This window comes from Bradyrhizobium pachyrhizi (assembly GCF_029714545.1).
Classification (GTDB): domain Bacteria; phylum Pseudomonadota; class Alphaproteobacteria; order Rhizobiales; family Xanthobacteraceae; genus Bradyrhizobium; species Bradyrhizobium pachyrhizi.
Window position 1 is genome coordinate 283866 of the sequence record NZ_CP121667.1, and the last position, 57671, is coordinate 341536.

At 64.8% G+C, this 57671-nt stretch carries 49 protein-coding genes, 2 tRNA genes and 1 pseudogene (2 of these 52 cut by a window edge); 28 read left to right on the forward strand and 24 right to left on the reverse strand.

Going from position 1 to position 57671, the window contains the following annotated elements; translation table 11 throughout:
• A protein-coding gene (locus QA639_RS01340) for an MFS transporter (protein ID WP_050383544.1) crosses the window boundary here: on the reverse strand, nucleotides 1-447 show its start. 852 nt of this gene lie to the left of the window's left edge; 447 of the gene's 1299 nt are visible here — the first part of the coding sequence; its start codon is at nucleotides 445-447; its stop codon lies off the left edge, out of view.
• Between the two features lie 130 nt (nucleotides 448-577).
• Nucleotides 578-2323 carry a gamma-glutamyltransferase gene (gene ggt, locus QA639_RS01345; protein WP_283089020.1) on the reverse strand — a complete coding sequence of 582 codons (1746 nt, stop codon included), beginning with the start codon at nucleotides 2321-2323 and terminating at the stop codon, nucleotides 578-580.
• A 126-nt stretch (nucleotides 2324-2449) separates the two neighbouring features.
• Here ggt and QA639_RS01350 point away from each other — a divergent pair, with 126 nt between their 5' ends.
• Nucleotides 2450-3829, forward strand: a complete 1380-nt coding sequence (locus QA639_RS01350; protein ID WP_283090712.1) for an MFS transporter — start codon at nucleotides 2450-2452, stop codon at nucleotides 3827-3829.
• Nucleotides 3830-3967: 138 nt separating this feature from the next.
• On the opposite strand, the gene purH is transcribed toward QA639_RS01350, so the two are convergent.
• From purH to QA639_RS01365, 3 genes are all read right to left on the reverse strand, one after another.
• A complete protein-coding gene (gene purH, locus QA639_RS01355) occupies nucleotides 3968-5560 on the reverse strand; it encodes a bifunctional phosphoribosylaminoimidazolecarboxamide formyltransferase/IMP cyclohydrolase (RefSeq protein ID WP_253605648.1) in 1593 nt (530 codons plus the stop codon).
• An 85-nt stretch (nucleotides 5561-5645) separates the two neighbouring features.
• Nucleotides 5646-7397 (reverse strand): heparinase II/III family protein, encoded by a 1752-nt coding sequence (locus QA639_RS01360; protein ID WP_283089021.1) that lies wholly within the window; start codon nucleotides 7395-7397, stop codon nucleotides 5646-5648.
• Between the two features lie 141 nt (nucleotides 7398-7538).
• Nucleotides 7539-8885: an RsmB/NOP family class I SAM-dependent RNA methyltransferase gene (locus tag QA639_RS01365; RefSeq protein WP_283089022.1), complete on the reverse strand. Its 1347-nt coding sequence runs from the start codon at nucleotides 8883-8885 to the stop codon at nucleotides 7539-7541.
• A 175-nt stretch (nucleotides 8886-9060) separates the two neighbouring features.
• Between QA639_RS01365 and QA639_RS01370 the strand changes: the two genes are divergently transcribed.
• Both QA639_RS01370 and QA639_RS01375 read left to right on the forward strand, forming a co-directional pair.
• Entirely contained in the window at nucleotides 9061-9288 is a 228-nt protein-coding gene (locus tag QA639_RS01370) for a DUF1674 domain-containing protein (RefSeq protein WP_028338212.1), read from the forward strand.
• A gap of 154 nt (nucleotides 9289-9442) precedes the next feature.
• Nucleotides 9443-9940 carry a thermonuclease family protein gene (locus QA639_RS01375; protein WP_028338208.1) on the forward strand — a complete coding sequence of 166 codons (498 nt, stop codon included), beginning with the start codon at nucleotides 9443-9445 and terminating at the stop codon, nucleotides 9938-9940.
• 181 nt (nucleotides 9941-10121) lie between these two features.
• Here the strand turns inward: QA639_RS01375 and QA639_RS01380 are convergent, their stop codons facing one another.
• Nucleotides 10122-10649: a L,D-transpeptidase gene (locus QA639_RS01380; protein WP_050383551.1), complete on the reverse strand. Its 528-nt coding sequence runs from the start codon at nucleotides 10647-10649 to the stop codon at nucleotides 10122-10124.
• A 338-nt stretch (nucleotides 10650-10987) separates the two neighbouring features.
• The gene (acs, locus tag QA639_RS01385) at nucleotides 10988-12940 is read right to left on the reverse strand and encodes an acetate--CoA ligase (RefSeq protein ID WP_028337403.1); all 1953 of its coding nucleotides are present in this window, start codon (nucleotides 12938-12940) and stop codon (nucleotides 10988-10990) included.
• Nucleotides 12941-13712: 772 nt separating this feature from the next.
• Between acs and QA639_RS01390 the strand changes: the two genes are divergently transcribed.
• A complete protein-coding gene (locus tag QA639_RS01390; protein ID WP_028337402.1) occupies nucleotides 13713-14891 on the forward strand; it encodes a DNA topoisomerase IB in 1179 nt (392 codons plus the stop codon).
• 159 nt (nucleotides 14892-15050) lie between these two features.
• Here the strand turns inward: QA639_RS01390 and QA639_RS01395 are convergent, their stop codons facing one another.
• The 4 genes from QA639_RS01395 to tsaD all read right to left on the reverse strand — a co-directional run bounded on the left by QA639_RS01395 (nucleotide 15051) and on the right by tsaD (nucleotide 19083).
• Entirely contained in the window at nucleotides 15051-15464 is a 414-nt protein-coding gene (locus tag QA639_RS01395; protein ID WP_028337401.1) for an EVE domain-containing protein, read from the reverse strand.
• A 149-nt stretch (nucleotides 15465-15613) separates the two neighbouring features.
• Entirely contained in the window at nucleotides 15614-16726 is a 1113-nt protein-coding gene (locus QA639_RS01400) for an alpha/beta hydrolase (protein WP_028337400.1), read from the reverse strand.
• A 117-nt stretch (nucleotides 16727-16843) separates the two neighbouring features.
• Nucleotides 16844-17821: an NAD(P)H-dependent glycerol-3-phosphate dehydrogenase gene (locus tag QA639_RS01405; RefSeq protein WP_028337399.1), complete on the reverse strand. Its 978-nt coding sequence runs from the start codon at nucleotides 17819-17821 to the stop codon at nucleotides 16844-16846.
• Between the two features lie 188 nt (nucleotides 17822-18009).
• Complete coding sequence (gene tsaD, locus QA639_RS01410) at nucleotides 18010-19083, reverse strand: tRNA (adenosine(37)-N6)-threonylcarbamoyltransferase complex transferase subunit TsaD (protein ID WP_050383554.1); 1074 nt, start codon at nucleotides 19081-19083, stop codon at nucleotides 18010-18012.
• A gap of 174 nt (nucleotides 19084-19257) precedes the next feature.
• On the opposite strand from tsaD, the gene QA639_RS01415 reads away from it, so the two are divergent.
• The 5 genes from QA639_RS01415 (at nucleotide 19258) to QA639_RS01435 (ending at nucleotide 26497) form a co-directional block, all read left to right on the forward strand.
• Entirely contained in the window at nucleotides 19258-19998 is a 741-nt protein-coding gene (locus tag QA639_RS01415; RefSeq protein ID WP_283090713.1) for a uroporphyrinogen-III synthase, read from the forward strand.
• A gap of 112 nt (nucleotides 19999-20110) precedes the next feature.
• A complete protein-coding gene (locus QA639_RS01420) occupies nucleotides 20111-21370 on the forward strand; it encodes a COG4223 family protein (RefSeq protein WP_283089024.1) in 1260 nt (419 codons plus the stop codon).
• 20 nt (nucleotides 21371-21390) lie between these two features.
• Nucleotides 21391-23172, forward strand: a complete 1782-nt coding sequence (locus QA639_RS01425) for a heme biosynthesis protein HemY (protein ID WP_283089025.1) — start codon at nucleotides 21391-21393, stop codon at nucleotides 23170-23172.
• A gap of 108 nt (nucleotides 23173-23280) precedes the next feature.
• A tRNA-Thr gene (locus QA639_RS01430) sits at nucleotides 23281-23356 on the forward strand.
• A 483-nt stretch (nucleotides 23357-23839) separates the two neighbouring features.
• Nucleotides 23840-26497 carry a glycosyltransferase family 4 protein gene (locus QA639_RS01435; RefSeq protein ID WP_157348408.1) on the forward strand — a complete coding sequence of 886 codons (2658 nt, stop codon included), beginning with the start codon at nucleotides 23840-23842 and terminating at the stop codon, nucleotides 26495-26497.
• Here QA639_RS01435 and QA639_RS01440 read toward each other — a convergent pair.
• Entirely contained in the window at nucleotides 26494-27561 is a 1068-nt protein-coding gene (locus QA639_RS01440; RefSeq protein ID WP_283089026.1) for a hypothetical protein, read from the reverse strand. The genes QA639_RS01435 and QA639_RS01440 overlap by 4 nt on opposite strands.
• A 306-nt stretch (nucleotides 27562-27867) precedes the next feature.
• Between QA639_RS01440 and QA639_RS01445 the strand changes: the two genes are divergently transcribed.
• From QA639_RS01445 to QA639_RS01460, 4 genes and pseudogenes are all read left to right on the forward strand, one after another.
• On the forward strand, nucleotides 27868-28887 hold the full coding sequence (locus tag QA639_RS01445; protein WP_157348409.1) for a helix-turn-helix transcriptional regulator: 1020 nt from the start codon (nucleotides 27868-27870) through the stop codon (nucleotides 28885-28887).
• Between the two features lie 594 nt (nucleotides 28888-29481).
• Nucleotides 29482-30398: pseudogene (locus QA639_RS01450) on the forward strand (NADP-dependent oxidoreductase).
• A 97-nt stretch (nucleotides 30399-30495) separates the two neighbouring features.
• The gene (locus QA639_RS01455; RefSeq protein WP_283089028.1) at nucleotides 30496-31113 is read left to right on the forward strand and encodes a nitroreductase family protein; all 618 of its coding nucleotides are present in this window, start codon (nucleotides 30496-30498) and stop codon (nucleotides 31111-31113) included.
• A 34-nt stretch (nucleotides 31114-31147) separates the two neighbouring features.
• Nucleotides 31148-31693, forward strand: a complete 546-nt coding sequence (locus QA639_RS01460; RefSeq protein WP_157348411.1) for a carboxymuconolactone decarboxylase family protein — start codon at nucleotides 31148-31150, stop codon at nucleotides 31691-31693.
• A 534-nt stretch (nucleotides 31694-32227) separates the two neighbouring features.
• Here QA639_RS01460 and QA639_RS01465 read toward each other — a convergent pair.
• Nucleotides 32228-33286, reverse strand: coding sequence for a polysaccharide deacetylase family protein (locus QA639_RS01465; protein ID WP_283089029.1), 1059 nt, complete (start codon nucleotides 33284-33286; stop codon nucleotides 32228-32230).
• Nucleotides 33287-33599: 313 nt separating this feature from the next.
• On the opposite strand from QA639_RS01465, the gene QA639_RS01470 reads away from it, so the two are divergent.
• A complete protein-coding gene (locus QA639_RS01470; protein ID WP_016842076.1) occupies nucleotides 33600-33815 on the forward strand; it encodes a cysteine rich repeat-containing protein in 216 nt (71 codons plus the stop codon).
• Between the two features lie 91 nt (nucleotides 33816-33906).
• On the opposite strand, the gene QA639_RS01475 is transcribed toward QA639_RS01470, so the two are convergent.
• Nucleotides 33907-35586 carry an MFS transporter gene (locus QA639_RS01475; protein WP_028337390.1) on the reverse strand — a complete coding sequence of 560 codons (1680 nt, stop codon included), beginning with the start codon at nucleotides 35584-35586 and terminating at the stop codon, nucleotides 33907-33909.
• A 185-nt stretch (nucleotides 35587-35771) separates the two neighbouring features.
• On the opposite strand from QA639_RS01475, the gene QA639_RS01480 reads away from it, so the two are divergent.
• From QA639_RS01480 to QA639_RS01510, 7 genes are all read left to right on the forward strand, one after another.
• The gene (locus QA639_RS01480; RefSeq protein ID WP_283089030.1) at nucleotides 35772-37136 is read left to right on the forward strand and encodes a hydrolase; all 1365 of its coding nucleotides are present in this window, start codon (nucleotides 35772-35774) and stop codon (nucleotides 37134-37136) included.
• An 83-nt stretch (nucleotides 37137-37219) separates the two neighbouring features.
• Nucleotides 37220-38605, forward strand: coding sequence for a cytochrome P450 (locus tag QA639_RS01485; RefSeq protein ID WP_283089031.1), 1386 nt, complete (start codon nucleotides 37220-37222; stop codon nucleotides 38603-38605).
• 41 nt (nucleotides 38606-38646) lie between these two features.
• The gene (locus tag QA639_RS01490; protein ID WP_283089032.1) at nucleotides 38647-40056 is read left to right on the forward strand and encodes an adenylate/guanylate cyclase domain-containing protein; all 1410 of its coding nucleotides are present in this window, start codon (nucleotides 38647-38649) and stop codon (nucleotides 40054-40056) included.
• A gap of 174 nt (nucleotides 40057-40230) precedes the next feature.
• Entirely contained in the window at nucleotides 40231-40734 is a 504-nt protein-coding gene (locus QA639_RS01495; RefSeq protein ID WP_016847256.1) for a tellurite resistance TerB family protein, read from the forward strand.
• Nucleotides 40735-40960: 226 nt separating this feature from the next.
• On the forward strand, nucleotides 40961-41740 hold the full coding sequence (locus QA639_RS01500; RefSeq protein WP_283089033.1) for an SDR family NAD(P)-dependent oxidoreductase: 780 nt from the start codon (nucleotides 40961-40963) through the stop codon (nucleotides 41738-41740).
• Between the two features lie 144 nt (nucleotides 41741-41884).
• Entirely contained in the window at nucleotides 41885-42712 is an 828-nt protein-coding gene (locus QA639_RS01505) for a glutamine amidotransferase (RefSeq protein WP_283089034.1), read from the forward strand.
• A 116-nt stretch (nucleotides 42713-42828) separates the two neighbouring features.
• On the forward strand, nucleotides 42829-43638 hold the full coding sequence (locus QA639_RS01510) for an enoyl-CoA hydratase (protein ID WP_016847253.1): 810 nt from the start codon (nucleotides 42829-42831) through the stop codon (nucleotides 43636-43638).
• 112 nt (nucleotides 43639-43750) lie between these two features.
• Here the strand turns inward: QA639_RS01510 and QA639_RS01515 are convergent.
• Nucleotides 43751-43826, reverse strand: a tRNA-Ala gene (locus tag QA639_RS01515).
• A 297-nt stretch (nucleotides 43827-44123) separates the two neighbouring features.
• Here QA639_RS01515 and QA639_RS01520 point away from each other — a divergent pair.
• From QA639_RS01520 to folD, 3 genes are read left to right on the forward strand one after another with little or no spacing between them, the layout of a single operon-like run.
• On the forward strand, nucleotides 44124-44414 hold the full coding sequence (locus tag QA639_RS01520) for a YggT family protein (RefSeq protein WP_016847252.1): 291 nt from the start codon (nucleotides 44124-44126) through the stop codon (nucleotides 44412-44414).
• Nucleotides 44415-44435: 21 nt separating this feature from the next.
• Nucleotides 44436-44771: a DUF167 domain-containing protein gene (locus QA639_RS01525; RefSeq protein ID WP_016847251.1), complete on the forward strand. Its 336-nt coding sequence runs from the start codon at nucleotides 44436-44438 to the stop codon at nucleotides 44769-44771.
• 1 nt (nucleotide 44772) lies between these two features.
• Entirely contained in the window at nucleotides 44773-45657 is an 885-nt protein-coding gene (gene folD / locus QA639_RS01530) for a bifunctional methylenetetrahydrofolate dehydrogenase/methenyltetrahydrofolate cyclohydrolase FolD (RefSeq protein WP_283089035.1), read from the forward strand.
• 160 nt (nucleotides 45658-45817) lie between these two features.
• Here the strand turns inward: folD and ppa are convergent, their stop codons facing one another.
• Both ppa and QA639_RS01540 read right to left on the reverse strand, forming a co-directional pair.
• The gene (ppa, locus tag QA639_RS01535) at nucleotides 45818-46348 is read right to left on the reverse strand and encodes an inorganic diphosphatase (protein ID WP_028337382.1); all 531 of its coding nucleotides are present in this window, start codon (nucleotides 46346-46348) and stop codon (nucleotides 45818-45820) included.
• Nucleotides 46349-46513: 165 nt separating this feature from the next.
• On the reverse strand, nucleotides 46514-47023 hold the full coding sequence (locus QA639_RS01540) for a GNAT family N-acetyltransferase (protein ID WP_016847248.1): 510 nt from the start codon (nucleotides 47021-47023) through the stop codon (nucleotides 46514-46516).
• Between the two features lie 361 nt (nucleotides 47024-47384).
• Here QA639_RS01540 and QA639_RS01545 point away from each other — a divergent pair, with 361 nt between their 5' ends.
• From QA639_RS01545 to QA639_RS01555, 3 genes are read left to right on the forward strand one after another with little or no spacing between them, the layout of a single operon-like run.
• Entirely contained in the window at nucleotides 47385-47852 is a 468-nt protein-coding gene (locus QA639_RS01545; RefSeq protein ID WP_283089036.1) for a DUF2269 family protein, read from the forward strand.
• Between the two features lie 17 nt (nucleotides 47853-47869).
• Nucleotides 47870-49198 (forward strand): SDR family oxidoreductase, encoded by a 1329-nt coding sequence (locus QA639_RS01550; RefSeq protein WP_283089037.1) that lies wholly within the window; start codon nucleotides 47870-47872, stop codon nucleotides 49196-49198.
• Nucleotides 49195-49602: a thiol-disulfide oxidoreductase DCC family protein gene (locus QA639_RS01555; protein ID WP_283089038.1), complete on the forward strand. Its 408-nt coding sequence runs from the start codon at nucleotides 49195-49197 to the stop codon at nucleotides 49600-49602. The genes QA639_RS01550 and QA639_RS01555 overlap by 4 nt, the downstream gene beginning before the upstream one ends.
• A gap of 6 nt (nucleotides 49603-49608) precedes the next feature.
• Here the strand turns inward: QA639_RS01555 and QA639_RS01560 are convergent, their stop codons facing one another.
• The 7 genes from QA639_RS01560 to QA639_RS01590 all read right to left on the reverse strand — a co-directional run bounded on the left by QA639_RS01560 (nucleotide 49609) and on the right by QA639_RS01590 (nucleotide 56662).
• Complete coding sequence (locus QA639_RS01560; RefSeq protein WP_157348417.1) at nucleotides 49609-50448, reverse strand: protein NO VEIN domain-containing protein; 840 nt, start codon at nucleotides 50446-50448, stop codon at nucleotides 49609-49611.
• Nucleotides 50449-50490: 42 nt separating this feature from the next.
• Entirely contained in the window at nucleotides 50491-51741 is a 1251-nt protein-coding gene (locus QA639_RS01565) for a flavin monoamine oxidase family protein (protein WP_283089039.1), read from the reverse strand.
• A 145-nt stretch (nucleotides 51742-51886) separates the two neighbouring features.
• Nucleotides 51887-53713 carry a translational GTPase TypA gene (gene typA, locus QA639_RS01570; protein ID WP_016847242.1) on the reverse strand — a complete coding sequence of 609 codons (1827 nt, stop codon included), beginning with the start codon at nucleotides 53711-53713 and terminating at the stop codon, nucleotides 51887-51889.
• A 276-nt stretch (nucleotides 53714-53989) separates the two neighbouring features.
• Nucleotides 53990-54220, reverse strand: coding sequence for a hypothetical protein (locus QA639_RS01575; RefSeq protein WP_283089040.1), 231 nt, complete (start codon nucleotides 54218-54220; stop codon nucleotides 53990-53992).
• Between the two features lie 18 nt (nucleotides 54221-54238).
• The gene (locus tag QA639_RS01580; protein ID WP_283089041.1) at nucleotides 54239-54520 is read right to left on the reverse strand and encodes a hypothetical protein; all 282 of its coding nucleotides are present in this window, start codon (nucleotides 54518-54520) and stop codon (nucleotides 54239-54241) included.
• A complete protein-coding gene (locus QA639_RS01585; RefSeq protein WP_283089042.1) occupies nucleotides 54517-55962 on the reverse strand; it encodes a radical SAM protein in 1446 nt (481 codons plus the stop codon). The genes QA639_RS01580 and QA639_RS01585 overlap by 4 nt, the downstream gene beginning before the upstream one ends.
• On the reverse strand, nucleotides 55943-56662 hold the full coding sequence (locus tag QA639_RS01590) for a prolipoprotein diacylglyceryl transferase (protein WP_283089043.1): 720 nt from the start codon (nucleotides 56660-56662) through the stop codon (nucleotides 55943-55945). Before QA639_RS01590 ends, QA639_RS01585 begins: the two co-directional genes overlap by 20 nt.
• Before the next feature lie 299 nt (nucleotides 56663-56961).
• On the opposite strand from QA639_RS01590, the gene QA639_RS01595 reads away from it, so the two are divergent.
• Nucleotides 56962-57671, forward strand: the 5' portion of a protein-coding gene (locus QA639_RS01595) for a hypothetical protein (protein WP_283089044.1). It continues 670 nt past the right edge of the window; only the first 710 of its 1380 coding nucleotides appear in the window; it begins with the start codon at nucleotides 56962-56964; the stop codon falls past the right edge of the window.

Consider the following 57671-nt stretch of genomic DNA (forward strand, 5'->3'; position numbering starts at 1 on the left):
GATCGCTTCGCCGATCAGCACCGCGCCGGCGGCCCATTCACCGCCGAAGCCGAGACCGAGCAACGCGCGGGCGACCAGCAGCTGGTCGAAATTCTGCACCACGGCGCAGACCAGCGAGAAGAACGAGAACCAGATGATGGTGAGCTGCAGCGTCTTCACGCGTCCGATCCGGTCGGACAGATAGCCGCCGAGCCAGCCGCCCACGGCCGAGGCCAGCAGCGTCACGGTACCCGCGAGCCCGGCGGTGCCGGCGTCGACCTTCCAGAGCGTGATGATGGTGCCGATCACCAGCGGATAGATCATGAAATCCATGCCGTCGAGCGTCCAGCCCGACGCGCAGGCCCAGAACGTGCGCCGCTCCTGCAGGTTCATGTCGCGATAGAAGGCGAGGAGGCTGGTGTCCTCGATCTCTGCAACTTCCATCGATTTGGATTCGGCTGTGCTCATGCGCGTTCCCCGGAGAAATCTTTCACCGGCTCTTTGCGATCCGCGGCCGGAGGTGCGCGGACCGCCAATCTATCGCGATGTTGCAGGTTGGGCAAAGCCGCGTTTGCACGCCTTAGGCGCGGATCATCCTTTAGTATCCCGCGGCCTCCGAGCCGCGCGTGCGGGGATCCGGCGCGCCGAGCAGACCGTTGGTCGTGACGAGGATCGAGTTCGCGGAGGAGTAGCCGAGCGGCTCGACCAGTCTGTGGCCCTTGGCGCGCAGATCGCCCAGCACCGCGTCGGGAAAACCGCGCTCGATCCGGACCTCGTCGGGCAGCCATTGATGGTGCATGCGGGGCGCGGCGACCGCGGCCGAGATGTCCATCCTGTAGTCGATCACGTCGACGATGATCTGCGTCACGGCGGAGATGATGCGGCTGCCGCCGGGCGAGCCCGTCACCAGCACCGGCCTGCCGTCCTTCAGCACGATGGTCGGCGACATCGACGACAGCGGTCGCTTGCCGGGTCCCGGCAAATTGGCCTCGAAGCCGACCAGGCCGAAAGCGTTGGAGGCGCCGGGCGCAGCGGTGAAATCGTCGAGCTCGTTGTTGAGCAGCACGCCGGTGCCGTCGGCGACGAGGCCGACGCCGTAGGGAAAGTTCAGCGTGTAGGTGTTGCTGACGGCGTTGCCGCCGGCATCGACGACCGAATAATGCGTGGTGTTGTCGCCCTCGTGCGGTTGCTTGGCGTTGCGCACATCGGTCCAGGGCGTGGCGCGGGCAGGATCGATGGTCGCGCGCTGTTTGGCGGCATAGTCCTTGTCGATCAGCAATTGCGTCGGCGCGTCGACGAAGGCGGGATCGCCGAGATAGCGCGCGCGATCGGCATAAGCCCGCTTCATCGCCTCGATCATCACATGCAGCGAGGCGGCCGAGCCCTGCTTCATGTCGGACATCGAAAAGCCTTCGAGGATGTTGAGGATCTCCAGCAGCACGACGCCGCCGGAGGACGGCTGCGGCATCGAGACGATGTCGTAACCGCGATAGCTGCCGCGGATCGGCGTGCGGATCACCGGCTGGTAGGATTTCAGATCCTCGAGCGTGAAGATGCCGCCGGCGTTCTTGATGCCGCTGACGAGCTTCTCGGCGACGGCACCTTGATAGAAGCCGCGCGGGCCTTGTTCGGCTATCGCGGTCAGTACGCCTGCGAGATCGCCCTGGATCAGGCGGTCGCCCTCGCGCAGCGGCGTGCCGTCGGCGTGCGAGAACGTCCTGGCCGAATTCGGCCAGCGCGACATGCGGCGATACATGTCGTTCAGCGTGTCCGATGTGTCGTCGGTGACGATGAAGCCGTCGCGCGCGAGATCGATCGCCGGCTTGAGGATCTGCGCCAGCGTAAACTTGCCGGAGCCGTATTTCTCCAGCGCCAGCGAAAGGCCCGCGACCGTGCCGGGCACGCCGATCGCGAGCGCGGAGTTACGCGACTTGTCGGGATCGGGCTTGCCGTCGGCGTTCAGGAACATGTCGCGGCTGGCGGCCTGCGGTGCGGTCTCGCGATAGTCGATCGCGACATCCTCATTGCGGGCGGCGAGATGGATCACCATGAAACCGCCGCCGCCGATATTGCCGGCGCGCGGATAGGTCACCGCCATCGCAAAGCCGGTGGCGACAGCGGCGTCGACCGCATTGCCGCCCTGTCGCAGGATGTCGGCGCCAACTTGCGCAGCCAGCTTCTCCTGCGCCACCACCATGCCGTTTTCGGCGCGAATGCTGCGAATCGTGTCTGCGGCTGAAGGTTCATAGAAGCGGCGCTGGACCTGGCCGAGGGCAGGCGTCGCGATACCAATCACCAGGAGAGCGGCAAACAGCCGTCGCGACATCGTTGCCGTCAGCGCCATCGAAATGTCCTGCCCTGTTCATCGCCGTATCAGTCCAACCGGCCCATGCTATATGGGAGCGGATTGGAGCGGCAAAAGCCTGCCTGTGGTTCGAGTTGGGGAATATCTTTCGCGATGACGGCAACAATGCAGACGGGCGCCGGTGACGCGAAGGCCACCACCAAGGTCTATCCTGGCCGCGCCGCCGTCATCAGCTGGATCTTCTTCGACTGGGCTGCGCAGCCTTATTTCACGCTGATCACGACCTTCGTGTTCGCGCCTTATTTCGCGAGCTTCGTTGCATCAGATGCCGCGAGCGGCCAGGCGCTGTGGGGCTTTGCCACCGCAGCCGCCGGACTTGCGATCGCGCTGCTGTCGCCGGTGTTAGGTGCAATCGCCGATGCCAGCGGCCGGCGCAAGCCGTGGATCGCGGGCTTCGGTGCGCTGCTCGTGATCGGCGCCAGCGCAATGTGGATCGGTAAGCCCGGCAATCCCGACATCATCCCGGCGCTGCTGCTCGCCTATGCGATCGCAAGCGTCGGCGTCGAGTTCGCGACCGTGTTCAACAATGCGATGATGCCGACCCTGGTGCCGCCCGACCGGATCGGGCGGCTCTCGGGCACCGGCTGGGCCACCGGCTATGTCGGCGGCATCCTCAGTCTCGTGCTGGTGCTCGGCTTCCTCGCCGCCAATGCCGAGACCGGCAAGACGTTGTTCGGCTTCACGCCGCTGTTCGGTCTCGATCCCGCCATGCATGAAGGCGACCGCATCACCGGGCCGCTGACCGGGCTGTGGTTCATCATCTTCGTGACGCCGATGTTCCTGTTCACGCCGGACTATCCGGCGAAGCGCCCAATGCGCGCGGCGCTCCGCGAAGGCCTGCGCGAGCTCAGGGAATCGTTGTCGAGCCTGCCGAAGCAGAAGTCGCTGGCGCGGTTCCTGCTCGCGAACATGATCTACACCGACGGGCTGGTCTCGCTGTTTGCGTTCGGCGGCATCTATGCCGCCGGCACGTTCGGCTGGGACACGATCCGGATCGGCACCTTCGGCATCATCCTCGCAGTGGCCGGCACGTTCGGCGGCTGGATCGGCGGCAAGCTCGATGATGCATTCGGACCGAAGCGCGTGATCACGGCCAGCCTGTTGATTCTGCTGTTTGCGATCGTCGTGATCCTCACCGTGAACAAGGATTCCATCCTGTTCATACCGGTCGCGCCGCCGGTGCCTGGCGATGCGTTGTTCGCGGGCGCCGCCGAGCGCGCCTACATCGTGCTGGGCTGCCTGATCGGCGCCACCGGCGCGCCGCTGCAGGCCGCCTCGCGCTCGCTCCTGATCCGCCTCGCACCGAAGGACCGCATCGCGCAGTATTTTGGCTTGTTCGCGCTCACCGGCAAGGTGACGTCGTTCATCGGCCCGCTCCTGATCGGCGCGATCACCGCGGCGACCGCGAGCCAGAAGGCCGGCATGGCGGTGCTGGTGGCGTTCTTCGTGGCAGGACTGGCGCTATTGGCGAAGGTGCGCGGATAACTCATCGCCGTCGTCCCGGCGAAGGCCGGGACCCATACCGCGTGATCTATCAAAGGCGCGCTGGGGCTGGTTGTTGCTCACCAACCAAAGCCGGTGGTTATGGGTCCCGGCTTTCGCCGGGACGACCGTGCTGAGAGTTTAATGCCTGAAGTGCCGCACGCCGGTGAATACCATGGCGATGCCGTGCTCGTCGGCGGCCTTGATCACCTCGTCGTCGCGCATCGAGCCGCCGGGCTGGATCACCGCGGTGGCGCCGGCCTCGATGCAGGCCAACATGCCGTCGGCGAACGGGAAGAAGGCGTCGGAGGCGACCACCGAACCCTTGGTCAGGGGCTCGGCGAGCTTCAACTCGGCCGCCGCATCCAGCGCCTTGCGCGCGGCGATCCGCGCGGAATCGACCCGGCTCATCTGGCCGGCGCCGATGCCGACGGTGGCGAGATCCTTGGCGTAGATGATGGTGTTCGACTTCACGTGCTTGGCGACGCGGAAGGCGAATTTGAGATCGCGCAGCTCGGCGTCGGTCGGTGCGCGCTTGGTCGCGACCTTCAGGTTCATGTCCTCGACCACGGCATTGTCGCGGCTCTGCACCAGCAGGCCGCCGGCGACGGTCTTGGCGGTGAGGCCGACCGCGCGCGCGTTCGGCAGGCCGCCGGCGAGCAGCAGGCGCAGATTGCGCCGGCCGGCGATGATCGAGATCGCCTCCTCGGTCGCATCGGGCGCGATGATCACCTCGGTGAAGATGCCGATGATGGCGCGCGCCGCGTCCGCATCGAGCGTGCGATTGACCGCAATGATGCCGCCATAGGCCGAGGTGGAGTCGCAGGCCAGCGCGCGCGCATAGGCGGTGGCGAGATCCGGGCCCTCGGCAACGCCGCACGGATTGGCGTGCTTGACGATCACGCAGGCCGCGGTGCGCTGCGGATCGAACTCGCCGACGCATTCATAGGCCGCGTCGGTGTCGTTGATGTTGTTGTAGGACAGTTCCTTGCCTTGCAGCTGGCGTGCCGTCGCGACGCCCGGCCGCTTCTCCGGCGTGGCATAGAACGCCGCGGTCTGGTGCGGGTTCTCGCCATAGCGCAACGACTGGATCAGCTTGCCGCCGAAGGCGCGGAAATCAGGCGCCTTGGTGTCGAGCTGCACGGCAAACCAGTTCGAGATCGCGGCGTCATAGGCCGCCGTGCGCGCATAGGCCTTGGCGGCGAGCCGCCGACGCAACTGAAGCGAGGTCGCGCCCTTGTGCGCGGCGAGCTCGTCGAGCACAGCCTGATAATCGTTCGCCTCGACCACCACGGCGACGTCGTCATGGTTCTTGGCCGCGGCGCGGATCATCGCCGGGCCGCCGATGTCGATGTTCTCGATGCACTCCTCGAAGCCGGCGCCTTTGTCGACGGTGGCCTCGAACGGATAGAGGTTGACGACCAGAAGATCGATCGGCGCGATGCCGTGCGAGGCCATTGCTGCCGCATGTTCCTTGTTGTCGCGGATCGCGAGCAGGCCGCCATGCACCTTCGGATGCAGCGTCTTGACCCGGCCATCCATCATCTCCGGAAAACCGGTGAGCTCGGAGACGTCCTTGACCTTCAGCCCGGCCGCCGCGATCGCCTTGGCGGTGCCGCCAGTCGAGACCAGCTCGACGCCATGGTCGGCCAGCGCCTTGGCGAAATCGATCAGTCCGGTCTTGTCGGAAACGGACAACAGAGCGCGGGTCACGCGGCGAAGCTGCTCGGTCATATCGGAAAATCCCTGGCTGTTAAGGCAGCCGGGTAGCATGGTTTGGCAGGGTTCGGAACCGTGAAGGGCCGGTTTGGCCACAAATTTACAGCGGCAGTTCCGGCTCGCGGCGGGCGTTGCGGCGCGCGTTGGTGGCGGAGGCCGAGGTCGAGGAGCGCACGAAGCTCCAGCGGATGGTGCCGGCCTGCCTCGCGTCCTGCCGGATCACGATCTGGGAGGTCCGGCGCGGGCCGTCATTGCCGGCCAGGAATACGCTGTCCTCGAGATCGACCTTGTCGTCCATCGCCTCGAAGGTCCAGACGTCGCGGTTGGGCAGCACCAGCATCACGCCGCGGGCATCCGACAGCCGGCTCGCCTTCACCGAGGGATGCAAATGGAAGCGCAGCGCGAAATCGGCCTCGCTGCCCTTGATGCGGCCGCCCGGCGCCGACGACAGCGAATCTTCGCCCTCGAGCCGCGTTCCGTCCTGCGAGACCATCAGCACGCGGCGGTGGATCACGCCGAAGCGCGACAGATAGCCGTCATGCGAGGCTGTCAGCACATCGCCGTCGGGAACGGCTTCGCGGTAGCTCTCGACATTGCTCGGGCCGCTGGTGATGGGCGCGCCGCGGAGCAGCCGCTTCATCGCCGACAGCTCGACGAACTGGCATGACGACGTATCGCGATAGGTCAGCGTCGAATGCGCCGCGGTGGAGCGCGCGAACGGCCGCCAATTGTCGCGGCCGGTGCTCGGCATGCCGCAATTGACGACGATGCGGCTCACTCCGGAGGAGAGCTCGAACGACAGGCAGCCGGCATGCGCGTCCTGGCTGACGCTTGCCGGCGGCGGCGGGCCGGTATCGATGATCAAGGCGGTGTTGCCGGCATCGAGCCGCTGAAAGCCGGTGTGCGGCATGCTCGCCATCGGCACGCCGCGGGTGTCGTCATAGGCGAGCAGCGTCGCGACGAGATCGGACGGCGCGGTGCTCATGCCGTTGAACAGCGCGAAGCTGCCGTCGCCGTGACGGAAGAAGCGCAGCATCGGCATCATGCGGTCGATGGCGTTGAGCAGCGCCGGCGGCGGCGCGATGTTGCGCGCGGCAAAAGTTTGCCGCAGCGGCAAGAGATCGCTGAGCAGCTCGACCAGCGCGCCGGGATTGCGCGAGATGTGGCCGCCATCGGGCAGGATCTGGCGCTGCAATTCGTCGGACAGCCTGCGCGTCGCCGATTTGATGTTGCGCGCCTGGTTGGCGAGACAGAGCGAGGCGTAGCACAGCGCGATCAAGACCTGCAGGCGCGGAACGCCGTCATTGTCGAGCGTCGCGTGGCGCAGATAGCGGATCTCGCGCGCCAGCCCGCGCAGATATTTGCGGTAGAATTTTCCGTCGGTGTCGCCGAGCACCAGTGGTGCCTGCGACAGCAGCGAGATCACCCGCCGCGCGCGCACATCGGCGCGGCGCTCCAGCGGCCGCTTGCGGGCCTGGTTGGAAATCCAGTCGTCGACCAGCGAGCGGGCGTTGGCGCGGGTCAGCGCGGTGTCGGCGGCGCGCAGGTGGCGCAGCCAGCCGAAGCCGAGCAGGGCGGCTTCCCAATCCTCCGACGGCGGTTCGAGATCGAAGATCGAGCGGCCGTGGCAGGTGACGATCTTGCCGGCGAAGACGAATCGTCCGGCATAGATCTCGGCCGCGCGGGTGGCGTCGGCGGTCCGCAGATCGTGCGGGGCGATGACCAGCCGGTCGGTGCGGCCGGGCCAGAGCCGCGACAGCGCAACCGTGCTCCCGCTGGCGCGTGCGAGCATGCTGCGGGCAAAGCGGCCAGCAATCAGCGTCGAGATGCGTCTGCTTTGAGCGACCGACACGCCTAACCTTGCGGGGAGGGAATTTTCAACGAATCCTTATTTAATCCGGAAACGCGGCCAAGACACCTGCCAAGAATCCTGCCCAGACACCCTCTTGATACCGCACGAATCACTTCGAGCTTAGAGGACTGAAGTTTAAAATCAGGATTTAACCAGCCGGGCCGCGTAAAATCCATCCAGCCCGCCGAGCCGCGGGTCGGCATTGGGCAAATGGCTCGGCAAAGTGCGCAGATCGCCGTCGGCGGTGATGATGTCGTCGAGGCCGGCGACCTCGCTCTTCTCGACCGGCGCACGGCGCAGGCCTGATTCGCTCGCCAGCAGCGCGGTGATCGCGTGCTCGCCTTCCTCCGGCTCCAGCGAGCAGGTGCAGTAGACCAGCGTGCCGCCGGGCTTCAGCAGATTGACGGCTTTTTGCAACAGCCGCTTCTGCAGCGCCGACAGCGCGGCGATGTCGCCTTCCTGCCGCAGCCAGGCGACGTCGGGATGGCGGCGGATGGTTCCCGTCGAGCTGCAGGGCGCATCGACCAGGATACCGTCGAAGCTTGCGGCCTCGGCGGGCCATTCGGCGGCGTCGGCAACGACGGTCTCGGCCTGCAAGGCCAGACGCGTGAGATTGTCGCGCAGCCGCGCCACGCGCGCTGGCGAGCGATCGACCGCGGTGACGTGCGCGCCGGCCAGCGCGAGCTGGGCGGTCTTGCCGCCGGGCGCGGCGCAGAGATCCGCGACCGCCTTGTCCCTGATGTCGCCGAACAGCCGCACCGGCAGCGCGGCGGCGGCGTCCTGCACCCACCACTGGCCTTCGGCAAAGCCGGGCAGCATCGTGACGGAACCCTGCAGCAGCGTGCGCACGGTTCCCGTCGGCAGCGTCTCGCCGTGCAGGCGGGTCGCCCATTGCGCCGCGTCCGACTTCACCGTGAGGTCGAGCGACGGCTCGTGGCCGAGCGCAAGCGCCATGTCGCGCGCGGTGGCTTCGCCGTAATGCGCGTTCCAGCGCGCCAGCATCCATGGCGGCAGGTCCAGCGTCTGCATGCTGATCTCATCGATCAGGCCCTGGCCTTCGCGTGCACAGCGGCGCAGCACGGCGTTGACGAGCCCGGCATATTTCGCGGCGCGCCGGTCGGACTGCACCAGCCGCACCGAGAGATCGACCGCGGCATGGTCGGGCACGTCCATCCAGAGAATCTGTGCCGCGCCGATCAGGAGCGCGCTCTGCGCGCGCGGCGCATCGGTCGGGATGCCGCGATCGAGCAGGCGCGACAGCAGATGGCCGAGCGTGCCGAGCTTGCGCAAGATGGTCGACACCAGCCGGCGCATCAGCGCGCGGTCGCGATCGGCGAGCGATTTCAGGCCGGGATGCGCGCCGGCGCCGTCGAGCTGGTCGTCGAGCGTGCGGTGCTTGTGCAGCACGCCATCGAGGATGTCGGCCGCGATGCGGCGTGCCGCGAGACCGGGGACTTCGGCAGGTACTGCAAATCTTGAAGGAGGCATGAAGCGGAGATATCTCGAAGGTGCTGAGTTACATTCGGCTCATGCCCATCAACTCCATACCACCTCTGGCATGCGAATATGCCAAATGTAAGAATCGCCTTGCGGGATTTCGTGATCGTGATGTCGTCACTGAGCCAGCACAGAGATACGGAATCCCCAGGCAGAAAGTTTTGCCATGTCTGATAAATCGCCATCGTCATCGCCGCCGGAGGCGGCGCCGCGCAAGCCGCTGACGCCGGCCGCGCAACGCGCGCTCGCCGAGGCCGCGGCGCGGCGCAAGGCTGCCGAGGAGGCGGCCGCGCAGAACGTGGCGGCGCGGCCGAAGGAGTTCCAGGGTCCGAAGGGGCCGGAACCGACGCGTTACGGCGATTGGGAGACCAAGGGCATCGCCTCGGACTTCTGAGAGTCTTGTCTGACGGCTCGACTCAGGCCAGTCTGGGAATATGTCCCCATACGAAAGAATAAATGCTTATCGTGGGACGGAACGTCCGCCCTTTCGCAGGTCGCCTTCACGAAGGTCGACTTGGGGCCGGCGCGTCTCGGCGGCGCTGCCATGGGTGTTCGTTCTCGGCATCGCCGTGGGCAGCACATTGCCGATCCGCCAATGGGTGCATTTGCCGCCGACCTGGTCGCTCGGCAGGTCTCGCGACACCGACATCATCTGGCAGCGGACCGGCGCGCCCGACATCAGGCACAACGTTGATGTGATCAGGACGATCGACGGCGACACGTTCGAGGCGCGGGTGCATTTCTCGCCGGGCCCGGATCTGTACACGCGAGTCCGGCTGCGCGGCATCGATGCGCCGGAGTTGAAGGCGTCGTGTGCGCGCGAACTGCAAATGGCGCAAACAGCGACGGTGGCGCTGCGCGACCTGCTGGGCCAGGGCGATGTCGCGATCTACAATGTCGGTCCCGACAAATACCAGGGACGTGTCGTCGCCGACGTCGCGACCCGGAAGACCGACAATGTTTCGGCCGCTCTGCTCGCCGCCGGCCATGCCCGCGCCTACAATGGCGGACACCGGTTCGGTTGGTGCGGATATTTTGCGCGCTAAAGCGCGATGAGATTAGGTTGAATCGTCATCGCGCCTTAGCTCTTTGTTTGAGCATGATCTTTTCGGAAAACCGCTTCGCACTTTTCCGGATCATGCTTTAGGCGACAGCGTCAAACCGGGTCGGGCAAACAAAAAGCCGCGCATCCGCGCGGCTTCTCTTTGGACGAGACGCTGTGCCTGATCAGCGGGTGACGACAACGGTCGTGCCGACCTCGACGCGCGAATAGAGATCGGTGATGTCGGTATTAAGCATGCGGATGCAGCCATAGGAGACGAAGCCGCCGACCGAGCCGGGCACGTTGGTGCCGTGGATCGCGTATTCGCCGCCGGCCAGCGTCATCGCAGCGACGCCCATCGGGTTATGCGGCGAGCCGCCGGCGATCACGTTCGGGATGCTCGGCCTGTCGCGCTTCACCTCGGCGGGTGGCGACCAGGCCGGGTAGCGATACTTGCCGTCGATCTTTGTGGTGCCGGCCCATTGCTTGCCGGACTTGCCGACGCCGACCGGGTAACGCATCGCATGGCCGGAATCGAGAATGAGGTAGAGCCGCCGTTCGTTGGTCTTCACCACGATGGTGCCGGGCGAATAAGTGTCACCGTGCATTCCTACCATTTCCGGCCGGGCTTCGGCCGCCTGCGACGTCAAAACAACCGCGCCAAGGGTAACAGCAGCCGTGGCAGCCAGCGCCACCGCAAACTTCATCGACATCAACCTCTCCACTTCCCAACAGCTCCCGCGAGGAAGCCAAAAACGAAGATGCAGAGCCCTTGAAAAACCGGGCCTGCCGGTCTCACGCACGCAACATTAACCGCGTGTGTTAACCGGGTGGTTTCACACCGGCCGCGAGACACGTCCTGATGGCGGGAGAGAATGAAAAGTTCGGATTAAAGTAAATGACCTGGAAACAACACTTGGCCACAAACGCGCCTCAATCGCGCCTTGCCTCTGACAATCCCGTGAAGCGCCCGTTGCAGGAAACGGGAAGGGCCGCGGCGGTGATCGCGCGCGGCCCTTCTTTGGTCTTCTGATCCTTGCTGCTGCTGGCCTTACGCCGGCGCGCCCTTCTTGTTCTGACGGTTCTGCACGAGGTCGTCGACCACGGCCGGATCGGCAAGGGTCGAGGTGTCGCCGAGGCTCGACGACTCGTCCTCGGCGATCTTGCGCAGGATGCGGCGCATGATCTTGCCGGAGCGGGTCTTGGGCAGGCCGGGCGCGAACTGGATCAGGTCCGGCGAGGCGATCGGCCCGATGTCCTTGCGGACCCAGGCGACCAGCTCCTTGCGCAGCGCTTCCGTCGGCTCGGTGCCCTTCATCAGTGTGACATAGGCGTAGATGCCCTGGCCCTTGATGTCGTGCGGGTAGCCGACGACGGCGGCTTCCGACACCGCCTCATGCGCGACCAGCGAGCTCTCGACCTCGGCGGTGCCCATGCGGTGGCCGGATACGTTGATGACGTCGTCGACGCGGCCGGTGATCCAGTAATAGCCGTCGGCATCGCGACGGCAGCCGTCGCCGGTGAAATACTTGTTCTTGTAGGTCGAGAAATAGGTCTGCTCGAAGCGCGCATGGTCGCCATAAACGGTGCGCATCTGGCCTGGCCATGACCTGGTCAGGCAGAGATTGCCCGAGGTCTCGCCGTCGAGCGTCTTGCCGTCGGCATCGACGATCTCCGGCACCACGCCGAAGAACGGCCGTGTCGCCGAACCGGGCTTCAGCTTGGTCGCGCCGGGCAGCGGCGTGATCAGGATGCCGCCGGTCTCGGTCTGCCACCAGGTGTCGACGATGGGGCAGCGGTCGTCGCCGACCACGCGGTAGTACCACTCCCAGGCTTCCGGATTGATCGGCTCGCCGACCGATCCGAGCAGGCGCAGTGATTTGCGCGAGGTCTTCTTCACCGGCTCATCGCCGCCCTGCATCAGCGCGCGGATCGCGGTCGGTGCGGTGTAGAAGATGTTGACCTTGTGCTTGTCGACCACGTTCCAGAAGCGCGAATTGTCCGGATAGTTCGGCACGCCCTCGAACATCAGCGTGGTCGCGCCGTTACAGAGCGGCCCGTAGAGAATGTAGCTGTGGCCGGTGACCCAACCGACGTCGGCGGTGCACCAATAGATGTCGCCGTCGTGATAATCGAACACGTATTGATGCGTCATCGACGCAAACACGAGGTAGCCGGCTGAGGTGTGCAGCACGCCCTTCGGCGTTCCGGTCGAGCCCGAGGTGTAGAGGATGAACAGCGGGTCCTCGGCGTGCATATGCTCGGCCGGGCATTCCGTCGTCACCATGGCAGCGGCCTCGTGATACCAGAGGTCGCGGGTCGGGTTCATGTCGATCTTGCCGCCGGTGCGCTTCACCACCACGACCCAATCGACGCCGCCGGTCTTGGCGATGGCGGCATCGACATTGGCCTTCAGCGGCACTTTCCTGCCGCCGCGCAGGCCCTCGTCGGCGGTAATCACCACCTTCGAGTCGCAGTCCTTGATGCGTTGCGCGAGGCTGTCCGGCGAGAAACCGCCGAACACCACCGAATGGATGGCGCCGATCCGCGCGCAGGCCAGCATGGCGTAGGCCGCTTCCGGAATCATCGGCAGATAGATCGTGACGCGATCGCCCTTCTTGACGTTCCGCGTGCGCAGGATGTTGGCCATCTTGCAGACTTCGTCGTGCAGCTGGCGGTAGGTGATGTACTTGGATTCGGAGGGATCGTCGCCCTCCCAGATGATCGCGGTCTGGTCGCCGCGCTTGTCGAGATGGCGGTCGATGCAGTTCCAGGCGACGTTCAGCACGCCATCCTCGAACCATTTGATCGAGATGTTGCCCGGTGCGAAGGAGACGTGCTCGACCTTGGTGAAAGGCTTGATCCAGTCGATCCGCTTGCCGTGCTCGGCCCAGAAGCCGTTCGGGTCCTTGACCGAGTGCGCGTACATCTCGCGATATTTGGCGTCATCGATATAGGCGCGCTTGGCCCAGTCGGCCGACACGTCATAGATCTTCTCGGACATCATTTTCCTCCACTCATTGCCGATCGCGAACGACGCGACGGCAAGCCGTCTTGATCATTGCCGCGATTATGCGTTGCCGCATTCCGGCCCGGCAAGGAAAAAGGACTGTCACTTTCGTCGCGTTGAAGCCGCCGGATAGTCCGCCGGCTTCCGCTTGTGATAGGACGGCTTACCGCAACGCATCGACGAGAGAAACCTATGCGCCATCGCCTGCTCGGGGTCACTGGTCTCTTGGTCGTAGTGGTGTCGTTCTCTGCGACGTTCGCCGCCACCGCAGCAGTGCCGCGTGCGATGACGATGTGCTGACGCTGAATTTGATGGACGGCTTCAGGATAATTGAACGGATTGTCGGACGCCGCCGCGATGAGCTGTGTCAACACGTTCGTGACCGCATAATCCTTGATTGCGGCTAGCGGTTGGACCGGCCCGTGGCTGCCGAACTCGAGCCGCGCCCCGGCGAGAGCGGCGTGCGAAAGGGCAAGGTCGCTGACCTGATCTGGGGATCGCGGTGGTCCGACAGCGGCGTTCAAACGCCGGTTTCCGGTACCGCGCTCGCGTCATTTTGTCCGATCCCGGGCAGCCCAAAATCAACGTTAGCGGGCGAATGGCACCCATGAAAGGTAATTTGACACCTTCAATAACTGATTCGCGACTCGCAATGTCGGCCCCGACGCCCTAAATCGCCAAACCGAGGCCAGACGGCCCACCGGAACGAAGCCCGAAGCAACGGCATTACCGGGAGAACAGCGGAACAAGGCGTCTTGCGAGAATAATGATGGATCAGCAGAATATCGCGGCTGTGCGGCCCGTTTCCGCCGATCCCGCTGTCGCCTTGGCAAAGGCACTGGGCCAGTGGCCGAAGCAGACGCCACGCGCAAAGCTGCGATCGCCATCGACGCTCAAGCTCGACGCGTCCGCTGCCATCAGAACGACGGTTGAAGAACTGGCGCGCGATCTGGGCCTGCGGCTAGGCGACCAGAACGAATTGACCATCCGCCGCATCAAGCGCGGCAAGACCTATTCATTCGTCCGCGCCAACGGCTCGCGCGTCCGCGATGCGCGCACGATCCGCCGGCTGCACGCGATGGCGGTTCCGCCGGCCTATCGCCAGGTGCGCTATTCCAGCGACCCGAGTTCGCATCTGCAGGCGGTCGGCCGCGATGCCGCGGGCCGGCTGCAATATCGTTATCACGCCGACTGGGAGAAGGTCCGCGAGCAGCGCAAGGCGCATCGCCTGGCCAAGCTGGTGGCCGCGCTGCCGAAGATCCGACGCAAGGTCTCGGCGTTCCTGTCCGGCGACGAGCCGACGCGCGAGTTCGCGCTGTCGGCGGTGATCGAGCTGATCGCGCGTACCGCGATCCGGCCCGGCAACGAATCCTATGCGCGCCTCAACGGCACCCGCGGCGCCACCACGCTCTTGAAATCCAACGTCACGCTGGAGGACGACTCCCTGGTTCTGACTTTCAAGGCCAAGGGCGGCAAGGCCGTGCGCAAGGAATGCGATGCGGCCAAGCTGGTGCGTGCGATCGGCATCCTGCGCGGCGTCCCGGGCAAGCGCATGTTTCAGTATTACGACCGCTCCGGCGTGGTGCGGGCCGCCTCGACCACGGCGGTGAACGCGTTCCTGCGCGAGATCGCCGGCATCAAGATCTCGCTGAAGGATTTCCGCACCCTGATGGCGTCGGCGGTCGTCGTGGAATCGCTGTCGCGGATCACGCCGGCCACCAGCCAGCGCGGCCGCAAGCGCCAGGTGCTGGACGCGATCCGCGCCGCCGCCGACCAGCTGTCCAACACGCCGGCGATCTGCCGCAAGAGCTATGTCCACGATACCATCGTCACCGCGTTCGAGGACGGCATCCTCGAACGCTTTGCTGCGACGATGGGAGGCTACCGCACCCAAAGCAAGCGCGAGCAATTGCTGGCGCAGGTGGTGATGGCGGCCGGGGCGTAAGGGCCGCAAATTCTATGTCGTCCCGGCCAAGCGAAGCGCGAGCCGGGACCCATAACCACCAAAGCACGAGATCGAGTGAGCTGGGGCTCCAGCGTGCTTCAACAATGCAAGGCTGTGGTTATGGGTCCCGGCTTTCGCCGGGACGACGATAGAGTTTGCTTACAGCCCGCCCATCTTGCAGACGTACTTCCACTCCTCCGCGGTCACCGGCTGCACCGAAAGCCGCGAATATTTGACCAGAGCCATGTCGGCGAGCTTCTTGTCCGCCTTGATCGCGGCCATCGTCACCGGCGTCTTCAGCGGCTTGTCGGCCTTGATGTCGACGCAGACGAACTTGCCGGTCTTGTCGGTCGGGTCGGGATAGGATTCCTTGATGATCTCGGCGATGCCGACGATCTCCTTGCCCTCGTTGGAATGATAGAAGAACGCCTTGTCGCCCTTCTTCATGTTGACGAGATTCTGCCGTGCCGTGAAGTTGCGCACACCGGTCCAGGCCTCGCCCTTCGCGCCCTTGGCGACCTGATGGTCCCAGGACCAGACCGACGGTTCGGATTTCACCAGCCAGTAATTCATCGCAACTCACCCCATTCGATTGCGCCGCAATCTACAGCGACGTGGATGCCCGCGACAAGCGCGGGCATCCGATCCAGAGCGTTTTCAAGCGAAGTGGGTGCCGGTTCGCGTGAAGAAAACGCATCAAATGGAGAAGCGCAGCGCGGCACCTACTGTTTCAAATATCGATCGAAGAACTTGGCGATATCGGTGAACGCCTCCTTCGTCTCGGGCGCGTCGACGTTGAACTGGTATTGGGCGTGCGACTGACCCTCATAGACATTGAGATCGGCGATCACGCCGGCGCGGCGCAATTTGCGATGCGTGCGAACCGTGTTGCTGAGGAACAGATCGCGCGTGCCCGATGTCAGGATGGTCGGCGGGAAGCCCTTGAAGTCACCATAGATCGGCGAAATGTAGGGGTTCTTCAGGCTGGTGCCGTTTGCATAAAGCTTGGCCGCGCGGCCGAGCCAGCCGTCCCAGGTCACCAGCACATTGTCGACCCATTCATTGCTCGCGTAGCTGTCGCCGATCTTGTCGATATCGGACCATGGCGTGCCCGGTGCGATGGCTGCGGGCAGCGGCAGCTTCTCATCCTTCGCCCGCAACACCATCGCAAGCGTCATCGCCCCGCCGGTCGACGTGCCGAAGATCGCAAGCCGGCGGTGCTCGTGCGCTTTCAGAACTTCCTTCCAGACCGCCATCGCATCGTCCAACGCCGCGGGATAAGGGAAGTCCGGCGGCATCCGGTAGTCGATCGAGATGACCTTGAAGCCGCCGAAGCCGGCCATCATGATGGCTTCCGGCAGCGCGGCTTCGCCGGGGCCGAACACATAGCCGCCGCCGTGGACGTGGATCAGCAGGCGCCGCCTGTTCTCGAGCGCGATCTTGTTCGGGGTCACGATGTAGCAGTGCACGCCGGCGAGTTTGGTCTCCTCGACCTTGACGCCGAGCTTCGCCTTCAGCGCCGGAATGCCCGCGATCAGAAGCTTGGCGCGGCGATCGATCAACTCCTTCCATTGCGCCGGGGTTTTGGGATCGGCGTTGAAATGCGGCGGATAGGGCGCGCCGATCATTGCCTGCATCTCGGAAGACACGTCGGCTGTTGGATTGCCGATCGATTTGAGCGGCGCAACCCGCTTGCCGTTGTCGGCATTGGCGGCGGCCTCGCTCTTGGCAAGGTCGTCGTAGGTGGCGGCCGTTTGGGCGTGGGCTATGGCGGATGAGGCGGTGAGGGCGACGGCGAGGCTGATCGAAAGGATGGCGCGATGCGGTTGACGCATGGGTTTTCCCTTGGGATCCGCTTTTCGATTTGTTGGACCGGGATCCGACGGTTCGCCGCCACGCTAGTACGGCGCGCACGTATCGTGAAGCTCCGCCACGCGCGACCGTGACGTGCGTTACTCCGCCTTGAACGGCCGCGTCAGCAGGCCTTCGATTGCGGCGTCAACGGTCAGCCGGTCGCCCAGGATCGCGGCGACCGCGTTTGACACCGGCATGTCGACCTTCTGCGCAGCGGCGAGCTCGCACAGCACCGGCGCGGTGAACGCGCCTTCGGCGAGCTTCCCGACCGGTGCGGCTTCGCCGCGTCCGAGCGCGAGGCCGAGTGCGAAATTGCGCGATTGCGCGGTCGAGCAGCTGAGCAGGAGATCACCCAATCCCGACAGGCCCGAGAGGGTTTCGGTGCGGGCGCCGCAGGCGCGGCCCAATCTTGCGAGCTCGCTGAAGCCGCGCGTGGTCAGCGCGGCGAGCGCGGAGGCGCCGAGATTCTTGCCGACCACGATGCCGGCGGCGATCGCCAGCACGTTCTTGGCCGCGCCGCCGATCTCGACGCCGCGCACGTCGGTGCTGTGATAGGGCCGGAAGGTCGCCGAGCCGAGCGCCTGTACCAGCGCGCGTGCGAGCGCTTCGTCCCTGGTGGCCAGCGTGACGGCGGTCGGCAGTCCGCGCGCGACGTCGTCGGCGAAGCTCGGCCCCGACAGGATCGCGGGCACGGCGCGCGGCGCGGCTTCCGCGATCACCTCGGTCATGAATTTATGCGTGCCGTGCTCGATGCCCTTGGCGCAGGCGATGACAGGCGTGTCGGGTTTGAGATACGACGCAAGATGCCCAACCGCGGCGCGCAAATGCTGCGCCGGTGTCACGGCCAGGATGATGTCGGCGTGCGCTGCGGCGGCGATGTCCGACGTCACGGCGATACCGGGATGAAGCTGGACGCCAGCCAGCCTTGGATTGACCCGCGTCGCCTGGATCTGCGCGGCATGCTCGGCATTGCGCGCAAACAGCGTCACCTTGCGCCCGGCGCGCGCCGCGACATCGGCCAATGCCGTGCCCCAGGCGCCGGCTCCGATCACGCTGACTGACATATGCGCGGGCATCAGGCGGGCCTGTCTTCGCTCCATCTCCCCGCTCTTGCGGGGAGAGGGTTGGGGTGAGGGGCTTTATCCGCGAGCGAGCCGAGTGTTGAGACCTGTACCCCCTCACCCGGAATGCTGCGCAATCCGACCTCTCCCCGCAAGCGGGGCGAGGTGCGACGGTGCCTGATGCGCACTCCGTCGTACATTGTTCAATATCCGGCGCGGCTGTTGGCGTAGCCGGCCGGCGCCTTGGCGTTGGCGTCGAGCAGCCAGCGCGCGCGCGGCGGCGCCTCCATCGTGTCGGTGAGGCCAAGCGCCAGCCGCTCGGCACCGGCCCAGGCGATCATCGCGCCATTGTCGGTGCAGAGCGCCGGCGGCGGGATGATCAGCGTGGTCTGCGCCTTCGCTGCAACCTCCTGCAGCGCGCTGCGGATCGCATGGTTGGCCGCAACGCCCCCGGCCGCGACCAGCGCGCGCGGCGTGCCGAACCGCTCCTGAAACAGCTTTAGGCCGACGTTCAGGCGGTCCGCGGTCGATTCCAGCACCGCAGCCTGGAAGCTCGCGCAGAGATCGCTGACGTCCTGCGGCTCGAGCGGCTCCAGCCGGCTGGCTGCACTGCGCACCGCGGTCTTCAGTCCCGAGAGCGAGAAATTCGCATCGGGCCGGCCGAGCATCGGGCGTGGAAAGTCAAACCGCGTCGGGTCGCCGCCGGCGGCCGCGCGCTCGACCTCCGGTCCGCCGGGATAGGGCAGCGACAGCATCTTCGCCACCTTGTCGAACGCCTCGCCCATCGCGTCGTCGACCGTGGTGCCGAGCCGCACATATTCACCGACGCCGACCACGGCGACGATCTGGGTGTGTCCGCCCGAGGCCAGGAACAGGCAATAGGGAAACGCCAGCGCGCAGGTCAGCCGCGGCGTCAGCGCGTGCGCCTCGAGATGGTTCACCGCGATCAGCGGCGTATCGTGCACCATCGCGATCGCCTTCGCGGTGGTGAGACCGACGATCACGCCGCCGATCAGGCCGGGGCCCGCGGCTGCCGCGACGGCCGACAATTGTCGGTAGCCGACGCCGGCCTCCTTCATGGCGGAGGCGACGATGCCGTCGAGCAGGTCGACATGGGCGCGCGCCGCGATCTCCGGCACCACGCCGCCGAAGCGGGCGTGCTCGTCGGTCTGCGAGCGCACCACGTTGGAGAGGATTTTCGCCTGCCCGTCAGCCTGGCGCTCGACCACGGCGGCCGCGGTTTCATCGCAGGTGGTCTCGATCCCCAGCACCAGCATCGGTGGTTCGTGTCCCAATTTCGGTCCTTGTGCTACGAGCATGATCCGGACGGGCCGGAACCGGTTTCCGGCAAGATGATGCTCATCAAAACGTCCGCTCCGGGGTAGCATTGCGAGGTCTTAAAGTGCAATCGGTCGCCAACGTCCAATTTATACGGCTGGAGGCCTGAAACCCTGACAATCCTTGTCACACGACCGCATCCGGACAATGACGCGACGCTCGCGACGCTGCGCCAACGCGGCTTTGACGCCCTGTCGGCGCCGGTGCTGCGCTTCGAGCCGGTGCCGTTCCGTGGCGACGACGATGCGGATTATGATGCCGTCATCCTGACCAGCGCCAATGCGCTGCGCGCGGTCGACCTCGCGACCAGCCGCTTGTTGCGGCTGCCGTTGTTTGCGGTCGGGGCACACACCGCCGATGCGGCGCGCGCCGCAGGCTTCGACAAGCTGATCGTGGCGAAGGGCGATGCAGTCTCGCTGCGCAATCTCGTGCTGGCACGGGTCAAGGCCGGCGAACTCGACGCATCGGCGACGCTGCTCTATCTCGCCGGCGCCGACCTGTCGCGTGATCTCGCGGGCGAGCTGGGCGAGCGCGGGCTCAACGTCGTCACCCACACCACCTACCGGATGGCGCCGGTGGCCGGCTTCCCGAGGGAGGTCAGCGACGCCTTCATGGCGAACCGGATCACCGCGGTGCTGCACTATTCCCGCCGCAGCGCGCAGGCCTTTCTGGACACGGTACGTGCCGACGGGATTGAGATTTCGGCGCTCGCCTTGCCGCAATGCTGCATCTCGGCGGCCGTCGCCGCGGTGCTCCATGACGCCGGCGCGACCAAGGTGGTGGTGGCGGCGCGGCCGGACGAAAATGCCCTGCTGGAGGCGCTCAGCCGCACCCTGCGGCCGAGGCCGGAATAATTCTTTCGTCTGACCATGATGTTAGGCAATGCTCGGTTATTCGGATCGTGCTCTAAGAACCTGGGCCGATTCTGGTAGAGTGTGCGGCCAGTAAGTTTTGAGGACCCCCGCGATGGCTGAAGAAAGGCCAGACGACCCCGGATCTTCGCCGGATTCCCGGCCCAAGCGCGCGCCGCCGACCATCGATCTTCAGGCGACCGAAATCTCCAGCGAACCGTCGAAGGCGGAGGGGGCCGAGGAAGCCGCCAGGGAGGCTGACCAGGATGCCGGCAAGGCGTCTGCGGACGCGGCGACGCCTGAGGCCGAGCCCCAAGGCGACGCCGCACCGCAAGCGGAGCCGCAGCCCGAGACCGCCTCCGCGGCGCCGGACGCCGAACCGGCGCGGCCGGTGTCGCCCTGGGTGGTGGCGCCGATATCCGGCGCCGTCGCGGCGGCGCTGGTGATCGGGGTCGGCTGGCTGCTTGGCTGGCCCGTCGTGCAGCCGGTCCCGGCGCCGCAACCCAATGCCGCCATCGACGAACTCGGCACGCGCCTGAGTGCGCTGGAATCGAAAGCCGGCAGGCCGGTCGCGGCGGCCGCCGATCCCGCGGCGACGGCGCGGCTGGAGGCGCTCGACAAATCGATCGCCGCACTGCGCACCGAGCTCGCCGCGACGCGGGCGCAATCCGACAAGCTTGCGGCGGCTGTCAATGACGCGAAAGCCGCGCCGCGCGATGGCGCGGCTGCGGCTGATATCTCCGGCATCACGGCGCGCATCGACAAGATCGAAGGCGCGGTGAAGGCGCAGGGCGCCGCGATCGCCAGGCAGGACAGCAAGATTGCGGACACCAAGGCCGAGGCGAAGGCCGACGACGTGCCACTGCGCCGCGTCGTTGCGGCATCGCTGCTCGACGTCGCGGTGCGTCACGGCGATCCCTATGCCTCCGCGCTCGAGGCTGCGAAAGCGCTGTCGGATGACGCCGAGGTGCTGAAGCCGCTCGAGACGTTTGCGACCTCAGGCGTGCCGAGCCCGAACGCGCTGTGCCGCGAGCTGGTGGAAATCGTGCCGCGGCTCGCGCCGCCGGCGGCGGAAGCTGCGGCGGCGAATGCCGGGCTGGTCGATCGTCTGAAGGCCGGTGCCTCCACGCTGATCCGCATCGAGCGGACCGACGGCACGGGGACCGATCGCGGCAGCATCGTCGCGCGCGTGACATCGGCCGCCCTGCATAATGACCTCGCATTGACCGAGCGTGAATTGAAATCGCTGCCGCCGGCGGATCGCACGGCGGCGCAAGCCTGGCTCGCCAAGGTGGACGCGCGCCGCGCCGCGCTCGACGCGTCGCGTAAATTTGCCGACAACGCCATGGCGGCGCTCGCCACGGTCAACCAGTAAGTCTTTGCAATAGGTTCTCGATGATCCGGATCATTCTGTTCCTGCTGCTGATCGCGCTCGCTGCAGCAGGTGCGGCCTGGATGGCCGATCAGCCCGGCGATCTCGTGCTGAATTGGGGCGGCTTGCGGCTGACGTCCAAGCAGCCGATGTATCTGCTCGGCCTCGTCGTCGTCGTCGCGATGATCGCCGGCGTGATCCTGCGCGGGCTCTGGAAGATCCCCTCGCACATCCGTCGCGGCCGGCGCGAGCGGCGTCACGCCCGCGGCCGCCACGCCATCACGCAAGGCTTGCTTGCGATCGGGCATGGCGACTCCTCGGCGGCGCGCGCGCATGCCGAAGTGGCGCGGCGCCACGCCGCAAACGATCCGCTGGCGCTGCTGCTGCACGCGCAATCGGCGCAGCTCGACGGCGATCGCGACGGCGCGCAGCGCGCCTTCCGCGCCATGGCCGAGCGCGAGGACACGCGGCTGCTTGGCTTGCGCGGTCTGTTCATCGAGGCGCAGCGCGCCGACGATCCGGTGGCGGCCGTGATGATCGCCGAGGAAGCGCTGAAGATGTCGCCGTCATCGTCATGGGCCTCGCATGCGGTGCTCGGCTTCTGCTGCGCCAAGGGCGATTGGGCCGGCGCGCTGTCGATCATCGACAACAACCAGAGCGCCGGATTGATCGACAAGGCGACCTATCGGCGGCAGCGCGGCGTGCTGCTGACGGCGCGGGCGCTGGAGTTCGAGACCGTCGATCGCGATCTGTCGCGCTCGAGCGCGATGGAGGCGGTCAAGCTGGCGCCGACGCTGATCCCGGCCGCCGTGCTCGCAGCGAAGTTCGAGAGCGAGGCGCATCAGGTGCGCCGCGCGATGCGCATCGTCGAGACCGCGTGGCTGGCGCAGCCGCATCCCGATCTCGCCGACGCCTATTCGCATGTACGGCTCGGCGATTCCGCGCGCCAGCGCCTGGTGCGGGTCGATACGCTGGCGGCGAAAACGCCTGGACATATCGAGGGCGCGCTGGCGATCGCGCGCGCCGCGATCGACGCCGCCGAGTTCGCCAGGGCGCGTGCGGCGCTGGAGCCGTTTATCGCGGCGCCGACGCAACGCGTCGCGCTGTTGATGGCCGAGATCGAGCGCACCGAGCATGGCGACAGCGGCCGGGCGCGTGCCTGGACCCTGCGCGCCGTGCGCGCGCTGCACGATCCGGTCTGGGCCGCCGACGGCTATGTGTCGGACCGCTGGCGTCCGGTCTCGCCGGTCACCGGCCGGCTCGACGCCTTCCAGTGGCAGACCCCGGTGGCGGCGCTGCCGTCCGACAAGGGCCATGCGATCGAGTCGTCGCCCTTCGAGGAGGCGATGCTGGCGCCGCGCCGGGTCGAGCCGCCAAGGGAAGTCGCCAGCCAGCCTGAAGTGGCCAAGCCGGTTGAGCCGGCCGAGGTGAAGCCAGTCGAGGTCAAGCCGGTCGAGGTCAAGCCCTTGGAGCCGGCCGCGCCGACGGCGCAGGATAACGCCCCGCTCCCGGCGGCCATCGAGGCCGAGCCCGCCCCGGCCCCGCCCGAACCCGCCGCGCCGGAACCGGCTCCCCCTCCGGCCGCCGAATCGGCATCCCCGGCACCGGCCCCCCTGTTCCGGTCCCGGACCGACCTGCCCAAAGCCGCACCGGCGCCGATTCCGGCCGTGATCCCGATCATCCGGGCTCCCGACGACCCCGGGGTCGACGAGGACGGCCCGGTGGACGAATTTGCGGAACAAATCGGCCCGCCCAAGGCCCAGGTCGGCGGTTGGCGCGGATTTCTGTCACGTTTGGGAAGCTAATTCGCGGTTAGATAACCGCTGTATGGTTCGATAACCGCGTTTTCCTTGCCAATCGGGGTCATGCCCGATATCAGGTGGCCGCGTGATCCGGCCGTTGCCGAACGGTTCGCCGCAATAGCTCAGTTGGTAGAGCACGTCATTCGTAATGACGGGGTCGGGGGTTCGAGTCCCTCTTGCGGCACCATCGCTCAAATTGTCCAGCCCGGAGACATGGGTAACAGGTCGTACCCAAAATATGGGTGACAGCCTCGTGCCGCACAATCCGCTCGTGATCGCAGTCGCGACCAGTCCGCCTGCTGCGAGCTCGGTTGCCCGGACCCGGTTGGCGGAATTTGGCCTCGGGATGCGTCAGGACGCCGCACAACCCCGGCGGGAGACGTGAAAACACGAAGAAAACCCCGCTCAACCCCAGTAGTATTGATGTGGTGCGCACCCGCGCCGAGACGCCGTGGTATTCAGATGGGTGATCATGAGCGTGGCGAGCTCAATGCGCGCGCCGATCCGGAACGTACGTTACGTTTTAGCCGGTAGTGGCTCGAACGCCACACGAGCCGCACTCTAACGCGCAAGCCGACGAATTGATTGGTGAGATGAGGCGCGACATAGAGCAGAATGACCATTGCGGAATCGGTGTTCGTTGATTGTGCGTTTTTGCGCGGAAGACTTCGTGCCTGAATACGATTGCTGGGGAATGACGTTGGGACCGAAGGATCGCGATAGCGAATTTCAACTACAGCTTGCCTTCCTGAGGGAGTTCCAACGCGCCCATAACCGCCCGCTGCGCGTCTTGCATATCGGCAATATCGCGAACAACGCCTACAATAATGCCTTGATTCAGCGGCGCTTCGGAATCGAAGCGGATGTCATTTGCTATAACTACTATCACGTCATGGGTTGCCCGGAATGGGAGGCCGCAAGCTTCGACGGCAACGTCGACAACATGTTCCCGGATTGGTGGGCCACCGAGTTGGGTGGTTGGCTGCGGCCGGATTGGTTTGTGCAGGGCCCCGTTCTCGATTGCCTCTCGTATCTTCGTGCGAAGAACGCTGGCGACAGCGGAGCCGCAGCATTCTTTTGGACCCTGCTGCAGGCACGATATTGGGAGATGCTTGATGGCATCGCTGCCGCAGAGAGCCGGGTCCGTCCACCGATGCCGGAGCATCTGGCAGACACGATTTCGATCGCGCGCGATTTTCAGGACTTCCAGTCAAGTCAGGCATCCAGAAGCCCGCAGCCTCTCCATCAGCCGGCCATCGTCCTGCCAGAGGCGGCCATAGAGCCTGAGTCTGCACTCTCCGCCATTTCGCCGGCCTCATCGAAGGTGGCCGCGCCAGATACGCAGATTGAGCAAGGCCAAGCTCTCGCCGACGAATATCCAAATCCCGAAGGATCAGGCCGCCTCGTATCAACTTATCGCTCCCTCCTGACGAAGTACGTATTTGTTCATTTGCGGCGTGAAGCAGAAACTGGCGTTGTCGCCGGGCCGAGTTTGGCGGTCGCCATTTGGCGAGGTCAGAGACGCAGCCGCGGCTTGCCGCGCTTTGGATTCGAGTTTCCCGCTGATGTCTTCACGATGCCGGATCCTGACACCGCGACGCCGGCTGCAAGCCAAAGCCATAAGTATGTGACGTGTCGCGGTTCTCGGTCACCAAATCCCAAAGGACCTAGCCGCCTCACATTGATCTATCGATCCTTGCTGGCGAAATACGTATTTGTTCATCTGCGGCGTGAGGCGGAGACCGGCGTCGTCGCCGGGTCGAGTTTGGCGATCGCCATTTGGCGAAGTCAGAGGCGCAGCCGCGGTTTGCCGCGTTTCGGCTTCGAGTTTCCTGCCGATGTCTTGACGATCTCAAATCCCGACGCCGCGACGCCAGCTGCAGGCGAAAGCGATGAGGATGGGACGATTCGCGATAAGTCGTCACCAAATCCCAAAGGCCCAAGTCGCCTCACATCGATCTATCGCTCCTTACTGACGAAATATGTGTTTGTTCATTTGCGGCGTGAAGCGGAAACCGGAGTTGTCGCCTGGTCGAGCCTAGCGGTCGCAATTTGGCGAAGTCAGAGACGCAGCCGCGGCTTGCCGTGCTTTGGCTACGAGTTTCCCGCTGATGCCTTCACGATACCGGATCCCGGCGGCGCGGCGCTGGTTGCGAGCGAAAGCAACGTCGTCACGATCCCAACTCCTGGCGCCGTGACGCCGGCCGCAGACAAAAGCGTGGCCGCCGACGTCGGTGCATCAGTCATTCCCGTGGTGACCCGCTCGGAGATCGTCGATCGCCCGGAGTTTCGCTATTTCGAAAAATACGGCAAGGGAGAGGATCGGAACGCCTCGCAACGTGCGGCACTGCTTGGTGGCGTGTTGCAACAGTTTACGGATTATCCGGCAGAAGCCCTCGTCTCTGTCGAAGCTTTCGCATCCACCATTGCCAATGAATTCGCTGACGTATTGGAGCAATATGACATAATTCAGGGATATTCGATCGACGGGTTCATTCCGTTCATCAACGGATTCAAGAATTACACGTGTTACGAACATGGCACGTTGCGAGAGGTGCCTTTCGAGAAAAGCTACAATGGCATTCTTTGTTCGGCGTCGTACAGGAATGCGGCTTTCTCGTTCGTGACCAATTCGGACGTGCTGCCGTCTGTGCAGCGGCTAAAATTGAAGAGAGAGCGGACCGTTTACCTTCCGCATGCCTTCGACGATGAAAAGATTTCGAACTTCCGAGCAAGACTCAAGCTTCCGAAGCGGGAATCTAAAATCACCACATTCTTTAGCCCCGCGCGCCATCACTGGCACGCTGCACCCGCCTCAATGCAGAAGGGCAATGATCTCTTCTTGAGGGCGGCCGCACAGGTTGCGCAAACGGATCGTGATTTTCGCATCATCCTGGTCGAGTGGGGCGTTGATGTTCACCGAAGCAAGGACCTGATTCAGGAACTTGGAATTAAAGATATGGTTTCGTGGATACCGTCGTTGAACAAGGCGGAGCTACGACAGCTTTACTGCTCGAGCGACGTCGTCGTCGATCAGTTCAGGATCCCGGCGATCGGCGGAGTCACCTTTGAGGCAATGGCGCTCGGACGCCGCGTCATAACGAATCTCGATGAAACCCAATCGGCCGAGTTCTTCGGAGCGGCGCCGCCTTGCCTGGCCGCCGACAGCGTCGAGACGTGCACGGCCCGGATTCTTGAGGTTCTTTCGGATCCGCTGGACGACAATCGCCGCGGCGATGCCGCGCGTGAGTGGTTCGAGAAATGTCATTCCGCGCAACGCGTCGTCGCGCTTCAATTGGCGGCCTATCAGATGATTTGCGCCGCCTAGATCCGCGCGCCGCACAATCCGCTCATGATCGCGATCGCGACCAGCCCACCGGCTGCGAGCCCGGTTGCCCAAATCCGGTTGGCGATCGTCGCGGCCATGCCGTGCGCGATCAGGATGCCGCGCAATCCCGACGCGAGATGCGCGAGCACGAAGAAGACGCCGAGCGCGTAGTGCGGCACCAGGCGAATGCTCCAGGCGTCGTGGATCAGGCCGGTCGGTGCACTCGACGCCCAGGCCCAATTGGTGTCGATGTGGTGCACGGCGCGCGCCGAGACCAATGCGGAGTTCAGATGGGTGACGATGAATGCCGCGAGATAAATGCCGGAGCCGATCTGAAACACGCGGTAGGCATCCGCCGGCTGCGCGCTCCAGCGCCAGGCGAGCCGCATCCCGATGGCGACCTGGAACAGCATCAGGCCGACGAGGATGGGTTCGACGACGGACGATCGATAGACTGAGCGCCCCATCTTCATCATGGCGGCATGAACCTCAGGTCCGAGGAGGCCCAGCAGATGGTTGGTGAGGTGAAACGCGACGTAGAGCAGGATGATCGCTGCGGCGACGCCGTGCGTCACGCGCCATTTGGCGATGGATGAGGTAATCGCGGCTGATTCTGCCGGGCGCACTTGCTCGCTGCCGAGCAGCACATAGAGGCACGCGGCCAACCAGCCCGCGACCCAGACAAGCTCGTCGCTGACGGGGATGTGCAGCAGGCCAAGACCGACGCCGGTCAGCACGAACAAGGGCGGCGTAGCGGTGCTGGCATAGGCGAGACGGCGGGCGCGCAGCTCGAACGACGAAGGCTCGGCCTTGGTCATCCAGTACGCGCAGGCAAGACCCAGCAAGGGCGCGGCGGTCGTGGCCAACAGGCAAAGCGCCGCCAGGACCAGTCGCCCGAACGACATCGGACCAGCAGCGGGAGAGACCGCGAGATGAAATGCATCGAGCAGGAACGGATAGGCCATCGCTCCAGCCGCCGGGATCATCGAACGGAGCTTTTCGGCGGCCGTATTCGCCAAGCCATTGTCGGCGGGCCGTACGCGGCCTTGTTCGAATGCACTCACTGAGTTTCTCCGGAGTTCGGGCGTCGTGAAGGAGAAGGCCAAACCGACGAGTCTATTCCCAAGGCATCATCGGAGCTGCGGCACGCAAGCTTGTGCTAGACGCTGGCGTGCACGGGCGACGGCGTTGCGCCGAGACCATGTCTCAAGGCCATAACCTACAGTGATGCGACCCCACCCATAGGACCAAGTTCCAACAATCCGACTGGACCACGCCAAGGTTCCTTTCGGCGGACCACAAAATCCAGTTCAAGGGTGCAGGCAGATTCGCCTAGCGGATTCCCGGGGTGATCTTGTAAGCAGGTTGCTATGCAAAACACGGCCAAATCGCGGGCCGGAAGCGGACAGGGCGAGCGGCCAGATTCGCGGATCGCCGTCTCTGCCTCGAAGCTCGCCACCGCCGATCTCAACAACCTCATGCGGGCACTTGAGATCGATGTCGTCGCGCTCACCGAAATGCTGATTCCATCAGGCCATCGCGCCGAGATGGGGACGATCGATGCGCCGGCGGTCCATTACACCATTAGTGGCAGGGGACGAATTTCGATCGGCGATGGGCCTTGGATGTCGCTCGAACCCCATCTCCTCATCATCAAGCCTCCGAGTACCCCGTTCGTAATCGAAGTCGACGGAACCAGCGGCCCGAAGAAGCTCATATCCCGCGATTGCTGGAAGCAGCACGACAGCGTGTTGCGTATCGCAACACCGACCGAGCAGCCCGAGATCATCCAGATCTGCGGCTTCTTCAACGCATCCTTCGGACAATCCGTCGGGTTGTTTCGCGAATTGCGCGAGCCCGTGGTCGAGAAATTCGAGCCGACGGACAAGATCGACCTGAAGCTTCGCGAAGCGGTCGAGGAGCTTTGCGTGCAGGAAATCGGTATGGGCGCCATGACGGCGTCCCTGCTAAAGCAGGTCATCATCGCCCTGGTGAGGCGGTCGATGAAGTCCTCCTGCAGCTGGACTGATCGGTTTTCGATTCTCGCGGATCGGCAGATCACGCGTGCATTCGCCGATATGGTGGCGCGTCCGGGGGCCGCTCATACGGTTCAGAGCCTTGCGCATAGCGCGGGTCTGAGCCGGTCGGCATTCATGGCGAAGTTCTCGGAGATCTTTGGCCGTTCGCCGATGGCCATCCTTCGGGATCTCAGGATGCGGCAGGCGGCGCTCGATCTCACGACGACGTCAGCCCCAGTCGATGTTGTGGCCTACAACGCCGGCTACGAAAGCCGGTCAAGTTTCGTGCGAGCATTCCGCAAAGCCTACAACGTTGATCCGAGCGAGTACCGGCTGCGCGTGAAGCACGGTGGGAGTGATACGGGCGCTTGAGCCAAATACCGCCTCCGAGGCAGCTCTCCCGGCAAGCGAGCGATTTTGAGTGGGCGTGCCGATAGCGACATCCGCTCATCTATTGAAACTGTTCGTCGGGCTATCGGCGTTGGCTGAGCTCGCTGCCTGATCGAAGAAAAAACTGGAAACGGCAAAGGCCGAAAGCAAGCCGCGTCGGCTCGTGCTTGCCCGACGCTGCGCCTCAACCGGGCTCTTTTCCGTTCCCTAGAGCATGATCCGGAAAAGTGTGAAGCGGTTTTCCGAAAAAATCATGCTCGAACAGAGAGCTAAAGCGCGATGACGATTCAACCCAATCTCATCGCGCTTTAGCCAGATTCGCGCACACTCGGCGCACCGATCCTCGGCGTTGGCCAGCTCCGGAGTCCAGAATGCGTGTCCGCGCGTCCAGGAACGCCCGACGCGTGTTTCATCGCGCCGGGACCAGTGGCAACGTGGCTTTAGGAAATGCGCCGCGTCGATGGCATCGATTCAATATCCAAGGTCATTCGAGCCATCGAGTTTCGCCTTCCGGTTTTCGCTCGTCTGAAAAGGAGTTCGGAAGATGATGAGCTGCCACACTCAGGCAGGTGCACGATGAAGGCAATCGTTGTGACGGACCAAGCGGCGGGAACGGCCGAAATGAAGCTGGTGGAGCGGCCGAGCCGCAGGCCGCGATAAACGACGTCGTCGTTGAGATTCGTGCGGCGGGATTCACCCGGGATGAGCTGACGTGGCCCTCGACTTGGACCGATCGCCGCGAGCGTGACCGAACACCGTCGATCCCCGGCCACGAGTTGGCTGGAGTGGTCACCGCCCTCGGCTATGGCACGGCGGGGCTGTCGGTGGGACAGCGGGTATTCGGTCTCGCGGACTGGTATCGCGACGGCACCTTGGCGGAGTATGTGGCCATCGAGGCGCGCAACCTCGCGCCGCTGCCGGGCGATGTCGATTTCACGGTGGGCGCGGCCCTCGTGATGCCAGGCCTTACCGCGTGGTAGGGGCTGTTCGATCATGGCCGGCTTCGGGCGGGGCAGAGCATCCTTGTGCACGGTGCCGCCGGCGTCGTCGGTTCGATGGCAACCCAGCTCGCACGTGAGGCCGGTGCTTACGTCATCGGTACCGGACGCGCTGCCGGCCGTCAGACGGCCCTCGACTTCGGCGCACAGGAGTTCGTCGACCTCGACAACGACACTCTGGAAGATGTCGGCGGAGTCGATCTGGTGTTCGATGTCCTTGGCGGCGACATCGCGAAGCGGTCCGCGCGCGTGATTCGAGCCGGAGGAACGCTGGTGACCATCGCCGGTCCGACTGAGGCACGGCCCGCTGACGGCCGGACGGTAGACTTCGTGGTCGAACCCGATCGCGCCCAACTGAATGAGATCGTCCGGCGGGCGCGTGACGGACGTGTGCGGACAAACATCGGCAGCGTGGCTGCCCTCGACGATGCCGTTGCCGCCTTCAATCCGACCGAGCGGATCAGCGGGAAGACGATCATTCGCGCTCGTCCGTGAGCGGAGCGCGCCTATCGATGAATGCGGCCGGCCGGCTCTCAAAGAGAGCGAAAGCACTCTCGTGCCTCAACCTATCACGTCACTCATAGGACCAACCATGACCAACGCTGTTATCGAATGTATCCTGAGCCGCAGCTCCACGAAGTATTACGACCCTGCCGCCACCCTGAGCGACGACCAAATCCGAGAGCTCGTGCGAATCGGCACCGCCGCACCGACATCCTTCCACATGCAGAACTGGCGCTTCATCGCCGTGCGCACGCCTGAAGCCAAAGCTCGGCTGAGTCCGATCGCTTGGAATCAACCCGCGATCACCGACGCAGCCGTTACCTTCATCGTCTGCGGCAAGCTGGCCGATTCCAGCGTCATACCAGAGCGGCTGGCGCCGCTGGTGGAATCGGGCGTCATGCCGGCGAAGATGATGCCGGAATGGGAGATTCCCGCGCGCGATCTGTACATGGAGTACCCACAGCGCCAACGCGATGAAGCGGTACGAACCGCCTCCTTCGGCGCGGCGGCGATCATCTATGCGGCCCGCTCGCCAGGCCTGGGTTCGACGCCGATGATCGGTTTCGATGCCGAACCGGTGCACCGCGAGTTCGGCTTGGCCAGGGACGAAGTGCCGGTCCTGCTGTTGGCCGTGGGGCCGGAGCGTCCGGGAAACTGGGCGCAGAAGCCGCGCCGCCCGGTGACCGATGTGCTGCACCTTGTATAGCGTTAGTGAAATCAGCTACTTACGGAGATTGCCGATGGCTCGAACTGCATTGCCAACGCCGGCTCAGATGCCGGCAGATTCGAAACCGACTCTCGATGGGTTCACCAGGAACATCGGGTTCACTCCGAATATGATGGCGACCTTCGCGCTGAGCCCGATCGCGTTCAACGCATGGGCCACCCTGCTCAGCTCTTTGAGCAAGGCGCTTGACGTGAAGACGCGTGACAGCATCGGCCTCGCTGTCTCCGAAGTGAATGGGTGCAACTACTGCCTGACGGTTCACAGCTTTACGGCCGAGCATATGGCCAAGCTGCCGGCTAATGAAATCATTCTCGCTCGGAAGGGTCATGCCAGTGATCCGAAGCGGGACGCCGCTCTCCAGTTTGCGCGCAAAGTCATCACGACCCGCGGCAAGGTCGGTGACGCCGATATGAAAGCCGTCCGGGACGCCGGCTACACGGATGCGAACGTCATGGAGATCGTCGCGCTAGTGGCCATGTATTCCCTGACGAACTTTTTCAACAACGTGTTCGATCCCGAGCAGGATTTTCCCGCCGTCGCGCCGGCTGGCTCGATCTGAACTCTATCCGATCGCATCGCGTTTCCGAGATGGTTGGAGGTTTCATGCGTAAGACGGGACGATTCATCTCGACCGATCCGAACGCCCGCTACGCCCGCGCCGGGGAGAGAGGGAGGATGCGCCTGGCCGGCACAATCGAGCGACCGGTCAACGTCCCGATGCTCCGGATCCGAACCACGACTGGAAACAAGCCGGTAGATGCTGCGTCGGGGGCTCAAGCCTTCGCCGTCTTGCAAAAGGAGGGCTCCAGAGGGCTATTGAGTAGAGATAGTTCTCATCTTCACCCGGTGCGGCGCACCAGACCTCAAACGGTCAGCCTGGAGACGGCATCCGCCGGCTCCTTTGCATGGGGTTGTTTTCGATATTTTGGCGGCAGCGGCAGCCACCGGGCGCGATGGTGCCACTCTCGAAGGCGCACAGGCGTTCAACGTCGTCCGGCCGTGTCGGACCAGCACAAGGTGGTTGCGATCAGAAAGCGAAAGCGCCCCTGGATCCGATCCAGGGGCGCTTTGCGTTGAGAGTGCGTTCGCTGCGTTACTCGGCGACCGTCTGCACGACGTTGCCGATCGGCCGGCCCGTTGCGATCGGCTTCTCGGTCTTCGCCATCATCGCGTCGTATTCGGGCAGCGTCTCGAACTGGGTCTTGGCCTTCATCCAGACCACCTTGTAGCCGCCGGCCTTCAGCTTGCGGAGCAGCGTCGGCAGCGCCTGCGCGGTGTGCTTCTGGAGGTCGTGCATTAGGATGATGCCCTTGTGCTCCTTGTCGAGCTTGGTCATCACATTGTTGATCACCTCGTCCGCGCTCTTGGACTTGAAGTCGTTGGAGTCGACGTCGACCGAGAACATCGCGATGTTGCGGGTGCCGAGATAGGCCGTCGTCGCCGGGGTGTGCGCCAGCGCCGGGAAGCGGAAGAACGGTGCCGGGTTGGCACCCAGGGCCAGCTTCACCGCGCTAAAACCCTTCTCGATCTCGTCCTTGGCCTGCTGCTCGGTCAGCTTCTTGCTGGCGAGATGCGCATGCGACCAGGTATGGGCGCCGATGGTGTGGCCGGCGGCGGCGACCTGGCGCAGGATGTCCGGGTGATAGGTGGTGTGCAGGCCGATCGGGAAGAACACCGCCTTGGTGCATTCATCGGCCAGCGCCTTGAGCACGGCCGGCGTGGTCGGCCACGGACCGTCGTCGAAGGTCAGCACGACCTCCTTGTCGGTCAGGAAGTCATACTGCTTGTACTGCAGGAAACCGAAGCCCGGCCCGCCATTGGTGTCGACCACGACGGTGCGGCTGATGCCGAGCGCATCGGGGTTGGCGCATTTGGGCGCGGCCGCGACGGGGGCCGGCATCGGAGCCGGAGCAGGAGTGGCGGCCGGTGCCGCGGCCTGGGTAGCATCGGCGCGCTTCGACAGCGCGGCGGTCGTCTCGACATCATCCTTGGCGGCCTGTTTTGCCGCCGCAGGCAGCGGATCGGCCTTGGCCGCAGCCGTGGTTTGCGGAGGAGCCGCGTCGGCACGCGGCGAGGAGGTCCAGAACCACACGCCGGCGATCACGATCGCCGTTACAACACTGGCCAGCATCAGGCCCAACGCACTACGCATCGCTACACACTCTCTCGGAACTTAAGGATACGCCACAGCCGTAACGAGCGATTAATGCCAACAAGGTCTTAACGCGATCCCAACAAGGCGCCGGAAGGACAAGAAAAAGCGGGTCTTACCCATGCGTGATGACCGTCACAGTCGGTTTCAAGCTTCTTCGCGGCATGGAAACGCTATAGAACCGGCGTCGCATTCCCTGGAGCCGTTTCCGCTGCGATGAAATCGGAACGCGGCTCCGGATTCCCTATTTGACGCGTTTTCTTCACGCGAACCGGCACCCCTTCGCGCGGAAACGCTAGAGAGGCTTTGAGAGATGACCCGATTTCTGTTTGCCGTCGTGCCGCTTGTTTTGTTGACGTCGGCCGCCTCGGCACAGCAACAGGGGCGCGATGCCTGCTCGCGCGATGCCTCGCGGTTCTGCCGCGCCCATCTCAGCGAGGGCGATCAGGTCGTGCTGGCGTGTCTGAAGGAGCATCGCAGCCGCCTCAGCAAGGCCTGCCAGCAGACGCTCGCCGATCACGGGCAGTGATTCCAACCGTCGTCATTCCGGGGCACGAAGTGAACCCGGAATTTCGAGATTCCGGGTTCATGCTTCGCATGCCCCGGAATGACGACACGGCCTACGTACTGCTCCCCGCCGCGGTCGCGACCACCGGGATCACCTCCTTGGCGGCGCGGTCCGGGGTCTCGTCCTTCCAGCGCACCGATCCGAACGGACGCTCCAGCATCCGGCGCACGCGGATCGGCTCGGCGCCGATGTGGAAGTCGGCCGCCTTCTGATGCAGTTCGCGCTCGATCTGCGTGGCGCGGTTGCGCTGGCGCAGGAAATCGAGCCAGGTCGGGCAGTGATAGCGCTCGGTCCACAATTCGGGATCGGCGATGTCGCGGGCGATCGACCAGCCATAGGCGCCGTTGCGCTGGCGGCTGAGCTGCACGTCCTGCATCACATTGTGGAAGGCACGGGCATTGTCCTGCGCCACCCGGTATTCGATCTCGACCACCAGCGGTCCGCTGCGCCCGCTCAGTTGCAGCCGCACCTCGGGATCGGCCAGCGCATCCGTCGCGTCCTCGTTGCGTGCGCCGATCGGCGGCATCCTGAGCCAGATGCCGAGCAGCGGCGACAACAGCATCAGACCAGCGGAGATCAGCAGCGCCATCTCGACGCCGCCCACGTCCGTGATGCGGCCCCAGCACCAGCTTCCGATCGCGATGCCGCCGGCGATCGCGGCCTGGAAGGCCGCCAGCGAACGGCCCGCGACCCAGCGCGGCGCGGAGAGCTGCACGCCGATATTGAACAGCGCGATCGCCAGCATCCACACCGCTCCGGCAACCACCAGCGCGGCGGCGGTGATCACCGGCTGCTTGCTCACGGCAACCGCGGCGATCGCCGCGCCCATCGTCAACGCACAGACCCGTATGGCGGCTTCGCCGCTGAGCCGGCTGCGAATCTCGCTGATGTTGAGCGCGCCGATCACCGCGCCCATGCCGAAGGCGCCGAGCATGATGCCGTAGGTCTGCGCGCCGCCGTGCAGGAGGTCGCGCGCCACCAGCGGCATCAGCGCCGAGACCGATCCGCCGATGATGCCGGTCACCATGGTGCGGGTCAGCACGATCTTGATCGACGGCGAATTGGTGATGTAGCGCACGCCGGAGACGATGGCGCGGTTCAGCCGCTCGCGCGGCAGCCGCGACGGCTCGCTGACGCGATTCCACAGGAACAGTACGACGAGCAGCGGCAGATACAGTACGGCATTGGCGGCGAAGGCGGCCACGGCGCCCGCGGACGCCACCACGATGCCGCCGATCGCCGGACCAAAGCTGCGCGCGATGTTGTAGCTGATACCGTTAAGCGCGACCGCGGCGGGCAGCGTCTCCGGCGGCACCTGCTCGCTGACCGAGGATTGCCAGGCCGGGCCGAACAGCGCCATGCCGCTGCCGACGACGAAGCACAGCGCGAGCAGGATGTTCGGCGTCACCAGATTGAGCCAGGCCAGCACGGTCAGGATGGTGGCGCCGGTCAGCGCAATCGCCAGCGACACCAGCGCGACGATGCGGCGGTCGTGCATGTCGGCGATGGCCCCGGCCGGCATCGAGATCAGCATCACCGGCAACATCAAGGCGGTCTGCACCAGCGCGACCTTGTCGGCCTCCGAGGTCATCTGCGTCATCGCCCAGGCCGCGCCGACGCCCTGGATCAAGATGCCGAGATTGGAGAGCAGGCTCGCGAGCCAGATTCGCCTGAAGATTGAATGCCGCAACGGTGCAGTGATACTGTCGGAGCGATCACGCGGTTCGGTCATATCCTGTTCCGGTTGGCCTGCTATGGCGTGTTGGACGATTCCGGCTGCACCAACTGATGCCCGCGAAACGCGTGTCCTGTCCAGCGATTACGGCATCCTTGGCGGCGATAGGACACAGCTAAAGCTCTGAAAGACCTCAGGAAGGCTTCGGAGTAGGCTTGGGGAAGGCTCGGGGAGGGGGACCAATGGCGCTGTCGCGGCGGAGAGTTTTGCAAGGGGCGGGCGCCCTGTCCCTGCTGGCCGGCCGCCTCGCCCCGGCCTTGGCGCAGTCTGCTCAGCCGGCGCTCGCCGGCGACACCCCGCCGATCCTGTTCGTGCATGGCAATGGCGATCATGCCGCGCTCTGGATGACGACGTTCTGGCGGATGGAATCGAACGGCGTGCCGCGCGAGCGCATGGCGGCGATCAACTTCACCGATCCGCTGGCGCGCAGTGACGACAAGATCGAGCAGGCGAGCCGCTCCTCGACCGAGGACCAGCGCCGCGAGCTCGCCGAGGCGATCAGGGAGCTGAAGCAGAAGACCGGCGCGCCGCGGGTCGCCCTGGTCGGCAGTTCGCGCGGCGGGAATGCGATCCGCAATTACATCAAGAATGGCGGCGGCGACATCAGCCACGCAGTGCTGTGCGGCACGCCCAATCACGGTGTGTATGCGTGGGATGACGGGCTCGGCAACGAGTTCAACGGGCGCGGTCCGTTCCTGCGCGGGCTGAACGATGGCGACAGCGAAGTGACCGCTGGCACCCTGTTCTTGACGCTGCGCAGCGACGGCCTCGACAAATATGCGCAAGCCGACGGCCGCTTCGTCGGCAAGCCGGGCACGCCGACCAACGTCACGACGGAAGGCCCGGCGCTGAAGGGCGCGACCAATCTGGTGCTCGGCGCGGTCGATCATCGCGAGACCGCCTTTCATCCGCGCGCCTTTCGCGAGATCTACAAATTCATCGCACGGCACGAGCCGTCGCGGATCGAGATCGTGCCGGAGACGGCGGTGAAGCTGAGCGGCCTCGTCACGGGCACGCCCGGCGGCGTGCCGACCAACCGGCCGGTGCCGGGGGCCACGGTTGACATCTATCGTGTCGCGGCGGAGACCGGCGAGCGCATCGGCGGCCCGCTGCACAGCTCGCAGACCGGCGCCGACGGTCGCTGGGGGCCGGCGCAGGTCGACCCGTCGTGGCCGCTCGAATTCGTGCTGACGGCGCCTGGTGCGGCGACGACGCATATCTATCGCTCGCCGTTTGTGCGCTCGTCCGAGATCGTGCATCTGCGCGCGGCGCGGCCGCTGGGGCCGGCCGATGCCGGCGCAGGCGCGGTCGTGCTGATGTCGCGGCCGCGCGGCTATTTCGGCCTGCCGCGCGATATCGTGCTGTTCGACGGCAAGGAGCCGGCCGATGTAAAATCCGGCGTGCCGACGGATTCGGTGACGACGCTGCGGCTGGCCGCGGCCGATGTCGGCCGTCCGGTCGCCGCGATCTTCAACGGGGAACGCATGATGATGCGGGCCTGGCCGGCATCGGAAAATCGGATTGCGGTCGCCGAGCTGACTTATTAGGTCTGGTGGAGGGTCCGCGCGCCGTCTTGGCGCCGGGATCGCATGGCCGGATCGGCCGTCGCGTGAGGCAGGAAGCGAGGACCATGAGCATAGCCGAAGTCTGCGATATCACGGTCACGCGACGTCCCCTGGTCCCGCCGGCCCCGCCGCGCGCGCCCGCCGACATGGGCGCGTTCCAGCGGATGCGGGTGATGCGCAACTCGCCGATCGAGACCTGGGGCCAGCGCGCCTATGAGGACGACATCGTCCAGGGCCGCTTCCTCAACCACTCGAGCTTCATCCTCAACACGCCGGATGCGATCCGCCACGTGCTGGTCGACAATTACGAGAACTACACCCGCACGCCGGCCGGCCTTCGCGTGCTGCGTCCGATGCTGGGTGAGGGGCTATTGATCGCCGAAGGGCGTGCGTGGAAACATCAGCGCCGCACGCTGGCGCCGGCGTTCACGCCGCGCGCCGTGACGACGCTGGTGCCTTACATGATTGCGGCGGTCGACGAGACCATCGCCAAGCTGAAGTCGGCGAGTGGCGGCCCGGTCGATCTGCGCGAGGCGATGCAGCGGATGACGCTGGAGATCGCCGGCCGCACCATGTTCTCGTTCGGCATGGATCGCCACGGCGCCGCGCTGCGCGACTTCGTGATGGAGTATGGCGACACGCTGGCGCGGCCGCACATGCTCGATCTGGTGCTGCCGTTGAACTGGCCGACGCCGCAGGATTTCCGCCGCGCCCGCTTCCGCAAGCGCTGGACCGCGTTCGTCGGCATGCTGATGGCCGAGCGACGTGCGGCCGGCAAGGATGACAACGCGCCGGCCCGCGACCTGTTCGACCTGATGGGCGCCGCGCGTGATCCTGAAACCGGCGAGGCCTTCACCGATGCCCAACTCGGTGACCAGGTCGCCACCATGATCCTGGCCGGCCACGAGACGACTGCGACCGCGCTGTTCTGGGCGCTCTATCTGTTGGCACTTGATCCCCTAACCCAGGAACAGCTGGCGGCAGAAGTCACGAGCGCGGCGACGTCTGGCGCGCTCGACATCGAGCGGCTGAAATTCACCCGCGCGGTGATCGACGAAACCATGCGGCTTTATCCGCCGGCGTTCCTGATTGCGCGTGCGGCGGGCGGTCCCGATACCATCGCGGGCCGTCCGGTCAGGAAGGGTGACGTAATCCTGATCGCGCCGTGGCTGTTGCACCGGCATGAGAAGCTGTGGCGCGATCCGAACGCGTTCGTGCCGTCGCGTTTCATGACGGGAACGCCGCCCGATCGGTTTGCCTATCTGCCGTTCGGGGTCGGCGCGCGGGTCTGCATCGGTGCGCATTTTGCGCTGGTCGAGGCGACGCTCGCGCTTGCGAAGATCATCGGCGCGTTCCGCGTCGCGCTGGCGGACAAGGATCCGGTGCTGCCGATCGGCGTGGTGACGACACAGCCGAACCGTTCTCCGGTGTTTACGATCAAGCCGCGTTGACCTTGCGCGGCGGTGTCCCAATGCTCATCTAGGGGCTCACCATGAGCGATACGCAGGCCCATTTCGCAGTCCTCAGGCAGACGACCGATCCGGCCGTCGTCGATGCCATGCAGCAGCTGATTGCGGACGGCCATGATAGGGATCTCAACCGCATCAATCTGCTGGATTTTTCGAGCCGCACCGGGCTCGACCAGGAGAAGGTGATCTCCGGTTTCCTGCATGCGTCGCGGCTCGGCCTGTTCGACATGAGCTGGAATGTGCTGTGCCCGGGCTGCGGCGGCGTGCTCGATGCGCATTCGACGCTGAAGTCGTTGCGTCATGACGACTACAATTGCGCGCTGTGCGCGGCTGGTTACGAGGCGTCCGTCGACGATCTGGTCGAGGTCGCCTTCACGGTCAGCCCGCGCGTACGCCGCATCGGCGCGCATGATCCGAACACGCTGCCGATCTGGGAATATGTCCGCCAGATGTTCTGGAGCTCTGGCATCGAGCTCAACGAAGATTCGCTGGAGCGCCTGCTCAAGGAGGTGACGCTGGAATCGCTGGAATTGCCCGCCGGCGAAAAGGCGCTGCTGTCGCTGCAATTGCCGAAGCAGTTCCTGATCGTGTTCGAGCCGGTGACGCACTCGGCGCATTTCTTCGACGTGCAGGGCGAGCCGACCACCGAGCGCCAGCAGTTCTCGATCGTGTTCAACAAGCTGCAGGCGCCGACCGGCACCACGGTGCTGCGGCCGGGGCCGCTGCGGCTGTCGCTGGACAACCAGACCGACACCCGCGTGCTGCCCGCTGTTTGGGTGGCGGCCGATGCGCTGCATGAGCTGCTCGGCAAGCGCAAGCCGATCCTCACCGCGAAGCGGATGCTGTCGAACCAGACCTTCCGTGATGTGTTCAAGGCCGACAACCTCACGGTCGACCAGCGGCTGAAGATCACCGCGCTCACCTTCCTGTTCACCGACCTCAAAGGCTCGACCGCGCTCTATGAACGGGTCGGAGATCTCGCCGCGTTCGATCTGGTGCGCGCGCATTTCCACGCGCTGCTCGAGATCATCGCTTCCGAGCACGGCGCCGTCGTGAAGACGATCGGCGATGCCGTGATGGCGACCTTCATCCGGCCAGAGCATGCATTGTCGGCGGGCCTGCGCATGCGGGCGGCGATGAAGCAGCTCAACACCGAGCGCGGCAAGGAGGATCTGGTCGTCAAGATCGGCATCCATGAGGGGCCGTGCCTTGCGGTGACGCTCAACGAGCGGCAGGATTATTTCGGCCAGACGGTGAATATCGCCGCCAGGGTGCAGAGCCTGTCGACGTCGCAGGAAATCCATTTGACCCAGCCGGTGATGGAATCGGCTGAGGTTGCGGGCATCCTCAATCGCGCCGCGATCAAGCCGATCCAGAAGGAAGCGGCACTGCGTGGCATTGCCGACAAGCTCGTGGTGTACGAGATACCGTAGTCATATTGCTGAAACGTAATGCTTGCCGAAACGTAATGTCGCAGCGGGAACCTGCGCGGATTGCACCGGTTCTGTTTCCACGCCATATAGATTTCAACGGAGCATGATCCGGACATGCGTGTAGCCGGAAAGATCACGCTCAAATCAGGCAGGCTTCATTCCACAGAGAGAACGATGCTCGACGGACTTCGCCAATTCATTGCCGATATCGTTTCCCCCGACGCCCAGGCTGACCGCACCTTCGATGACGGCGACTATCGCCTGGCGGCGACCGCGCTGCTGGTGCATGTCGTCTCGCTGGACGGCGAGCCGACGCCGGCCGAGACGCGCAAGCTGCACGGCCTGATCGAGAGCCGTTTCCAGCTCGACCGCGGCGCGGCCGACAAGTTGATCGCCTCTGCCATGCGTGTCGAGGGCGAGGCCGTCGATCTCTATCACTTTACCAGCGTCATCATGCGCTCGGTGAACGAGGAGGGACGGCTGCGCATCGTCGAGATGATGTGGGAGCTGGTCTATGCCGATGGTCAGGTCAGCGAGTTCGAGGACAATGTGGTCTGGCGCGCCGCCGATCTGCTCGGCATTTCCTCGCGCGACCGCATCGATCTCAAGCATCGGGTCGCCGAGAAGCAGGCGGCGCTGCCAAAGGGCCCCTGGGGCACCGCGGACGCCGCAATCTGACGCGACTGCCCGCGCCGGCCGACGCATCGTCACCGGTATCAGGGATGACGAAATTTTAATGTCCGCCGCGATTGTGGGCGATCCGACTGAAAATCTGGCGTTTCATCACAAAACCAGTGCCTCGCCGCTGTCCACAAGCTTACACACGGCTTGCGTCCCACCGCATGCCTATGCTCTCGTCGCCTTGTTGGGGACCTCACTAGAATTTGCAGTAAGAGTTTGAAACGTGACCGAGCGTGTGACGCTGATAACCGGGGCATCGGCGGGCATAGGCACCGAACTGGCGCGCGTGTTTGCATCGAATGGTCACCGTGTGGCGCTGGTGGCGCGGCGCGCCGACCGCCTGAATGCGCTCGCCGACGAGCTCGGGGCCAAGGGCGGCGCAGCGCCGATTGTGATCCCCTGTGATCTCCAGCACGCCGATGCGGGCGACCGGATCGCGCAGGCCCTGACCGACGCCGGGGTCGAGGTCGAATTTCTCGTCAATAATGCCGGCTTCGGCCTGTTCGGCCGCGCCATCGAGCGCGACCGTGCCGAGCAGCTCAACATCATCAACGTCAACATCCGCGCGCTGACCGATCTGACGCTGCGCTTTGCCGACCAGCTGATCCGCAACCGCGGCGGCATCCTCAATCTCGGCTCGATCGCCGGATTCCTGCCGGGCCCCGGCATGGCCGTGTACTACGCCAGCAAGGCCTATGTGCTGTCGTTTACCGAGGCGTTGCGCTGTGAGCTGGCGCCACAGGGCGTGCGTGTCACCGTGGTTTGCCCGGGCCCGGTACCGTCGGAGTTTCAGGATCGCGCCGGGTTTGCCCCTGGATTCGATTCCGCCATCCTCAACGTTTCGCCGGAAGAGGTGGCCCGCCAAGCCTATAGTGGGTTGATGGCCAACAAGCGCGCGGTGCTGCCTGGCGCCTTCATCAAGCTGGTGCCGTTCCTGCTCCGGCTGTTTCCGCGCTCCTTCATCCTGACGGCGGTCGGCGGATTTCAGCTCCGCAAGCGCTAGCTGACCCTGAAAAGCCCCACTCGTCGCCACTAAGACTGTTTGTGGCCCGCGATTTGCTTCGCCTGGGTGTGCGCAAACTCACACGATGTTAACGACCACTTAGCTATGATCGCGCCTTACGTGCCGAAACTTTAAGCAGAGGCAATGTCGTTCCGGACTGACCAGAGCCGTGTCGTGGTGCCCTTCGCCAGCCGAAGGCCGGCCGCGGTCACGCCCAGGGATCAGATCTTGGATCAGGTTTCGGCTCAGGTCTCGTTGCGGACGGTGCTGATCGTGCTGCATCAGGAGACATCGACTCCCGGCCGGATCGGCAACGCCCTGCGCGCGCTGGGCTACCGTCTCGACATCCGCCGCCCGCGCTTCGGCGACGCGCTGCCCGAAACGCTCGACGCGCATGCCGGCGCCGTGATCTTCGGCGGTCCGATGAGCGCCAATGATGGCGACGACTACGTGCGGCGCGAGATCGACTGGATCGCCGTTCCGCTGCGCGAGCGGCGCCCGTTCCTGGGCATCTGCCTCGGCGCGCAGATGCTGGCGCGGCAGCTCGGCGCCAAGGTCGCGCCGCATCCGCAAGGCCGTGTCGAGGTCGGTTATTATCCGGTCAGGCCGACCGAGGCGGGCCGCGCGCTCTGCCCCAACTGGCCGGCGCGGGTCTATCACTGGCACGGCGAGGGATTTCAATTGCCCGCCGGCGCCGACCTGCTCGCGGCGGGCGATGATTTCCCGGTGCAGGCGTTCCAGTTCGGCAACGCCTTCGGCCTGCAATTCCATCCCGACGTGACCTACGCGATGATGCATCGCTGGACCACGCGCGGTTGCGCACGGATGGATTCGCCGGGCGCACAACCGGGCCATCTGCACTTCGCCGAGCGTGCCGTCCACGATGCCGCCGAGCGCGCGTGGCTGAAGCATTTCATCGACGGCTGGATCTCGCGCGTGCCCCAGCGGCAGCTGCTGCAGGCCGCGGAATAGCCGCCACGCGGAATTTCGCGTCGGCTTTTCATTCTCGTGAATGTGTTACTGTCGGCCGCCGCGCGCAGGCCGCATCGCCGCGCGTATCAATAACAACAAGGCACAGGGAGATCGCCGTGAGCTACGAGCACATTCTCTATGAGGTCAGCGACCGGATCGCGACCATCACGCTCAATCGCCCCGATCGCATGAATGCGTGGACCGCGATCATGGAGCGCGACGTGCGCCACGCCATGGAGGCGGCGGCCAACGACGACAACGTTCGCGTCATCGTGCTGACCGGCGCGGGCCGCGGCTTCTGCGCCGGCGCCGACATGGACGCGCTGAAGGGGATCGATCCCAACGAGGTCAGGCGCGGCGAGAACATCCCGTTCGACATGAACCGTCGCGCCGACTGGCAGACGCGCTACGCCTACTACCCCGCGATCAGGAAGCCGGTCATCGCGATGCTCAACGGCGCCACCGCCGGCATCGGCCTGGTCCACGCGCTCTATTGCGATTTGCGCTTCGCCGCCGACACCGCGGTGTTCACCACCGCCTTCGCGCGGCGCGGCCTGATCGCCGAACACGGCATCAGCTGGATGCTGCCGCGGATCGTCGGCCATGCCAACGCGCTCGATCTGTTGATGTCGGCGCGGCGGGTGTCGGCTGGGGAGGCGCTGCGCATCGGTCTCGTCAACCGGCTTTCCTCGCCGGAGAAGCTGCGCGAGGAAACCTATGCCTACGCCCGCGACCTCGCCGATTTCGTCTCGCCGAGCGCGATCGCGGTGATCAAGCGCCAGGTCTATGACGTGCCGTTCCAGACGCTCGCCGAAGCCACCATCGATGCCAACCGCGAGATGCAGATCGCGCTGAAGGGCAATGATTTCAGGGAAGGCGTCGCGAGCTTCGTCGAGAAGCGGCCGCCAAGGTTTACGGGCACGTGAGGGGGGAGGGTGAGTAAAAGTCCGTCTTCGCCCTTTGGGCTTCGCCGGACACCACGCTTCGCCCTCGAGGCTCCTGCGCGGCTGCGCCACGCGTAGCCCGAAGGGCGAAGCGTGGTGGAGCCAGGCGGGATCGAACCGCCGACCTCGTCATTGCGAACGACGCGCTCTCCCAGCTGAGCTATGGCCCCATCGCGGCCGGGTGTTGCTGAGTATCCCGGCCGTCAGTCGGGCGCCATTTACAGTCCCGTCCAAGGTCAAGTCAAGAACGGTGAAAGCGCGGTTTTCGGCCCGTCCCACCGGGAACTTCCCTTGTTTGCGGGGGGGTGAACCGATATCTAGGGCGTGATCCCGACCCGGCGGACCGCCCGAGCGCCCAGTGCATAGCGGTTTTCCGAAACGATCCTGCTCAAACAAGAAGCGCGATGGCGGCTCAGTCCGGTCTCGTTGCGCTTCAATCGGTTGTCTTACCCGCGAGCCCCCCTCACATGCGCGCTGTTCTCGACATCGTCATCATCATCCTCGACCTCTATGTCTGGCTGCTGATCGCCTCCGCCATCCTGTCCTGGCTGGTCGCCTTCAATGTGGTCAACACGCGCAACCAGTTCGTTTCTGCGGTGGCCGAGTTCCTCTACCGGATCACCGAGCCGGTGCTGCGGCCGATCCGCAACGTGATGCCGAATCTGGGCGGACTCGATATCTCGCCGATCATCGTGATCCTGATCATCATGTTCATCCAGCGGGTGATCGCCTATTACATCTATCCCAACGTGATCTGACCCTTTCTCGACGGGGCCTTGATGGATCCGTGGCGCTATTCCACCGAGGGCATCAGCATCGCGTTGCGTGTGACGCCGCGCGGCGGCCGCGACGACATCGACGGGATCGAGACGCTGGCCAACGGCCGTTCGGTAGTGAAGGTGCGGGTGCGCGCCATCGCCGAGGGCGGCGAGGCCAACCGTGCGGTGACTGAGCTGCTGGCCAAGGCGCTCGGCGTGCCGAAAGCCAGGGTGAAGCTGTTGTCCGGCGCCACCTCGCGGCTCAAGCAGGTCGCGGTGGACGGCGATCCGAAAGGGCTCGGCGATACATTGAGGAAGCTGACTGCGGCCAAGCCGAACCAGCAGACAAGGGACTGACATGACTGCCCGCATCATCGACGGAAAAGCCATCGCCGCCGAGCTTCGCACCCGCGTCGCCGACGAGGTCGCCCGCGTCAAGCGCGACCACCAACTCACGCCGGGGCTCGCTGTCGTGCTGGTCGGCCATGATCCCGCGAGCGAGGTCTATGTCCGCAGCAAGCACACCCAGACCCAGGCCGCCGGCATGGCCTCGTTCGAGCACAAGCTGCCGGAGGATGTGTCGCAGGCCGATCTGCTGGCGCTGATCGCTCGGCTCAACCGCGATCCCATGGTGCATGGGATACTGGTGCAGCTGCCGTTGCCGAAGTCGCTGCACACCGAGACCATCATCAACGCGATCGATCCGGCCAAGGACGTCGATGGCCTGCACCCCAACAATGCCGGCCGGCTCGCCGGAGGCTTGGCCGCGCTGTCGCCCTGCACGCCGCTCGGCTGCATCATCCTGACCAAGAGCGTGCACGTCTCGCTCGAAGGCATGAACGCGATCGTGATCGGCCGCTCCAATCTGGTCGGCCGTCCGCTGGTGCAATTGCTGCTGAACGAGAACGCGACGGTGACGATCGCGCATTCGCGCTCGCGCGATCTGCCAAAGCTCTGCGCCCAGGCCGATCTGGTCTATGCCGCAGTCGGCCGGCCCGAGATGGTGCGGGGCGACTGGCTGAAGCCGGGCGCGACCGTGATCGATGTCGGCATCAACCGCATCCCGGTGCCCGGCGGCAAGCCGAAACTGGTCGGCGATGTCGCGTTCCAGGAAGCCCTCAATGTCGCCGGCGCAATCACGCCGGTGCCCGGCGGTGTCGGGCAGATGACGGTGGCGTGCCTCCTGGTCAACACGCTGCGCGCCGCCTGCGCGATTGCCGGCCTGCCGGCGCCGGCGGTGTAGCTCTTACCTCGCCCGCTTGCGGGGAGAGGTCGGATTGCATCGTCAGATGCAATCCGGGTGAGGGGGTACAAGTCTCTCGACGTTCGCAACTCGTGGAGGGAAACCCCTCACCCCAACCCTCTCCCCGCAAGAGCGGGGCGAGGGAGCCGAGGCAGCGTGCCTATTTCTTCTTCGCGCGCTCGATGCCTTCGAGGATCAGCCTGCGGGCTTCGTCGGCGTCGCCCCAGCGCAGCACCTTCACCCACTTGCCCTTCTCGAGGTCCTTGTAGTGCTCGAAGAAGTGCTGGATCTGCTGCAGCGTGATGTCGGGCAGGTCGCTGTAGTTCTGCACCTTGTCGTAGCGCTGGGTCAGCTTCGATGACGGCACCGCGATGATCTTCTCGTCGCCGCCGGCCTCGTCCTCCATCAGGAGCACGCCGACCACGCGGACGCTCATCACCGCGCCCGGCACGATCGCGCGGGTGTTGACGATCAGCACGTCGCACGGATCGCCGTCGCCGGACAGCGTGTGCGGGATGAAGCCGTAATTGCCGGGATAGCGCATCGGCGTGTAGAGGAAGCGGTCCACCACGAGCGTGCCGGCTTCCTTGTCCATTTCGTACTTGATTGGCTCGCCGCCGACGGCAACCTCGATGATGACGTTGACGTCGTGGGGCGGATTTTTTCCGATCGATATGGCGTCGATACGCATGGATTGCTCCGCGTGGCCTCTGGAAGTTGAGAACGATGTGATTTTTTGGTTGGCGCCGCCGGGCCGCGAAACGGCTCCCGGCCCGGCCTTGAAGCCGGGCTGGCCGACGCGTGCAGCGCTGGAGGCTGGTTTAGCCTTGCTGCAGCTGCGAGAGAAGCAGGATTTTCAGTTGGCCCAGGCGAAAGCGACCTTGTCGAGCGACTTGGGGCCAAACCGCTCCGAGGAACGCGCCACCATCCGGCCGCCCAGCGCACGGTAAAACTCGGTCGCCGGCTCGTTGTCGGAGAGTGCCCAGATCACCATGCTCTTGAGGCCGCTCTGCATCAGGTCGCGGCGCGCGGAGGCGAACAGGCGCCGGCCGAAGCCAAGCCCCTGGAATTCCGGCCGCAGATAGAGCTCGTAGATCTCGCCTTCGAAATGCAGGCTGCGGGCGCGGTTGCGACCGTAATTGGCGTAGCCTGCGATCCGGTCGCCGAACACCAGCACGCTGACGCGGCTGCCCTTGCGGATGGCGCTGTCCCACCACTGCGGGCCGCGGCGATTGATCAGCTTTTCGAGTTCGGCGCCGGGGATGATTCCCTGATACGCCGAGCGCCAGGCTTCGTCATGGGTAGACGCCACCGCCGCTGCGTCTGCAGCTTTGGCCGGCCGGACCTCGATTAGCGTTGTGCTCATGCCTCTAATCAAAGCAAGTCGGCGGGCCGCCTTCAAGGTCCATCGTTAATTATCGGTTAACCTGTGGATTTTTTGCATCAGTGTGATGAAAACTTGTACCGAAAGAGGACACTCGCCGGGCTCGAGCGACCGATCGCGGATCGGGCGCTGTGCAAAGCCCGGATCGCGGGCGCCGGATGACAATGCCGCAGTTCAGAAAAAGGCTGGCCGCAGCTGATTCGCGGCCGGAATTTTACGAGCGAATCCGGCCGCAGCGCGGGTGCGTTGATCCCTCGCCGCGGTGGATTTTCGCGCCCGACCGGCCTATGGCAGCGGCGGCATCTGTGCGCGCCGACGTTGGCCTGATCATGAGCGGACTGCGATGACGCTCTACTTTCTGATCAAATATCTTCACGTGCTCGGCGCCATCGTGATCCTCGGCACCGGGACCGGCATCGCCTTCTTCATGCTGATGGCACATCGCACGCAGGATGCGGCGTTCATCGCGCGCACGGCGGCGACCGTGGTGATCGCGGACATGATCTTCACGCTGAGCGCCGTGCTGCTGCAGCCGGTGAGCGGCGGACTGCTGATGCTGTTGTCGGCAACCAGCATCGCCGAGCGCTGGCTCGCGGTTTCGCTCGCGCTCTACGCGCTGGCCGGCCTGTTCTGGGTTCCCGTCGTCTTCATGCAGATGGAGATGCGCGACCTCGCGCAGGCGGCCGTCGAAAAAGGTCTTCCGCTGCCGCCGCGTTATTTTGCGCTGTTTCGCCGCTGGTTCCTGTTCGGTATTCCCGGTTTCGGTTCCGTGATGATCATCCTCTGGCTGATGATCGCGAAACCATTTTAGCGCATGATCCGACTTCCATGAGTGACGACGCATCACACAACATCCTCGTGTTCGGCGCGTCAGGCCTGATCGGGCGCGCCATCACCGACGATCTGAGGGCGCGCGGCTTTCACGTGATCGGGGTCGCGCGGCACTTCACGCCGGCGCAGAAAATGAGCGCGGCCGATCTTGAGCTGCCCATCATGTCGATGGATGCCGCGGCGCTGACGCAGCTGCTTCGCACGCATGAGGTCGACGTCGTCGTGAACTGCCTCGGCGTGCTGCAGGATGGTCCGGGCAGCGACACAAGCGCGGTGCATCGCGACCTCGTCGCGCGGCTGTTGCAGGCGATCGCTGACAGCCACCGCGCCATCCGTCTCGTCCACATCTCGATTCCCGGTACGGCCGATGCGGACCGCACCGCCTTCAGCGCCACCAAGCGCGAGGCCGAGCGGCTGATCGCAGCGTCCGGGATTCCCCATGCGATCCTGCGTCCGGGCTTCGTCATCGCGCCGTCGGCCTATGGCGGCAGCGCCATGCTGCGCGCGCTGGCGGCGCTGCCGGTCGACCTGCCGGCCGACGAGGCGGCGACGCCGTTCCAGCCGGTCGCAGTCGAGGATATCGCCGCCACCATCGCCTGGCTTGCGGCGCGCGATGTCGCCGATGAAGCGGTGCGATCGGTGACATGGGACCTGATGCAGGAGCAGCCGATTTCGCTCGGCGGCGTCATCGCCCAGTTCCGCCGGTCGTTCGGCACGGCAAAGCATGTCCGGATCGCGACGCCGCCGTTCCTGATCGATCTCGGCGCTCGCCTCGGCGATCTCGCGAGCCGGCTCGGCTGGCTGCCGCCGCTGCGCTCCACCGCGATCGCCGAGCTGCGCCGCGGCGTCACCGGCGATCCCGCAGGCTGGATGCAGGCGACCGGCATCGTGCCGAAGACGATTACTCAAGCGATTGGCGGGCGCCCCGCGACCATTCAGGACAAATGGTTCGCGCGGCTGTTCCTGATCAAAGCGCTGATCTTCGTAAGCCTCGTGCTGTTCTGGGTCGCATCCGGCTTCATCGCGCTGGTGATCTCCTATGACGCCGCCGCCGGCATCCTGAGCGCGCACCATTTCCCGCCCGCTTTGGTCGGGCCGGTGACAGTGCTGACCAGCCTGATGGACATGGGCATCGGGGTGCTGATCGCGATCCGCCGCACCGCGGCGTTCGGCCTGATCGCAGGCATCATCGCCTCGCTCGGCTACATGGTGGGATCGGCGATCCTGACGCCCGATCTCTGGATCGAGCCGCTCGGCGCGCTGGTGAAGACGGGACCTGCGATCGTGCTGATGCTGGTCGCGCTGCTGATCCTGGATAACCGATGAGCACTTGGCCCGACGACGACGTGATCCTCTATGACGGCGTCTGCATCTTCTGCTCGCGCTGGGTCCGCTTCGTCATCGCCCGCGACACGGCACGCCGCTTTCGCTTCACGCCGATCCAGTCCGGCTACGGCACGCGGCTGGCGAAGACCTCCGGCATCGATCCTGACGACCCCGACACCAACGCCGTCGTCCATGGCGGCATCGCCTACATGAAATCCGATGCGGCGCTGACGGTGCTGAGCCATCTGCCCGGCTGGCGCTGGACCCGCGCGCTGTTCGCGGTGCCGAAGCCGCTGCGCGATGCCGTCTACAGCCTCATCGCCCGCAACCGGTACAAGATCTTCGGGAAATACGAGACGTGCTTCGTGCCCGACGCGGATATGCGGGCGAGGGTGCTGGAGTAAATGCGTTCAATCGCAGCTATTGAACGAAGCCTCATACGACAGAGGTTCGAGCGAAACTAGTTTCTCCAGCGGAGGCACCAACTCGAACATTTTTGGGGCCTTCAAGAAGTCATACAAGCGGCAAATCCGAAACTCTTTCGGTCGTTCCCTTGAGAACGAAAGCTCGTTGCGGGTCATATAGAAAGGCGCGGTTTGCGAACCGACAGTGGTCTTTACCTCCAGAAACCTCTCCTTGCCTTGAGCATCGAACGACAAGACATCGTAGCCGGCACCATCGCCATCCTCCATCGAAACCCACCTCACCTTTTTAGCAAGGTCAGCTCGATCGAGCGCCCGGAGACGCTGTCGTTCAAAATGAAAGACAATTTGCTCGCCGTCATGCCCTAACTTGCGATTCAAAAAATCACGTTCGGCGGGATTGAACTTTCGGATAAGGCGTTGAGCCGCGTTAGGACGGGGCGCCTTTTTCGCGAGGTCAGGCGGCGGCTCCAGGAAGAGCTGTGGTCGCTCGCCGATCTCGTTCGCCAGCAGCAGCTCTGGATGAAGGGCGGCGGGATGATTGGTAATGTATCGTTCGACTGCGCCCACAATTGATTTCTGAAAATGAGCCCTGGGCTTGTATCCGTTAATCCAAGGGATTTCGAGCAGCTGAAGGACTGCCGAAATGTTATGGTGTTTGAATTCGATGGAGCTGTTGCTTCGGCCGATCTGACCCACCAACACCCGTCGGTGCTGGGTCTTGTCGTAAGGTGCACGACGCATTTCGTCGTTCAGCATCGAGAAGTAGTCGGCGACGATGAGGTCGAGCTCGTCGTCTGTCCAATCTTTTCGCTCCCCTGCTGCCATGCCCGAAAAATGAACTAATCCTCTATCTGCGTCCAGTCTTCGTCAGGTCTTCGAGCCAGCCGCACCCACCACTTCCCTCGCCGCCCGCTCCCCCGAATCCCGCGCGCCGTGCGCGGTCGAGAAAAACTCCGGCGAAGTCGCTTCGCCGGCGAAGAACAGCCGCCCATTGACCGGCGCGGCCAGCACGGCGCGCTTGTCCGCGTGGCCGGGCAGAGCGTGCGAGTAGGAGCCGCGGGCGAACGGGTCGTGGGCCCAGCGGGATTCGCTGAGCGGCTTCAGCTTGCGGCGGAAATCATTGCCGAGGAAGGAGACGATCTCGTCGATGCTGTGCGCGGCGATCGCGCCGTCGCCGGCATCTTCAAGCTGTCGTGCAAAACGGCCACCGAAGAAACCTTCGATGCAGGGCTGGCCGAACGGGCGGATGTGGTAGGTGCCCATCTCGGTGCGCATGGTGGCGCCGCGCAGATTGCCTTCCTTCGGCAGCGCCTCGGGCTCGGCGAGCGCCAGCGTCACCTTGTCGGCGAGGCCGAGCGGCAGGCCGCGCGCGGCGTCGAGCTTGTCGGGCAGCGCAGGCGAAAAGCGGATCGCCTGATCGGCGATCAGGTTGGTCGGCACGGTGACGATCACCTTGTCCGCCTCAAGCGCGCCGCGCGAGGTCTCGATGCGGATGCGCTTGCCGGAGTGATCGATCAGCCTGACCTCGCAGTTCAGCGCGACCGGCACCTGCGCGCCATAGGCCGCGACCAGCGTGCCATAGCCGCGCCGCACCCGCCAATTGATGTCGGTGTCTTCATAGGCGTCGACATCGAGGATCGAGACCTGGTCGAGCTCGCTGCCGTTCACATAGGTCGAGATCGCATCGATCATCGGGTTCCAGCGGTTGCCGGGCTCGAGGTACAGGCTGGCCGGGCTGTCCTTGCCCTGCTGCGCCGCCTGCTCGATGCGGTCGTAGAATTGGTCGAGTGCGTGCGTGAAGTCGTCGCGAGCGGCCTGCGGGAACGCCTCGCCGTAGGCGCGCTCGCGCCACGGCGGCAGGTCCTTGTTGAGCTCGAAGTTGAGTTGCCGGGCGATGCCGACAAAGCTGTTCTGGTCGGCCGAATGCAGCCAGCCGCAGCCGACGTCGAACACGACGTCAGGCGCGGCCTGGATCGTATGCGCGCGGCCGCCGAGGCGGTCGCGGGCCTCCAGCACGATGGTGGAGAGGCCGGAGTCCTTCAGCGCATTCGCGGCACCGAGGCCCGCGGCGCCGGCGCCGATGATGGCAACATCGATCGTCGAGGGAAGGGAACTCATAGCCCGGCTCTAGCACGTTCGGCGCCGGGCCTGAAGCCGCCACATGCATGACTGTCATCGCCGGCGAAGGCGGGCCGCGGCGTGCTGTATGCCCCGGAAAGACCGGGGCATACAGTGAGGCTTATGCCACCGCTTAAGCTACAGCTTACGCCACCGCTTCCTTGGCCTTTTCGGCGCGCTTGCGGTCGTTCGGGTCGAGGTGCTTCTTGCGCAGCCGGATCGACTTCGGCGTCACCTCGACGAGCTCGTCGTCCTCGATATAGGCGAGCGCTTTTTCCAGCGTCATCCGGATCGGCGGTGTCAGGCGCACCGCCTCGTCCTTCGAGGTGGTGCGGATGTTGGTGAGCTGCTTGCCCTTCAGCACGTTGATCTCGAGGTCGTTGTCGCGGGTGTGCTCGCCGACGATCATGCCCTTGTAGACCTTCCAGCCCGGCTCGATCATCATCGGGCCGCGGTCCTCCAGCTTGAACATCGCATAGGCCACCGCTTCGCCCTGGTCGTTGGAGATCAACACGCCGTTGCGGCGGCCCTGGATCTCGCCCTTGTAGGCGGCATAGCCGTGGAAGATGCGGTTCATGATCGCGGTGCCGCGGGTGTCGGTGAGCAGTTCGCCCTGGTAGCCGATCAGGCCGCGGGTCGGCGCGTAGAACACCAGCCGCAGGCGGTTGCCGCCGGAGGGGCGCATCTCGATCATCTCGGCCTTGCGCTCGCTCATCTTCTGCACGACGACGCCGGAATGCTCTTCGTCGACGTCGATGACGACTTCCTCGATCGGCTCCTGCCAGGCGCCGGTCGCCTCGTCCTTCTGCAGCACAACGCGCGGGCGCGACACCGAGAGCTCAAAGCCCTCGCGGCGCATGGTCTCGATCAGGATCGCCAGCTGCAATTCGCCGCGTCCGGAGACTTCCATGGAATCCTTGTCGGCGGCTTCGACGACGCGCAGCGCGACATTGCCCTCGGCCTCGCGCATCAGGCGGTCGCGGATCATGCGCGAGGTCACCTTGTCGCCTTCGGTGCCGGCGAGCGGCGAGTTGTTGACGATGAACGACATCGAGACCGTCGGCGGATCGATCGGCTGCGCCGGCAGCGGCGTCTCGACGGTGGGATCGCAGAAGGTGTCGGCAACGGTGCCCTTGGTGAGGCCCGCGATCGCGACGATGTCGCCGGCCTCGGCCTCCTCGAGCGGGGTGCGCTCAAGGCCGCGGAAGGCGAGGATCTTGGTCAGGCGGCCGCTCTCGATCAGCTTGCCGTCGGCGGACAGCACCTTGACCTGCTGGTTCGGCTTGATCGAGCCCGAGGAGATGCGGCCGGTGATGATGCGGCCGAGATAGGGGTTGGCCTCGAGGATGGTGCCGATCATGCGGAACGGACCTTCCTCGACCTTCGGCGGCTCGACGTGGCGCACGATCAGGTCGAACAGCGGCTGCATGCCGAGGTCCTTCGGACCCTCCGGGCTTTCCGCCATCCAGCCCTGCTTGGCCGATCCGTACAAGATCGGGAAGTCGAGCTGTTCCTCGCTGGCGTCGAGCGCCGCGAACAGGTCGAACACCTCGTTGATGACTTCGGTCGGGCGCGCGTCGGGACGGTCGACCTTGTTGATCACGACGATCGGCTTCAGCCCGATCTTGAGCGCCTTCGACACCACGAACTTGGTCTGCGGCAGCGGGCCCTCGGCGGCGTCGACCAGCACCAGCGCGCCGTCCACCATGTTGAGGATACGCTCGACCTCGCCGCCGAAATCGGCGTGGCCGGGGGTGTCGACGATGTTGACGCGGATGTCCTTCCACTGCACCGAGGCGGCCTTGGCCAGGATGGTGATGCCGCGCTCGCGCTCCAGGTCGTTGGAGTCCATGGCGCGCTCGGTGACCTTCTGGTTCTCGCGGAAGGTGCCGGATTGCTGCAGCAGGCGGTCGACGAGGGTGGTCTTGCCGTGGTCGACGTGGGCGATGATGGCGACGTTGCGAAGGTTCATGGCTCTTCTTCTGGTCGTGCAATGGTCAGATGCGCGATCTCGCCGGACCAGTTTGGCCGGCCGCTCGCTCGCGTGGCCCATTCGGGCCCGGATCACGCTCATACCCAAGAAATTTGACGGGGACGCATCACCCCAAAAAGGAAGCCCGGTCAGAGGACCGGGCACCTTGCGCGTTGCGGCGCAATATAGTCAGAAAACGCCAAAAAACAATGATTTATTGGCTGTTTGGAGGGCTGATTTTCGCTCCAAAAGCGGGTTTTGAGGGGCTTTCAGGTCTTACTTCCGGGTAATCGCGAACACGATCAGGCCAAGCCCGCCCAGCGCCACCAACATCACGAACATGGTGATGGGGTCGCCGCCGGCCCCGGCACCCATCTTGGCGTTGAGAATAGCGCACAGGACCCCCGGGATCAGCAGGATCATCCCCACCGCCAGCATCAGGGCGGTCAGGCAGCCGTTGCGCTGCCCGGGTTCCGGAGGCCTGTATGGCGGTGGTGTGTCGGACATGCGTCGTCGAATGGTCCGTCAGCGCCTTCCCGTGATCGCGGCGCGGATCAGCATCACGCCGGCAAAGCAGACCGCGAGCCCGAGCAGGATCAGGAAGAGAATGGAGGGATCGGTTTTCGACTCGCTCAGGACGCCGAACCCGAACAGCAGGGCGCAGAGCCCGGGCAGCAGCAGGACCAGCCCGAACAGCACCATGAACGCCGTCGCGCAGCCGCTGCGTGGCGATGGTGGCGGCGGGGCGTGTTTGTAGGGTGGCTCCGGTGGTGCAGGCGGGATGGGCGGTGGATTGGTCTCGCTCATCGCGGCACCTCCTCGCTTTGCCGGGCTTCACGGTAGGTCTGGCCGGCCAGCGCGGCGCGGATGCCGTCGATCTTTCCGTCACGGTAGAACAGATTGTAGGTGTCGAACGGGATGATCGCGCCGCTCTCGGTGACGAAGTGGATGCAGCTTCGCTTGACGTTGCCGACACAGAAATTGAAGCGGTCGAGAAACTGCACGATGGTGACGCGGAACACGTTCTCGTAGGTCAGCCCCGCCGGCACCTCGAAGCTCGGCAGGCAGCACAGCAATTCGCAGACCCGCTCCGAGGTGTTCAGCGGCCCCGACGACAGCGAGAACAGGTCGACAAACTTCTCCCGCAACACCGGATATTTCTCCGGGCTGATGGTGTTGGGCATCACGGCGATGAGCTGCTCCTGCGGGATCAGCGAGGTCAGCGGCAGCACCTTGTCGCCGTTGCGCAGGCCGTAGCCGATCGAGATGCTCTCGGGATTGCAGGGCAACGGGATCATGTCGTCAGCGCCGAACACCCCGGTCTCGATCACGCGCCGGCGGATCTCCGACAGCATGATGCGGTCGGTGTCCTTGTTGAAATGCTCGTTGCGGCCGGCATCCTGCACCGGCTGCAGCGTGACGCCGCGGACGCATTTCCAGGTCAGTGCGTGACGGACGATGTCGCCGATCTCTCCGTCATTGACGCCGCGCTTGATGGTCGCGACCAGCGTGGTCGAGACGCCCTCGCGCTCGAGATTCTCCAGTGCCTGTTGGCGGATTTTTCGCAAATCCGCGCCGCGCAGATTGACCAGCGCCTCGCGCTGCAGCGAATCGAACTGCAGATAGACCTCCAGCCCGCGCTTGTTCTCGGCGAGCTTCGCCACGAAGTCGGGCTCGCGCGCGATTCTGAGGCCGTTGGTATTGATCATGACATGGCGGATCGAGCGGGCGCGCACCGCATCCAGAATGGCGAAGAAATCCGGATGCAGCGTCGGCTCGCCGCCGGAGATCTGCACCAGGTCGGGCTCGCCCTCGCTCGCGACCAGCGCGTCCAGCATCTTCTCGATCTTCGCCAGCGGCGTGAAGCCGGTGCGCGCCGGCGAGGAATCCGCAAAGCACACCGGGCAAGTCAAATTGCAATGCTCGGTAATCTCGATCAGCGCCAGGCAGGAGTGCTGCTCGTGGTCGGGGCACAGCCCGCAATCATAGGGGCAGCCGAATTCGGTGTGGCGCTGGAACGCGAGCGGCCGGTCGCCGGGCTTGATGAAATCCTTGCACAGCCGCCAATAGGCCGCATCCGTCGAGACCAGCGTCGACTGCACGCCATGCTGCTTGCAGCGCTTCTCGTACCAGACCTCGTTGCCTGATATCTGGATCTTGGTCGGCACCAGGGCCAGGCAGGTTTCGCAAAGCGACTGGGTCTGGCCCCAGAAGATGTAAGGGCGTGCCTTACGCAGCGGCGCGTTCATGCTTCAAGCTCACATTCGGCGCCGTCGCCAGCATGACGGCGGCATAAATCATGACAAACAGCGACAGCAGGTGAAACAGCGACAATGGTCCGATCAGCGCGCCATAGGGCTTGATGAACTCCCACAGGAAGCGCTGCAGCCCGTAGTAGAACAGCACGAGGTAGAATCCGTTGGTGATGACGGCGGCATTTGGGTTCAATACGGCCCAGACATAGAATGCCGCGAACCCCGCCATCGCCAGGCTCTCGTAGAGCTGCACCGGGTGGCGCAGCACGCCGTCGCCGAAATCATGGCCCCAAGGCAGCGTGGTCGGCGTGCCATAGGTGAAATCCTCGAGACCCGCGAAATAGCAGCCGAGACGGCCGACCGCGACGCCGATCGCAAGCGGCAGCGCGAACCGCGCGCCGGTGCGCAGCGAAATCCCGTGCCGCCATTTGTAGAGCTCGATCGCGACGATGCCGCCGGCCAGCGCGCCCTCGACCGAGCGGGCGACGCCCGCCATGCCCGAGAACCACAGGTTCAGCGTGCCGAAGATGTAGGCGCCGATCCCGGCGCCGAACACCAGCGCGGCGATGTAGGACAGCTCGAAGGATTGCCGGGGGAATTGCAGCCCGCGCCGGTGCGACAGCCACCACATGGCGAGCGCGGCCGCGCTCCATGCTGCAACGTCGAAGACGGCGTGAAGTTCAGCCCCACTCATGAGGCGAGTGTAGCGTGATTTTCGCGGTCCGCGATAGCGACTTCCCGATTGCAATGGCGGAGCGAGGTTATCAACCGCCTGGGAGCGGCGAGCTGATGGACCACGCCGGCGACGCGGGCCCGCGCAACACTACCAAGGCTGTAACCGCGCCAGAACGGATATAGCCGATGTTACGGCGTCCATCCGAAGCGCTATATCCGAACTGACGGCTGGGCTTTCGACCTTCCCAGGATGACATTCTGTCCGGAGTGCAGAACCCGTCCCGATTGCGCGGAGCGATTGCGATGAGGAAGGCTACGATGGATTTTTCGCGGATGTCGGATGGGATCCGGCTGCATCACGCCTCTCATCGCCACGATGGGCACGATGGTGACGACGAGTCGGGTCCGGCACCGAGCAGCCCGTTTGCAGGGCTCGATGCACATCCCGCGACCCCGAATTCCCCGCCCCATGACTCTGGCCCAGGCCAATCCGACCATCCCACCGCGTCGGGGGTCGGCACCGGCGGCCACGTCGGCAACCACACTGCGGCGAGCCTGGATGCTTCGGCAACGAAGCCTGCTGCCGGCGCATCCCATTCCGCGACGGGCATCGCTTCGATCGAGAGCGGGGCGAACACCGCCGGGAACGGCGGAGACGGTTACTTTTACGGAGGTATCATTCACGCATCCCTGTTGATCTATGAACCGATCAACATTTCGGTGAGTGTGGGATACGGCTCGGCCGCCGTGGCCAACCAGTCCAACGATTTGAGTGTCGATCAATCCGCCTTTCAGATGGCCGGCGTCGGCGGACATGGTGGGAATGACAACCTTGCATCGGGAGGCAGCATCAGTGCTTCCCTGGGCTCCGGCGTGATCGGGAGCGGCGACAACGGCGCCGGAAACGGCGGCAGCGGCTATTTCTCGGGTGCGTTGGTGGACGCTCCCGTGGTGATCTATCATCCGATCAATATTGCGGTGGCGAGTTCAGGCGGCACGGCCTATGCAAGTCAATCGAACACAGTCGA

Coding starts and splice junctions, on each gene's coding strand:
- QA639_RS01580 (WP_283089041.1), bottom strand. CDS start 54,520: ATGAGCGAGACCAATCCACCGCCCATCCCGCCTGCACCACCGGAGCCA.
- QA639_RS01485 (WP_283089031.1), top strand. CDS start 37,220: ATGAGCATAGCCGAAGTCTGCGATATCACGGTCACGCGACGTCCCCTG.
- QA639_RS01370 (WP_028338212.1), top strand. CDS start 9,061: ATGTCTGATAAATCGCCATCGTCATCGCCGCCGGAGGCGGCGCCGCGC.
- acs (WP_028337403.1), bottom strand. CDS start 12,940: ATGTCCGAGAAGATCTATGACGTGTCGGCCGACTGGGCCAAGCGCGCC.
- QA639_RS01455 (WP_283089028.1), top strand. CDS start 30,496: ATGACCAACGCTGTTATCGAATGTATCCTGAGCCGCAGCTCCACGAAG.
- QA639_RS01475 (WP_028337390.1), bottom strand. CDS start 35,586: ATGACCGAACCGCGTGATCGCTCCGACAGTATCACTGCACCGTTGCGG.
- QA639_RS01350 (WP_283090712.1), top strand. CDS start 2,450: ATGCAGACGGGCGCCGGTGACGCGAAGGCCACCACCAAGGTCTATCCT.
- QA639_RS01540 (WP_016847248.1), bottom strand. CDS start 47,023: ATGAGCACAACGCTAATCGAGGTCCGGCCGGCCAAAGCTGCAGACGCA.
- QA639_RS01550 (WP_283089037.1), top strand. CDS start 47,870: ATGAGTGACGACGCATCACACAACATCCTCGTGTTCGGCGCGTCAGGC.
- QA639_RS01545 (WP_283089036.1), top strand. CDS start 47,385: ATGACGCTCTACTTTCTGATCAAATATCTTCACGTGCTCGGCGCCATC.
- QA639_RS01380 (WP_050383551.1), bottom strand. CDS start 10,649: ATGTCGATGAAGTTTGCGGTGGCGCTGGCTGCCACGGCTGCTGTTACC.
- QA639_RS01460 (WP_157348411.1), top strand. CDS start 31,148: ATGGCTCGAACTGCATTGCCAACGCCGGCTCAGATGCCGGCAGATTCG.
- QA639_RS01470 (WP_016842076.1), top strand. CDS start 33,600: ATGACCCGATTTCTGTTTGCCGTCGTGCCGCTTGTTTTGTTGACGTCG.
- QA639_RS01445 (WP_157348409.1), top strand. CDS start 27,868: ATGCAAAACACGGCCAAATCGCGGGCCGGAAGCGGACAGGGCGAGCGG.
- QA639_RS01520 (WP_016847252.1), top strand. CDS start 44,124: ATGCGCGCTGTTCTCGACATCGTCATCATCATCCTCGACCTCTATGTC.
- ggt (WP_283089020.1), bottom strand. CDS start 2,323: ATGGCGCTGACGGCAACGATGTCGCGACGGCTGTTTGCCGCTCTCCTG.
- QA639_RS01585 (WP_283089042.1), bottom strand. CDS start 55,962: ATGAACGCGCCGCTGCGTAAGGCACGCCCTTACATCTTCTGGGGCCAG.
- QA639_RS01495 (WP_016847256.1), top strand. CDS start 40,231: ATGCTCGACGGACTTCGCCAATTCATTGCCGATATCGTTTCCCCCGAC.
- tsaD (WP_050383554.1), bottom strand. CDS start 19,083: ATGCTGGTGCTGGGGATCGAGACCACCTGCGATGAAACCGCGGCCGCC.
- QA639_RS01590 (WP_283089043.1), bottom strand. CDS start 56,662: ATGAGTGGGGCTGAACTTCACGCCGTCTTCGACGTTGCAGCATGGAGC.
- QA639_RS01525 (WP_016847251.1), top strand. CDS start 44,436: ATGGATCCGTGGCGCTATTCCACCGAGGGCATCAGCATCGCGTTGCGT.
- QA639_RS01575 (WP_283089040.1), bottom strand. CDS start 54,220: ATGTCCGACACACCACCGCCATACAGGCCTCCGGAACCCGGGCAGCGC.
- QA639_RS01565 (WP_283089039.1), bottom strand. CDS start 51,741: ATGAGTTCCCTTCCCTCGACGATCGATGTTGCCATCATCGGCGCCGGC.
- QA639_RS01480 (WP_283089030.1), top strand. CDS start 35,772: ATGGCGCTGTCGCGGCGGAGAGTTTTGCAAGGGGCGGGCGCCCTGTCC.
- QA639_RS01465 (WP_283089029.1), bottom strand. CDS start 33,286: ATGCGTAGTGCGTTGGGCCTGATGCTGGCCAGTGTTGTAACGGCGATC.
- QA639_RS01560 (WP_157348417.1), bottom strand. CDS start 50,448: ATGGCAGCAGGGGAGCGAAAAGATTGGACAGACGACGAGCTCGACCTC.
- ppa (WP_028337382.1), bottom strand. CDS start 46,348: ATGCGTATCGACGCCATATCGATCGGAAAAAATCCGCCCCACGACGTC.
- typA (WP_016847242.1), bottom strand. CDS start 53,713: ATGAACCTTCGCAACGTCGCCATCATCGCCCACGTCGACCACGGCAAG.
- QA639_RS01390 (WP_028337402.1), top strand. CDS start 13,713: ATGATGGATCAGCAGAATATCGCGGCTGTGCGGCCCGTTTCCGCCGAT.
- QA639_RS01505 (WP_283089034.1), top strand. CDS start 41,885: ATGTCGTTCCGGACTGACCAGAGCCGTGTCGTGGTGCCCTTCGCCAGC.
- QA639_RS01555 (WP_283089038.1), top strand. CDS start 49,195: ATGAGCACTTGGCCCGACGACGACGTGATCCTCTATGACGGCGTCTGC.
- QA639_RS01400 (WP_028337400.1), bottom strand. CDS start 16,726: ATGCGTCAACCGCATCGCGCCATCCTTTCGATCAGCCTCGCCGTCGCC.
- QA639_RS01420 (WP_283089024.1), top strand. CDS start 20,111: ATGGCTGAAGAAAGGCCAGACGACCCCGGATCTTCGCCGGATTCCCGG.
- QA639_RS01365 (WP_283089022.1), bottom strand. CDS start 8,885: ATGCCTCCTTCAAGATTTGCAGTACCTGCCGAAGTCCCCGGTCTCGCG.
- QA639_RS01490 (WP_283089032.1), top strand. CDS start 38,647: ATGAGCGATACGCAGGCCCATTTCGCAGTCCTCAGGCAGACGACCGAT.
- QA639_RS01405 (WP_028337399.1), bottom strand. CDS start 17,821: ATGCCCGCGCATATGTCAGTCAGCGTGATCGGAGCCGGCGCCTGGGGC.
- folD (WP_283089035.1), top strand. CDS start 44,773: ATGACTGCCCGCATCATCGACGGAAAAGCCATCGCCGCCGAGCTTCGC.
- QA639_RS01425 (WP_283089025.1), top strand. CDS start 21,391: ATGATCCGGATCATTCTGTTCCTGCTGCTGATCGCGCTCGCTGCAGCA.
- QA639_RS01395 (WP_028337401.1), bottom strand. CDS start 15,464: ATGAATTACTGGCTGGTGAAATCCGAACCGTCGGTCTGGTCCTGGGAC.
- purH (WP_253605648.1), bottom strand. CDS start 5,560: ATGACCGAGCAGCTTCGCCGCGTGACCCGCGCTCTGTTGTCCGTTTCC.